This window comes from Azovibrio restrictus DSM 23866 (assembly GCF_000429665.1).
In the GTDB taxonomy this organism is placed as follows: Bacteria; Pseudomonadota; Gammaproteobacteria; order Burkholderiales; family Rhodocyclaceae; genus Azovibrio; species Azovibrio restrictus.
Genome location: NZ_AUCH01000026.1, coordinates 1 through 43,826, shown reverse-complemented (window position 1 = coordinate 43,826; position 43,826 = coordinate 1). Strand labels below are relative to the sequence as shown.

At 60.4% G+C, this 43,826-nt stretch carries 58 protein-coding genes; 17 read left to right on the top strand and 41 right to left on the bottom strand.

Annotated elements, in window-relative coordinates:
- Window positions 1-200: 200 nt before the first annotated feature.
- On the bottom strand, window positions 201-782 hold the full coding sequence (locus G474_RS23595) for a hypothetical protein (protein WP_156919322.1): 582 nt from the start codon (window positions 780-782) through the stop codon (window positions 201-203).
- 7 nt (window positions 783-789) lie between these two features.
- Entirely contained in the window at window positions 790-1,242 is a 453-nt protein-coding gene (locus tag G474_RS22265; protein ID WP_156919321.1) for a helix-turn-helix domain-containing protein, read from the bottom strand.
- 78 nt (window positions 1,243-1,320) lie between these two features.
- Between G474_RS22265 and G474_RS22930 the strand changes: the two genes are divergently transcribed.
- The 10 genes from G474_RS22930 to G474_RS21365 all read left to right on the top strand — a co-directional run bounded on the left by G474_RS22930 (window position 1,321) and on the right by G474_RS21365 (window position 14,137).
- Complete coding sequence (locus G474_RS22930; RefSeq protein ID WP_084513826.1) at window positions 1,321-1,584, top strand: DNA-binding protein; 264 nt, start codon at window positions 1,321-1,323, stop codon at window positions 1,582-1,584.
- 185 nt (window positions 1,585-1,769) lie between these two features.
- A complete protein-coding gene (locus G474_RS23590; protein ID WP_156919320.1) occupies window positions 1,770-2,705 on the top strand; it encodes a hypothetical protein in 936 nt (311 codons plus the stop codon).
- Between the two features lie 15 nt (window positions 2,706-2,720).
- Window positions 2,721-4,700, top strand: coding sequence for a DDE-type integrase/transposase/recombinase (locus tag G474_RS21370; protein ID WP_051282391.1), 1,980 nt, complete (start codon window positions 2,721-2,723; stop codon window positions 4,698-4,700).
- Window positions 4,700-5,674, top strand: coding sequence for a TniB family NTP-binding protein (locus tag G474_RS22925; protein ID WP_084513825.1), 975 nt, complete (start codon window positions 4,700-4,702; stop codon window positions 5,672-5,674). Before G474_RS21370 ends, G474_RS22925 begins: the two co-directional genes overlap by 1 nt.
- A complete protein-coding gene (locus G474_RS22920) occupies window positions 5,652-6,674 on the top strand; it encodes a TniQ family protein (protein ID WP_084513824.1) in 1,023 nt (340 codons plus the stop codon). The genes G474_RS22925 and G474_RS22920 overlap by 23 nt, the downstream gene beginning before the upstream one ends.
- 16 nt (window positions 6,675-6,690) lie before the next feature.
- Entirely contained in the window at window positions 6,691-7,758 is a 1,068-nt protein-coding gene (locus G474_RS22915) for a TniQ family protein (protein WP_169729539.1), read from the top strand.
- 396 nt (window positions 7,759-8,154) lie between these two features.
- Complete coding sequence (locus tag G474_RS0117115; RefSeq protein WP_026688040.1) at window positions 8,155-10,380, top strand: ankyrin repeat domain-containing protein; 2,226 nt, start codon at window positions 8,155-8,157, stop codon at window positions 10,378-10,380.
- Between the two features lie 567 nt (window positions 10,381-10,947).
- Window positions 10,948-11,136, top strand: a complete 189-nt coding sequence (locus tag G474_RS0117105; protein WP_026688038.1) for a hypothetical protein — start codon at window positions 10,948-10,950, stop codon at window positions 11,134-11,136.
- 13 nt (window positions 11,137-11,149) lie between these two features.
- Window positions 11,150-12,544, top strand: a complete 1,395-nt coding sequence (locus G474_RS0117100; RefSeq protein WP_026688037.1) for a hypothetical protein — start codon at window positions 11,150-11,152, stop codon at window positions 12,542-12,544.
- 822 nt (window positions 12,545-13,366) lie between these two features.
- The gene (locus tag G474_RS21365; protein ID WP_169729538.1) at window positions 13,367-14,137 is read left to right on the top strand and encodes a transporter; all 771 of its coding nucleotides are present in this window, start codon (window positions 13,367-13,369) and stop codon (window positions 14,135-14,137) included.
- Window positions 14,138-14,280: 143 nt separating this feature from the next.
- Here the strand turns inward: G474_RS21365 and G474_RS0117090 are convergent, their stop codons facing one another.
- The 3 genes from G474_RS0117090 to G474_RS0117080 all read right to left on the bottom strand — a co-directional run bounded on the left by G474_RS0117090 (window position 14,281) and on the right by G474_RS0117080 (window position 16,053).
- Window positions 14,281-15,069: a DUF4349 domain-containing protein gene (locus G474_RS0117090; RefSeq protein ID WP_026688036.1), complete on the bottom strand. Its 789-nt coding sequence runs from the start codon at window positions 15,067-15,069 to the stop codon at window positions 14,281-14,283.
- 120 nt (window positions 15,070-15,189) lie between these two features.
- A complete protein-coding gene (locus G474_RS21360; protein ID WP_051282389.1) occupies window positions 15,190-15,699 on the bottom strand; it encodes a hypothetical protein in 510 nt (169 codons plus the stop codon).
- A 27-nt stretch (window positions 15,700-15,726) separates the two neighbouring features.
- A complete protein-coding gene (locus G474_RS0117080; RefSeq protein ID WP_026688035.1) occupies window positions 15,727-16,053 on the bottom strand; it encodes a DUF2004 domain-containing protein in 327 nt (108 codons plus the stop codon).
- Between the two features lie 222 nt (window positions 16,054-16,275).
- Here G474_RS0117080 and G474_RS0117075 point away from each other — a divergent pair, with 222 nt between their 5' ends.
- Both G474_RS0117075 and G474_RS0117070 read left to right on the top strand, forming a co-directional pair.
- Entirely contained in the window at window positions 16,276-16,590 is a 315-nt protein-coding gene (locus G474_RS0117075; protein ID WP_026688034.1) for a DnaJ family domain-containing protein, read from the top strand.
- Window positions 16,591-16,653: 63 nt separating this feature from the next.
- The gene (locus G474_RS0117070; RefSeq protein WP_026688033.1) at window positions 16,654-16,932 is read left to right on the top strand and encodes a type II toxin-antitoxin system HicA family toxin; all 279 of its coding nucleotides are present in this window, start codon (window positions 16,654-16,656) and stop codon (window positions 16,930-16,932) included.
- Here the strand turns inward: G474_RS0117070 and recG are convergent, their stop codons facing one another.
- Together recG and G474_RS0117060 are read right to left on the bottom strand one after the other, a co-directional pair.
- Window positions 16,933-18,981, bottom strand: a complete 2,049-nt coding sequence (gene recG, locus G474_RS0117065) for an ATP-dependent DNA helicase RecG (RefSeq protein ID WP_026688032.1) — start codon at window positions 18,979-18,981, stop codon at window positions 16,933-16,935.
- Window positions 18,966-19,349, bottom strand: a complete 384-nt coding sequence (locus G474_RS0117060) for a RidA family protein (RefSeq protein ID WP_026688031.1) — start codon at window positions 19,347-19,349, stop codon at window positions 18,966-18,968. Before G474_RS0117060 ends, recG begins: the two co-directional genes overlap by 16 nt.
- Before the next feature lie 42 nt (window positions 19,350-19,391).
- Between G474_RS0117060 and G474_RS0117055 the strand changes: the two genes are divergently transcribed.
- Window positions 19,392-19,727: a tetratricopeptide repeat protein gene (locus tag G474_RS0117055; RefSeq protein ID WP_026688030.1), complete on the top strand. Its 336-nt coding sequence runs from the start codon at window positions 19,392-19,394 to the stop codon at window positions 19,725-19,727.
- 31 nt (window positions 19,728-19,758) lie between these two features.
- Here the strand turns inward: G474_RS0117055 and G474_RS0117050 are convergent, their stop codons facing one another.
- The 4 genes from G474_RS0117050 to G474_RS0117035 are packed head-to-tail and all read right to left on the bottom strand — an operon-like array spanning window position 19,759 to window position 22,866.
- Entirely contained in the window at window positions 19,759-20,724 is a 966-nt protein-coding gene (locus tag G474_RS0117050) for an SPOR domain-containing protein (RefSeq protein WP_026688029.1), read from the bottom strand.
- Window positions 20,721-21,311, bottom strand: a complete 591-nt coding sequence (locus G474_RS22260; protein WP_051282388.1) for a DUF2802 domain-containing protein — start codon at window positions 21,309-21,311, stop codon at window positions 20,721-20,723. The genes G474_RS0117050 and G474_RS22260 overlap by 4 nt, the downstream gene beginning before the upstream one ends.
- A 20-nt stretch (window positions 21,312-21,331) precedes the next feature.
- Complete coding sequence (locus tag G474_RS0117040; RefSeq protein ID WP_026688028.1) at window positions 21,332-22,483, bottom strand: OmpP1/FadL family transporter; 1,152 nt, start codon at window positions 22,481-22,483, stop codon at window positions 21,332-21,334.
- A 38-nt stretch (window positions 22,484-22,521) separates the two neighbouring features.
- Complete coding sequence (locus G474_RS0117035) at window positions 22,522-22,866, bottom strand: acyl-CoA thioesterase (RefSeq protein WP_084513827.1); 345 nt, start codon at window positions 22,864-22,866, stop codon at window positions 22,522-22,524.
- A gap of 141 nt (window positions 22,867-23,007) precedes the next feature.
- Here G474_RS0117035 and G474_RS0117030 point away from each other — a divergent pair, with 141 nt between their 5' ends.
- From G474_RS0117030 to G474_RS0117015, 4 genes are read left to right on the top strand one after another with little or no spacing between them, the layout of a single operon-like run.
- Window positions 23,008-24,804, top strand: coding sequence for an ABCB family ABC transporter ATP-binding protein/permease (locus tag G474_RS0117030; protein WP_026688026.1), 1,797 nt, complete (start codon window positions 23,008-23,010; stop codon window positions 24,802-24,804).
- On the top strand, window positions 24,791-27,121 hold the full coding sequence (locus tag G474_RS0117025) for a CHASE domain-containing sensor histidine kinase (protein ID WP_169729537.1): 2,331 nt from the start codon (window positions 24,791-24,793) through the stop codon (window positions 27,119-27,121). Before G474_RS0117030 ends, G474_RS0117025 begins: the two co-directional genes overlap by 14 nt.
- Window positions 27,121-28,029 (top strand): response regulator, encoded by a 909-nt coding sequence (locus G474_RS24495; RefSeq protein WP_026688024.1) that lies wholly within the window; start codon window positions 27,121-27,123, stop codon window positions 28,027-28,029. Before G474_RS0117025 ends, G474_RS24495 begins: the two co-directional genes overlap by 1 nt.
- Window positions 28,026-29,546, top strand: coding sequence for a SpoIIE family protein phosphatase (locus G474_RS0117015; RefSeq protein ID WP_026688023.1), 1,521 nt, complete (start codon window positions 28,026-28,028; stop codon window positions 29,544-29,546). Before G474_RS24495 ends, G474_RS0117015 begins: the two co-directional genes overlap by 4 nt.
- Before the next feature lie 100 nt (window positions 29,547-29,646).
- Here G474_RS0117015 and rplQ read toward each other — a convergent pair whose 3' ends face one another.
- The 30 genes from rplQ to G474_RS22910 all read right to left on the bottom strand — a co-directional run.
- A complete protein-coding gene (rplQ, locus tag G474_RS0117010) occupies window positions 29,647-30,051 on the bottom strand; it encodes a 50S ribosomal protein L17 (protein WP_026688022.1) in 405 nt (134 codons plus the stop codon).
- Window positions 30,052-30,109: 58 nt separating this feature from the next.
- Window positions 30,110-31,084 carry a DNA-directed RNA polymerase subunit alpha gene (locus G474_RS0117005; protein WP_026688021.1) on the bottom strand — a complete coding sequence of 325 codons (975 nt, stop codon included), beginning with the start codon at window positions 31,082-31,084 and terminating at the stop codon, window positions 30,110-30,112.
- Window positions 31,085-31,117: 33 nt separating this feature from the next.
- Window positions 31,118-31,747: a 30S ribosomal protein S4 gene (gene rpsD / locus G474_RS0117000; RefSeq protein WP_026688020.1), complete on the bottom strand. Its 630-nt coding sequence runs from the start codon at window positions 31,745-31,747 to the stop codon at window positions 31,118-31,120.
- Window positions 31,748-31,759: 12 nt separating this feature from the next.
- Window positions 31,760-32,149 carry a 30S ribosomal protein S11 gene (gene rpsK / locus G474_RS0116995; protein WP_026688019.1) on the bottom strand — a complete coding sequence of 130 codons (390 nt, stop codon included), beginning with the start codon at window positions 32,147-32,149 and terminating at the stop codon, window positions 31,760-31,762.
- Window positions 32,150-32,161: 12 nt separating this feature from the next.
- On the bottom strand, window positions 32,162-32,527 hold the full coding sequence (gene rpsM / locus G474_RS0116990; RefSeq protein ID WP_026688018.1) for a 30S ribosomal protein S13: 366 nt from the start codon (window positions 32,525-32,527) through the stop codon (window positions 32,162-32,164).
- A gap of 50 nt (window positions 32,528-32,577) precedes the next feature.
- The gene (gene rpmJ, locus G474_RS0116985) at window positions 32,578-32,691 is read right to left on the bottom strand and encodes a 50S ribosomal protein L36 (protein ID WP_026688017.1); all 114 of its coding nucleotides are present in this window, start codon (window positions 32,689-32,691) and stop codon (window positions 32,578-32,580) included.
- Between the two features lie 76 nt (window positions 32,692-32,767).
- Window positions 32,768-32,986, bottom strand: a complete 219-nt coding sequence (infA, locus tag G474_RS0116980) for a translation initiation factor IF-1 (protein ID WP_026688016.1) — start codon at window positions 32,984-32,986, stop codon at window positions 32,768-32,770.
- Window positions 32,987-32,993: 7 nt separating this feature from the next.
- Window positions 32,994-34,253, bottom strand: coding sequence for a preprotein translocase subunit SecY (gene secY / locus G474_RS0116975; RefSeq protein WP_425386885.1), 1,260 nt, complete (start codon window positions 34,251-34,253; stop codon window positions 32,994-32,996).
- An 84-nt stretch (window positions 34,254-34,337) separates the two neighbouring features.
- Window positions 34,338-34,772 carry a 50S ribosomal protein L15 gene (gene rplO, locus G474_RS0116970; RefSeq protein ID WP_026688014.1) on the bottom strand — a complete coding sequence of 145 codons (435 nt, stop codon included), beginning with the start codon at window positions 34,770-34,772 and terminating at the stop codon, window positions 34,338-34,340.
- A gap of 1 nt (window position 34,773) precedes the next feature.
- Window positions 34,774-34,956, bottom strand: coding sequence for a 50S ribosomal protein L30 (rpmD, locus tag G474_RS0116965; protein WP_026688013.1), 183 nt, complete (start codon window positions 34,954-34,956; stop codon window positions 34,774-34,776).
- A gap of 3 nt (window positions 34,957-34,959) precedes the next feature.
- Window positions 34,960-35,487: a 30S ribosomal protein S5 gene (gene rpsE, locus G474_RS0116960; protein WP_026688012.1), complete on the bottom strand. Its 528-nt coding sequence runs from the start codon at window positions 35,485-35,487 to the stop codon at window positions 34,960-34,962.
- Between the two features lie 29 nt (window positions 35,488-35,516).
- Window positions 35,517-35,873: a 50S ribosomal protein L18 gene (gene rplR, locus G474_RS0116955; protein ID WP_026688011.1), complete on the bottom strand. Its 357-nt coding sequence runs from the start codon at window positions 35,871-35,873 to the stop codon at window positions 35,517-35,519.
- Between the two features lie 9 nt (window positions 35,874-35,882).
- A complete protein-coding gene (rplF, locus tag G474_RS0116950; RefSeq protein WP_026688010.1) occupies window positions 35,883-36,416 on the bottom strand; it encodes a 50S ribosomal protein L6 in 534 nt (177 codons plus the stop codon).
- Between the two features lie 10 nt (window positions 36,417-36,426).
- The gene (gene rpsH, locus G474_RS0116945) at window positions 36,427-36,825 is read right to left on the bottom strand and encodes a 30S ribosomal protein S8 (protein WP_026688009.1); all 399 of its coding nucleotides are present in this window, start codon (window positions 36,823-36,825) and stop codon (window positions 36,427-36,429) included.
- An 18-nt stretch (window positions 36,826-36,843) separates the two neighbouring features.
- Entirely contained in the window at window positions 36,844-37,149 is a 306-nt protein-coding gene (gene rpsN, locus G474_RS0116940) for a 30S ribosomal protein S14 (RefSeq protein WP_026688008.1), read from the bottom strand.
- A 7-nt stretch (window positions 37,150-37,156) separates the two neighbouring features.
- Complete coding sequence (rplE, locus tag G474_RS0116935) at window positions 37,157-37,696, bottom strand: 50S ribosomal protein L5 (RefSeq protein WP_026688007.1); 540 nt, start codon at window positions 37,694-37,696, stop codon at window positions 37,157-37,159.
- Between the two features lie 9 nt (window positions 37,697-37,705).
- Window positions 37,706-38,023, bottom strand: coding sequence for a 50S ribosomal protein L24 (rplX, locus tag G474_RS0116930; protein WP_026688006.1), 318 nt, complete (start codon window positions 38,021-38,023; stop codon window positions 37,706-37,708).
- Window positions 38,024-38,033: 10 nt separating this feature from the next.
- The gene (rplN, locus tag G474_RS0116925; protein ID WP_026688005.1) at window positions 38,034-38,402 is read right to left on the bottom strand and encodes a 50S ribosomal protein L14; all 369 of its coding nucleotides are present in this window, start codon (window positions 38,400-38,402) and stop codon (window positions 38,034-38,036) included.
- Window positions 38,403-38,549: 147 nt separating this feature from the next.
- A complete protein-coding gene (rpsQ, locus tag G474_RS0116920; protein WP_026688004.1) occupies window positions 38,550-38,816 on the bottom strand; it encodes a 30S ribosomal protein S17 in 267 nt (88 codons plus the stop codon).
- Window positions 38,813-39,007, bottom strand: a complete 195-nt coding sequence (gene rpmC, locus G474_RS0116915; protein ID WP_026688003.1) for a 50S ribosomal protein L29 — start codon at window positions 39,005-39,007, stop codon at window positions 38,813-38,815. Before rpmC ends, rpsQ begins: the two co-directional genes overlap by 4 nt.
- A gap of 2 nt (window positions 39,008-39,009) precedes the next feature.
- Entirely contained in the window at window positions 39,010-39,423 is a 414-nt protein-coding gene (rplP, locus tag G474_RS0116910) for a 50S ribosomal protein L16 (RefSeq protein WP_026688002.1), read from the bottom strand.
- Window positions 39,424-40,212 (bottom strand): 30S ribosomal protein S3, encoded by a 789-nt coding sequence (gene rpsC, locus G474_RS0116905; protein ID WP_026688001.1) that lies wholly within the window; start codon window positions 40,210-40,212, stop codon window positions 39,424-39,426.
- Between the two features lie 9 nt (window positions 40,213-40,221).
- Window positions 40,222-40,551, bottom strand: coding sequence for a 50S ribosomal protein L22 (rplV, locus tag G474_RS0116900; protein WP_026688000.1), 330 nt, complete (start codon window positions 40,549-40,551; stop codon window positions 40,222-40,224).
- A 9-nt stretch (window positions 40,552-40,560) separates the two neighbouring features.
- The gene (rpsS, locus tag G474_RS0116895; RefSeq protein ID WP_026687999.1) at window positions 40,561-40,836 is read right to left on the bottom strand and encodes a 30S ribosomal protein S19; all 276 of its coding nucleotides are present in this window, start codon (window positions 40,834-40,836) and stop codon (window positions 40,561-40,563) included.
- Window positions 40,837-40,847: 11 nt separating this feature from the next.
- Window positions 40,848-41,675, bottom strand: coding sequence for a 50S ribosomal protein L2 (rplB, locus tag G474_RS0116890; protein WP_026687998.1), 828 nt, complete (start codon window positions 41,673-41,675; stop codon window positions 40,848-40,850).
- On the bottom strand, window positions 41,675-41,977 hold the full coding sequence (rplW, locus tag G474_RS0116885; protein ID WP_026687997.1) for a 50S ribosomal protein L23: 303 nt from the start codon (window positions 41,975-41,977) through the stop codon (window positions 41,675-41,677). Before rplW ends, rplB begins: the two co-directional genes overlap by 1 nt.
- On the bottom strand, window positions 41,974-42,597 hold the full coding sequence (rplD, locus tag G474_RS0116880) for a 50S ribosomal protein L4 (protein WP_026687996.1): 624 nt from the start codon (window positions 42,595-42,597) through the stop codon (window positions 41,974-41,976). Before rplD ends, rplW begins: the two co-directional genes overlap by 4 nt.
- 9 nt (window positions 42,598-42,606) lie before the next feature.
- Complete coding sequence (rplC, locus tag G474_RS0116875) at window positions 42,607-43,245, bottom strand: 50S ribosomal protein L3 (protein WP_026687995.1); 639 nt, start codon at window positions 43,243-43,245, stop codon at window positions 42,607-42,609.
- 111 nt (window positions 43,246-43,356) lie between these two features.
- Complete coding sequence (gene rpsJ / locus G474_RS0116870; protein WP_026687994.1) at window positions 43,357-43,668, bottom strand: 30S ribosomal protein S10; 312 nt, start codon at window positions 43,666-43,668, stop codon at window positions 43,357-43,359.
- 66 nt (window positions 43,669-43,734) lie between these two features.
- Window positions 43,735-43,826 (bottom strand): EF-Tu C-terminal domain-related protein (locus G474_RS22910; RefSeq protein WP_076604501.1); only part of this gene is annotated, 92 nt, incomplete at its 5' end.

Here is a 43,826-nt window from a genome sequence, read left to right as displayed (position 1 = left end):
TGCTGGCGCCGAGGATGAAATTGCTGCCCACATAGGGCGAGGTGCGCCCGCTGCCGGCCCGGTGGCGGGGAAATGGGGCCGAAAGCCCCGTGACAAAGGGCGAAAAGGCCCGAAAAACCGGGCCGTCGGGGCTGCCGCCCCGTAAAAAATCTCGGCAGGGAAAGAAAATCGGGAATCACGATGAGTTTCTCACCAGCCTGCTAAAGGCGCACCACCAGACCATCCTCAAAACGAGGCGCCACCTCCAAGACTTTTGAACGAAGTTTGGCGAATCGGAACGATTTATCCAGCGCTTTTCCTACGACAAGCCCGAAAAAGCTCCCGATCGAAAATGAGGCTGCAATCACGGTCAGATTACCCTCCGACCCGAACCAGACCCAGGCAATCCAGGCACCGGTAAGCAAGGCAACACCGGCAACAAGAGCGGATGCCCAAGCCTCTTGCAACGGTTGCTCACGCACAACCACGCGTCCATCTGACGTTTCCGCAAAAATCCCGATACGCCGCATGCGTTCAATTTCCATTGGCGCGAACCTCTTCGTATCGCTCAGCCAGCCCAAAACAGCTTCAACACGATTATCACTATTCGGGGGCTCACCAAGATGAGCTGCCTCGGCACTTGGTCCATAAGCTTTTTCAGACGCCTCACCCGGCCGAAGCTCGAACAGCTTCTCTCGCAAAACTTCGAGCGCCTCATCTTCACTGCAGGGGGAGTCGTTTTCAAACGCTTCTCTGATCCGACTTAATGCTCGCATCACGTGCGCATCGGAAGGATCGGTCACTTTATTCCTATCCATTGCCTTCAAACCTCTTGGGGAAAAATGCTGCCAAGTTGCTCTCGACATCAAGCCCTTTGCTTGCAGCCTGGATGCAATGTGAGCGCATCACCTCGAATAAGACATAACGGCCCTCGGAACTCATATAGCCTCCGCATTGCTCCGCAACGTAGGCCTCAAGCTGGTCAAAAATCTTCTTCTCAATCCCTCGGATTGCCTCAGGCCCAAGCACAGACTCCGCCGGTCTCTTCCCAAAAATCACGTAGGAAAGACTGACGCCCATCGCTCCGATGGCCGCCAAGTACGAAGTTCTTGGCTCACGGGCTTCTTTCTCGTACTGGAGCTGGGCAAGACGCTTTACGCCAGCACGCTCGGCGAACTCATCCTGGCTAAGCCCCAAGCGCTTTCGCTCTTCCTTGAGACGTTCACCAAACCCAGGCAGAAATGTTTCGTTTTGTGTAGGCATGTCAGGGATTATAGAAAATATGTTGCACAGTTTCTATACAGGGTGCTAGCGTGTACGCGTTTGCATACAAATTGCACCATGAGCACTTCTCCCCCCTTCCGCACTCCTGAAGAATGCCGCTCCTTGATTGAAGGCAGCGGCATATCCATTGCGGAATGGGCTCGCGAAAACCGCTTTTCGTGCGGCCTCGTCTATCAAATCCTTGAAGGGAAGCGGCGCTGCCTGCGTGGCCAAAGCCACAGGATTGCAGTCGCTCTCGGCTTGAAAGCAGGACATCTGACCGATGTTCAAACGCTCAGTCAGATTCTGTCAGGGCTCCAACAGGAGGAGGAAACCATGTAACAAAAAAATACCGGACTCACCTTTCGGTTCATCCGGCCTTGCCCGCTAGCCACGGAAAAAAATACATCTCACACACAAAGTATCTCCAAGGCAGCCGGCGAAGTCAAGGATTTTTGTCGCCAAAAATTTACATCCAATGACGAAAATATTCGTTTGGATGCTTTTGATTTCACCTTGGAGAAATCATGAAAAAGCGCCACGCAAAAAAACTGGCGGGCACTAACGCCCCAAGCCGCAATTTAGTTGAAGTCTCGCCGCACCGTACCACCGGAGGCCTTCAGGTTGAGGAGCTAACCCCCTATCCGGCTGAATACGAGTCTCCTCACGAGAAGCTTGCGATTCCACGCCTGCTGCTCTGCAGGAACATCAAAAAGGTTTATTCCCAACAAGAACGCACCTACCTCGACCATGAGGGTGTGGAGCGCCAATACACCGCAGATTTCATGGTCGAACACGGCGATATCGAGACGCTCCTCGAAATCAAGCCACTCGAGTTTCTATTTCATCCGGAACATCTCCCAAAGTACCTCTCGATCGCCAAGCACTTTCGGAAGACCAAGCAAGCATTTGCGTTCATTGTTGATGAACAGCTGTTTTGCGAACCCCAAAAAACCAACACCAATATATTGATGCGTTATCTGACCTCACCACTTCCCAGTGAGGCATTGGTTCGGGTAACAGAAGCATTTCAGCGCAAGCAGACGATGGCGATCTCAGAACTCTGCGATACGGCATCTTGTTCGCTGGCCGAAGCCTACACACTAATAGCGCAACGCTGGCTTTGCTTCGACTGGTCCCAAAAACTGACCAAATCAAGTTTGGTTAGCCTCCCCGATCAACCATTGAAGGGATTGTTCCTTGAAGATATTTTGCGTTCGACCCGGCATGGTGATCTTCTGGCAGCGCTGGCTTTGGGTCGTGGAACGCCAGATCAATACCGACTGGAAACTACGACGGCTCTGCGACAGACTCGTCCACCTCTTACCCCATGGAATTTTGTTGGAGGATTTTCAAAGGCGGCGCCTCTTCGTGATCTCGGAGCGACGGAGCTCAGTCCTAGAAAATCTTGGGAGCGACGAGATCGCGCACCTGGTCAAGCAACTAAGCCTAACAACGCCTAGTCCGGAGGAGCCGACATGGGATCATTTTTCCTCCAAAAAGGGCTTGTTATCTCCTACCAGGGCCAGATTTTCGAATACGACAGTCGGTCTGCCAACGAAATCTATTTCGAAAACCAAAAAACCGGCCAAAAAATAACGCTAACGGAATCTGCGTTTTGGTCTGCCCACACTTCGCTGCAACTGAAAATTGTTGACGCGTTCTCATCACCGGAAGCTTTGGTGATCAAGCCTGAAAGCACCGAAGTACTCCAAAACTTCCGGGACCTCAATCTCATCCCGGAGAGATACCAACTCAATCACGACCGCAAGATTACGTACATCTCGAAACTGAAGAAGGAAGGCATCACCCGCGGTCAAAAATTCCTGATTGCTGATAGCGCTGCAAGAATTGCGAAGGAAATTGCAGATCCGCTCGGCCCTCCTGGCACTTCGACGATATCGAAATGGTGGAAGGAGATAGACGCATCGGGAGGCGACCTCCTTGTTGTCATCAATGGCAACAGTTTCAGGAAGTGCACCAAGCGCCTCGACAAGGAAAGTGAGGAATTTCTTCAGAATCACATCGACGACTACTACGCACAATCCAGCCAACCAACTGTCGTTGGTGCGCACCGAGATTACGCCAATAAGCTAAAGACCGAAAACGCCGAACGAGCATCCCAGGATCGCCCTCTGCTAACGAAAGCCAGTGAGCGAACGTACGGAAACCGCATTGATGATCGCCCCAAAGAGGAGGTGATGATCGCTCGCTTGGGACGAGAAGAAGCCAGGCGCTATTTCAAAATGGCCAAGGGGCACCTTCCTGCGGATCATCCCTTGGATGTTGTCGAAATTGATCACACGCCGATGAATCTCTACGTCATCGACGACCATGCGCTGCTACCGCTTGGCAGGCCGTGGCTCACGGCTATCAAGGATCGCTATTCGGGCGTTTTGCTCGGATTCTACGTTTCGTTCCAGAAAACCGGACTGAGCTCAATTTTTGGAGCGATCAAACACTCACTCTCCTCGCACCACTTCGCCTATGAGTTGTGGCCAGATATCGAGAATCCTTGGCCTGCGTTTGGCCGAGCCGTCTATTACGCATCTGACCGCGGGGCCGATTTCATCTGCCAGCGCTACCGAAATGCAATCAAAGCGCTGGGCTCATTCTGGGAGTACTGCGAACGAAGAACCCCTTGGTTGAAAGGATCAATCGAGCGCTTCTTTCTCACATTGGAACAAACGTTCTTTGAGTCAATGCCGGGTCGAACCTTTGCCTCACTTGAAAAGCGTGGGGACTACGACTCTGTCAATCAAGCCGTCGTTCGCTTTTCAACGTTGATCTATCTGCTTCACAAGTGGGCGGCAGATTTTCACAACATTCAAACCAACGTACGAAACCAGGCTGCACCACTCGAACTATGGCAAAGCGGTATCGAAACGGCCCCTCCACCCTACCCGTGTTCAATTGACGAACTGAATATCGTCCTAGGCGAGCATCACACAGGGGCTCTGTCTCAAGAAGGAATCCGATTTTCTTGGCAAACCTACGCCGACGACCAACTGGAGGCCCTGATGAAGGACATCGGCCGCGGGAAAACAGTCAATTACGTTGTCTGCGATGAAGACCTTGGCCAGATTTACGTCGAGCATCCTGCGACACATAAATACCTATGCGTTCCCTCGACACGACCGGAGTACAGCAAGGGCTTGAGTCGTTTTCAGCACAAGTTCATCCGGGCCGAAGCCACGGTTCGATTGGAAAAATCGACGGCCGTTGATACGTTGATCGAAACCCGTAGCCGTATCCAGAACGTGCTTGCAGAAGAGTTGGAGACCAAAAAGAGCGCCGGCAAGGTCCTGTTAGCTCGCCTTGCAGGCATCAATTCGAATAACACGCTAACTGGCGAGACGCGAACAATCCTGACCCCCTTAGGAGAGAACGGAAACCTAACGCCACCGCCGAATTTGCCTTCGTTCACGAACGTCCCAAGTTACGCGTGGGGGTCGTAATGAATACGATGGCAGATTTGCAATCGGAGCATCTGTTTGCAGAACCGACACCGGATATCGTCCCAGCACTAGATCCTCAACAGGAACGTGCTCGCGCCATGGCCGGAACTCCGGCTGATCGTGCTCAGTACGTACTGGATGTACCCATTGCCTTCGATGAGTACCGGAGAGCCAACAAATACATAGATGCGCTTCTCACCAGGGCTAAAGTTGCGAAAAAGCCAGGGGGGCTTTGGATCATCGGCGAAGGAGGACGTGGGAAGTCGTTCATTCTGGAACGGCTTCTCAAGCGGCTCAAACCGATCGAAGGCGATCATCGCAGACTCTGCCCCGTTCTTTACCTCACCTTCGAGGCCCGTCCCAATATCGGGGAAATCTACATACGGCTTCTCATGCAATTAGGACAGGACCCACGCAGCATGAAAGGATTGAATCTCAAAGAACTGCGCGACACCTTACGCGACGCTGTTCAAACTGCAGGCGTGTTGCTGATCGCTTTCGATGAAGCACAGCACCTTTGGGTGCTGGCTTCAAAGAAAGGCAAAGGAGATGCAGGAGGCGCACTAGGAGCGACCTTGAAACGACTGTACGAAATTCTTGGCGTGGCTTTTATTTTCATCGGCACCCCTCCTCTCGATGAAATCAGGCGACAGGACGAGCAAACAACACGCTGGCCGGGACTGTCGTTTCTAAAGGCATTTTCTTTTAACGAAGAGTTTCTAGGCATCCTCGCCACACTCGATGAGTGCCTACCGATGCCAGAAAAATCCAATCTTATCGACAGTAAGCTTTCCAAAGCGATATTCGACTCGTGTCGAGGAAGTTTTCGACTACTCAAGATGCTATTGGCAGAAGCGGTCCGTACTGCCAGCCAGAAAGGAAAACCACGAATTTCTCGCGAACATCTCGCAGAAGCCCACTTTCTGGTTCATTGCTCAGAGGAAACCCCTTTTGGACCAGTACCGCTTAATTAATCGAACACAGCCCTACCCGTTCGAATCGCTGCGGGGTTTCCTGATGCGCTGCGCCGGTGCCAATCACTACCGTAGCCATCAGGAAATTCTCCAATACGCGCTAGGCGCCAGTTCAACGAATCCGCAGGTTGAGCAAACCGAGATTCCACGGCTCGCGATATACACGCGGAACAGCGTGAACGAGCTTAGCCAACTCTCGGGCATGTCTCGAAAAGTCCCCAGGAAAGGGCGCGAATGGAAAATCCTCGGTGAATGGCTGAGCAAATCGACCTTTCTCAAACTCAGACATGCTCCAATTTGCCATCGATGCCTGCAAGAACAGCCCTTCCTACAGGGAGCATGGCACCTGGCTTTCAATACCGCTTGCTGGAAACACAGGTGCCAATTGATCGATCGCTGCCCTCAATGCAAGAGGCAACTTGCCCTTTCTAGACGCCAGCCCGAATACTGCGAATGCGGATTCGATCTTCGCAAGAGTGAGTCGCTGCCCGCAGAGGCAGAGCAACTACTCATTGCCCGGATCATAGCCAATCGTTCCGATGGCCCGTTGAATCTTGATTCAGCCTGCATTCCAGCCTACCAGGTCGAAAATCTCGCACGCCTGAGCCTTGACGGGTTATGCCACAGCCTCTGGTTTCTCGGCCATCACCTACTGGGTAATTTTCCACTCAGCCAAGGTAGTGGTCTCCGCAAACTTGATGACCGAGAAACCCGAGAGATGATCGCCGCGGTTTGCTGGCTTCTATCTGACTGGCCATCCCGGCTGAATCAAGCTTTGTTGAGGCAAATTGCGCTCAATTCAAAGTGGTCTGGAGACAATGCCACCATGCGCCTGCTCGGTCCGATTCAGCGGTATTACGAATCCCATATTGGCTCGTGTGATTTCAGGTTTATCTCGAGTCCATACGAAGCATTCGTCCGACAACTGGTGAAACAGGCTGAAATCAAAACTCGGCCCTCCCGGCTCGACTCCCCGCAACTGGAACTTGATCTAAGCTGATATGGCACGAGAAGAGATGATCGCCAGGTCACTCGAAGCGCTCGGCGAGTTGGCCTCGATTTACGGAGAGAGTTGGAATCCTCGCGTTGCCAGAGCTTATGACTTTCCTTCGCCGCTGCCAGGAGAAGCGGTCAGCTCGTGGCTGATTCGTTATGCCATAAGGAAGAATTGCTCTCCCGGAAAAGTTCTCGACTGGATCGGCGTCTCTTGGCAGAAACCAATTTTTTGGTTGGATTTTGATCGGGAAGCACTGCCTTGGGATTACCTCGGCAAATTGATAAGCACACCTGCTACACCCCTGAAAGAACTGGTTCCAGATAATGGCGACCTTCTCTTGGGGCCGGCTTTGTTGTGCCTGCATACCGATCCCATGCGCATGCTCCCGCACCTTCGCTACTGTCCGCAATGCCTGGCAAGCGACACCATCCCGTATTACCGGAGCAGTTGGCGCTTGGCTTCCAACTGGATCTGTCAAAAGCATGGGTGCGTCATGCGCGACTACTGCCCGGTCTGCCAACAACCCCTGTTCTGGCATTACAGTCCCCGCAACCGAACACGCATCCTGGATTTACGAATGTGCCACCACTGCGGAGGAGACCTCTGCCCACCCCAACAAGCAGACGACTTGCTTCCTTTTTGGCTAAAAGCAGAACTTCACTCAATCCAGAGGGAATTCGCCTACAACCTCGGTTGCCACGGCGATCACGAGGCTTTACTGACACCGCATTCGGGATCCCCAAGCCCTCCTGATCGCCCTGTGATGAATGCTGAAACTGCATTTGAAAAACTAGCGCAGGTCATCCGAATATTGGACTTTTCTGCGAAGCCGGATTTCCCTGGGCCATATGTCGGGGTTGGCATCGAGGCGAAGGCGCTATTTGGACGAGCTACTGGTCAGATTTGCAGCTCGCTGATGGAGCAGCAAAACCTATTTGGAACAACTCTCTGGTGGTCAGGCGAGAACGTCCTGAAAAATGCGCTCAGACAAACTTGGTCGCGGCAGGACTTCGACCGAACAAAGCAGTGGGTGATTCGCTACTGCAATCACTCTACCCAAATACAGCATTGCTGTTCATTGTCGTAAAAATAGCAATTGCCGTTTTAGCAGCAACGCGAACCGTTGCTAGCAATTAATGAATACGGTCCACTCCGCAGTGGGTAGCCCCACTTTCATCGACAACAGAAAATCCAGAATTCCTTCGGTTCCATGTCGTGTCTGCGGAAGGCCCTTTCCTCAAGATGACGGTGTGCCGACTTGGCACTACTCTAATCGAAAGGAATGACAATGACGACCAAGACTTCAGCCCCCAAGGCTCCGGCCACTCCGATGACCCAGACTGCAGCCGCGCGTATCCAGAGCGCGACGGCCAAGGCCGGTGGGGTGTCCAAGGGTAGCTTTGCCGCGCGCGCTCAAAGTGCGGGGGCAAAGGGTGGTAAGCACTAATTAGAGAGGGGGCGGGAAATACCCGCCCTGATAAACATGAGCAAAGAAACCATCATCCCACGCCTAGGCAATCTTCTCAGAGCCCTGATCAAAGCTGCTGGATACCGGCCCCTCGTTTTGCAGACCGGTCAAGACAAGGATCTCGATGACCTTGCCAACGAGGACGATGAACGTCAGAGCAGCAGGTTCGACAGACTGCAATCGATAGAAGATAGCTGCACGGACGCACTCGCCAAAGATTGTGGTCACGAATGGGCAGAAACCTTCCGCTACGCTTGGTTTCGGACCGCCGAGGCGCTGCAAGGATTGGCTCAGAACCTGGACGTCACCCCGCTGAGCACCGCCGAGGGGCAAAGGCTGATCTCACAGCACTTCACGGCGCCGATGCTTGCCGGCTTCCTCACCCTTGCAGCCAGCAGGAGAACCGCTCCAGATTTCGAACAGTGGTGCACCTCGCCGTTCAAAGCCTGGCTGGCCTTCGCTTCGCATCACACCAAAGTACCCCAAGAGAAGCTGCTCACGAATCTGGGTAACGAACTCGATGCCGACCCAAGAACGATCGAACGCTGGCTTGTTGGGGAACCCGTGGGCAAGCTTGGTTGGCCCTATGCACCCAAGGTTGCGGCGGCGATCGGCAAGGACGCATCAGCACGGGAGATCCCTCTCCTGTCGGGATGGCTCCTGCTGGCCTGCGCCTACCAATCGCTATCGACCGAGTTGCGGGATGTCGTGAAGCGCAACCTGAGTCTGCGGAGCCAACAACCATGGGGGCTCGAAGACGCCTCGCGCGCCATCAGCCAGGCGAGCCACCGCGCAGGCGATGTTCCTCTGCGTCGCCAGGCGATTCCGCTGCTCGAAACGATTCTGATGATGTTCTCGACCAAGGAGCATGACAAGAAGACTCTTCAAGATAGACTCGATCAGCTTCTGGGCCTGATTGAGCGGGCCGATCCCGCCTTACAGTCCGCCTATCGCTACATCCACGCTTGGTTTGCCGCGCGGAACGCAGCGCTGCTGGGCAAAAAGGAGGCCGCCCTCGACCTCTACGCCGAATCGGTTTCCGGCGCATGGTGGCAGGCCGGGCAGAATCAACACCCGATCCTGAATGAAGCATTGCTGTACGCGGTTGGCGTCGGGGATAAGGACGCTGCCAATGGTTACTGGGACAAAACGTTCATGCTTGGACTGAACCGGCGCCCGAAGCGCCCACTGGATACTCAGGAACTGCGTCGCATCGCCTTTAGCTTCGAACAGATGTTTGCTCCCCAGAAGGCGAAGGATCGAATTCCTCCCCGAGTGGAAATCCGAAGCACTGACGATGCCTTTAATCTCGGCAAAAAACACATCGCCAACCCCAATCAGAAAATCAAGTATGCCGAAGGTAGAACACGTCGGACGCCACTAATGGTCGCGATTCAGGAAGGCACGCTTGATGACGTCAAACAGTTGCTCGCTGCCGGTGGCGACCCGAATGACTTTATTCCGGAATCGGGTGAAGGCCCGCTTTCCTACGCTATGCGTCGAGCCTGTGATCGAAAAGACACACTCATCATGGAGTATCTGTTGGGCCAGAATCTCTCGCAAGAGACGGTCAATCGGCCGGCCTCAACGAAGCGCGAAACGCCGCTGAAGATTGCCATCGAAATGGCCAATGCACCTGCCGTGACGAGATTGATTGAGCTTGGCGCCGAAGTCGAACAGCACTGTGACTATCTCCCTTCTGCACTTTGTTATGCGATGGTACTTCTCCACGGTAGCTTGCACCGGGATGACCCGACTCAGGAGCAAGCTTATTTCTCCGGCAAGACGCGTGCTGATTCCTACGATGCGAAGGAAGGGGCGGCACTCGATATAGATCTTTCCAAAAGACGGCAGCGACTCTACGACCTTAAAAACGCCTCCGAAAGGAATCGCCAACTCTTCAGCGCAGTTCTGGACTATTTCGTTCGCCCCTCTGCTGACTACCGTGCGGTAATTCAAGCCCTATTGGCGGGTGGTGCCGATGCCAACCGGCGCTACCGCGTGGAAGCTCATGACCTTGCAGAATGGACTCCGACTCTTTTCGCAGCGCAGGTAGGGGACCTCGAAACGTTCAGAATGCTGGTCGAACACACGGGAAATAATCGTGGAGATCCCGATCTGACCTTGATGGCACCTAGCCACCTCGAACGCTTTGACGCCCTTTGGGTAGCCATTGACCACGGGCAACACGCCATCGCCTCCTACCTTATGGAACGCGAGAAGAGAAACGGCATCACCTAATCCACACCCATAAATTTTTGAGAAATACATTCGGCGACGTGTCGGGTATGTGTAGCCAACAAATCCGATCCTCATGGTTGCTCAACAACCTTGGGGATCATTCATGCACTACTGCAACAACAAAGACATCAACCTCCTAATCAAGGAAATGCTACGGAACGGATGGAGTTTTGAGCCAGGACGACATGGCAAACTTCGCCATCCAGAAGGGATCGGATTTATCACCTTCCCTAAAACACCTAGTGACCACCGATGCATGAAAAACATGCTTCGTGATATTCGACGGCTCGAATCGACGAGAAATCTAACTTCGGTCAGCAAACGCGCTTTATAAGTGAGCTTCGGCTGACTCCCAGCCCCAGCAGCTACTCGGCCTTTGCCGACGTTGGCTGATCGGTCAATCTCAGTCAGCAGTCCGGCAGCAAGCTGCCGTTAGGGCCTACATCATGGCGACCGGCAGCTTTCTCATTTAGCGGACACGTACTCCTGGCTAGGAGCGGACGGTCAGCGGCGCTCCAGAATCAGCCCCTCACTGCAGACATTCAACATCTCCAAGGAGTCCAGAATATGAGCGGTAGGCCAGTGGTTGTTCTCGACCTTGACGGCGTTATCATCAAGTTAAATCTCCTCAAGTACAAAGCGATGTTCGCTGACTATCCAGACAAGCTTGCTGCCATCGCTGCTGACATCCTCGGCAACGAAGGCGTTGTTGTCTATCCATTTGGCGGGACAGCAGAACGTAGCAACCAAATCTGAAAGGGCCTCGTAAATGGCCGACTACACAACGGACCTACAAGCGGCGATAGCATCGTACGCACAAGACAAGCAGATCATCACCTTCAGCCCGGCGATGCTTATCCTGCCCCGCGATGGAGCGCGCGTGCACTTCGAGACTGTCGTGCAGATAAGCTACTTCTTCCACGAGTGGATTCACTACCTCCACAACGTGTCGACGGTTCACGGCATGTCTGCGTATTCGAGCTTCATCGGCCTGTGGAACGCCTTCCGGCACACGACGGACGAGTTGGGGTTGGGTCAAGGCAGGTTTATCACCTCGTCGGCCGAAGAGTTGAAGACGCGCGCCTACTTGGACGTTATCTGGAGTACGCGCCGCCCGGCCGACAAGCCGCTGCTCGGGGAGCTGTCGGTGGACATGTGCAGCATCGTGTCGTGCAAGCCGGCAGGGAATTTTAACGGCATCCCGGACCACCTCGACGTATCCGTCGAGGTAACCAACAAGCTGGGTGATGTCGCGATCTATCCGAAGGTGATCGGCCCCACCGAGATCATCGAGTCGGTCGCCTTTCTGCTAGAAAGTCATTTTCTGGTTCGCGGATTTAACCATCCGCCGTCATCTGCACCCGTCTTCCCGTACCACGCGCTCCCCTTGCTGGCGCGACACATCGCGCCGGAACTCGACGATAAGACTGTCTTGATGTGCGGCTTGGCCAGCCTTCAGAGCACTTTACCGACCGACGCAGTGATCCAATTCCTGAAGGTGTGCCACGAGCTTGGGAAGAAAGAAAAGGACGCCATCGCATGGCTGACTGTTGAGACTGTCCAGCAGCTGAGGCTCAACGAACCGTCATTGCGTGCTGGCCTGAAGGAAATTCACGACATGTTCCCCGCTCCTGGCGGCGTGGAGAGGGCCGTGAAGGAGAGCGTCGCCTTCATGGAGAAGAACCTCGACTTGCGGTTGGACAACCCGTTCTTCGAGCTCGACTTCGTCGACCAGATCCGCGAGGCCGATCCCGACAACTTCGATCAACTCATGAATCGCCTGATGCAGACTCACGGCATTTGCAGTTGTCGCCAGGAGCGGGCTGGGTTCGATGATGAGATCGAAAGGGATGATCTATTCAACTTCGCGGTCGCTGCCGGTGACGACAGGTTGACCGACGCGCGGTTGGCCATGCTCGCATCGGTGGACTTCCTAATTCGTCACCTGCTGGCTGACGGCAGTTTTATGGCGACAGCCGATCTACAGAATCGCAAGTGCCCATTTTTCAGCTCATGTCGGCAGTCAACCCGACGCGACCATGCAACGGACTGCGCAACCCAACCTTGGAAATCCGTCCATACCAGCCCTCCAAATCCCTGCAGCTATGCACAAGGCGTGCTGCACTTCCAGCCTGGCGAGCTCAAGTCAAGGCCTGGTGACTGATGTTCGTCTACATCCGGCTTCTGCCGGTTCGTTGAACGATGCGTACCTGATAGGAGCTCGCGCTATTTCGGAGTCCTCGAACGCAGCGCGCTCCTTGGGCAATTTGGGTGCGCTGCGGAAAATCAGGCTTACCGCCTCTTCATCGCTGTGAACAACGGCATGTGCTCACCCTTGAAAAACGAAGGTCAGCTTTAGAACTGCTGAAATGACAGCAACGGGTCGGCACTTCGCGTTCGCCAAACCGAAAAGCTCCCGTCCAACGCTATTCACTGCGGAACGGCTGGCGACCGGCACATGGCCGACCTAGTCACGGCGCAGGCCCAATGACAGCAAAGGCCGATCAGCGGAAGCTAGTTAATCAGCTATGCATCCGACGAAGTCCGCAATGCTTCAGGCGTTTACAGGGTGGCTAAACAAACCGAGGCTCAAGTTGAGTTGCGGAGAGCCGGAAGAATCTCAACTTAACGTGCAAAAGCGTGATGACCTAGGTTTGCGAGACTCAACAGCGAACATGGGAATACAAGGGGCCTCTATCTCGATTTAAGCTGCGGACGAGAGGGGTTTCGGCGGCAGCTTAAATCGAGATTTCCGCAGCTCAGGTCGGGATCGCCGAGCGTTGGGCCGCAAAGGTTTCGAAGGCCCGATCAACTCCGAGAGCCCAAAATCCAGCGATTTCGTGGGATTGAGTTTTCCAGTCAAGCCAAACAGGCTGTGGCTACAAGTCGTTCAATCTGGATGCATGAGGAATGTCAGTTACGCGTTAATGCATTGCTTTCATTGTTCCGATATCCTGACATGCTCATTCCAAGAGGCATTCCGTACATGGAGCCCAACACGCATCTCGTCTGCGCGGCCGCATTATTCTGCGGTCTGATCGCAACCGCCACAGCTGATGATGCCCCCAGTGCTACCCCCTATCGCCCAACCATTTCTAACCCGGCAGAGCTTTCCGCGCCAGGCTGGCTTGAACTGGAAATGGGCTGGAACCGCCAGAACAACCGATCTGATCGTCGGCAAGCTCTGCCTTACACAGCCAAGCTGGCCTTGGATGAGGAATGGGGCATTCTTGTCAGCGGCGAGGCCTTCATCCGAGAGTCCGGTAGCGAAGCCAATGGAAACGGTTTCGGCGATACCAGCTTCATTATCAAGCGACGTTTCGCCACCGCCGACGAAAATCTGAACTTTGGCATTGAGGCCGGGCTGAAACTGCCGACCGCACACCACCAACTCGGGAGTGGCAAGACCGATTGGAGCATCAACGGGATCGTCAGTTATGACTTTGACGACTCATGGCGCCTCGACGTCAATCTGGGAGTAACTCGCCTTGGCGCCCGTGCGCTTGAAGAGGGCCTGACAAGCACACTCTGGGCTGCCGCCGTGTCGAAGAGTTTCGGAGACTGGGGGGTGGCCGTCGAACATTCAGGTACCTATCAGCGTGGCTTGCCCAACGGCAGGCAGTGGCTCATCGCCACGAGCTATGCAGTGAGTCCGCGATTCGTGCTGGATATGGGGGCTACGCACGACCGCCGAGACCGCGAAACCGGCCATTCGCTTTTTTTTGGTTTCACCTGGTTGGCAAGCCGTCTGTTTTGATCGGTCGAAACTGCTCTAATTCTCAGCCGATTGCAGGATGACCAGACAAACCGAGGCTCAGGTTACATTGCAGAGAGCCGGGATCAGCCGATCCAAGCAGGTCCCCGCTCCTGACCCGGCCTCTTCCGCCGCCAGGGAAGCACTTAGCCGGTGGCGGCCCCGCCACTGCCCGCTCCCCTCTTGCGGCGCCACAGCCGGCGGCCCCCCCATCCCAGCAGGATGAGAAGGAGCAGCCAGGGGATCAGGAAAGCGAGGCTGGTGATGGCAAACGAAGCCCCCTGGGACAGGTTGCGGCCGAAGTCCGACAGGGCCAGGCCTATGGGTTTCCAGAAGGCGCCATGTGCATCGGTACTGATGTGCACCCGGAGTATTTCCGTCTCCACCCGCTGCCGCAGCTGCGCATGTTTTCCCTCCAGGGCCTCAAGCTGGCTCTGAACCTCGGCCAGCTCCCGATTCACCTTGATCAGCGCATCAACATCATGGCTGGCGCGGCTTCCCAGGGTTTCGAGTCTGGCCCGGTACTCCTTGAGCATGGCCAGCTTCCTGGCGGTGTCGGCAATCGGCGCTTCCAGGTCTTCGGCGGTAGTGGACTGATCGGTCACCTGGGTCTGCCCAGCCAGGACCGCAACGATTTTCCTGATGCCCTCCGGCCTGGCCCGGAACTTCAGGGAGGCCGAGGCACTCCGCCCGGAGCGGACATGGGACTCCAGCAAGGTGCACAATTCTTCGGCCGCTTCACGGCAGGCAGCCTGGGCTGCGGCCACCACCGGAGCCAGCTGCTGCTCCCCGGTTTCCAGCGCCAGGGAATGCTCGTAGGCCAGGAACGAAGCGGTCTTGCCGCTTGGCGCCAGGTCCATGGTGGCCGAAGCCTCCTCCTTGGCACAGCCGGAAAGCGCCAGCAGGATCAGCAGGAGAGGTAACAAGGCTTGCATGGGCACTCCGGGAACAGGGGACCATTTACATGGCCGAGGGACGGATGGCAGGCCGGCCCGGGTTTCAAGATGGGCCATGGTAGCGGATCGGCCATGCGCATGTCTTACCTCTTGCGGAATTCATGCCGCCCCGCTCCCCCCGGGCTCGACGGTAGCACGCAAGCCCGTGAAAGGCCGGGTGAAAGGTAGCCCGTTAAAGGTATGGGTACAGCACCGGCACAGGGGAACAAGGCTGGAAGGCCCCATCGACGGGTCCACGAGCTGAAGGAGGCCGTCAGCGTCCACATACATGCCGCTGAAGTAGCTGGATTCGCCGATCAGGACATAGGGCCTGCGCTGATGCTCATGCAAGGCCACCAGCCAGAATATGGGGTCGGGGCGGTCGAGCCGGCTTACCGCCTCCGCATGAACCTCATTCCACTTCCGGCCAACGTTGGCGAGCAGGAATTTGAACAACGGGGTGTAATCAAGTCCCCGCCGCCGCCGGCCGTGCATGGTTTCACGGGGCTGCTCATAACACCCCCTGGCCTTGCTGTTGCGTTGGTCGCGATAGTTCCCACCCTTGGCATGATGAACGCCATGGGCCGTGGTATTCACTTTGCGATAGAGGGGCGCTTTGCGCGGAAACATCACAGGGCGGCAAGCCGGGAATACAAGTCAGCTTTCCATGGAGATGGAGCCGATCTTCCCTGCCTGATCAAAACACACGGAAACCACATACTGGGTCACCTCCCCGGGCAAGGTGAAATCGAAATACTCCATGTCGTTTTCGCCCCAGGCTCCGCTGAACAGGAGCAGGCCCAATACTGCCGAGGGCTCCGGGGTCTCCGTCCCGAGCTGCTGCAGCCAGTAGCCGGCCGGAAGCGCTTCGAGGTGATGCTCGATGAACAAGTCGACGCTGTCCGAAGCCGCAGCCGTTCCAAAGGACTGCTTGATGGCGTCCAAAGCCAGTTGCTGCCGTCTCTGTAGTTCGAGGGTATCCATGCTGCTCCTGATGCTAGATTGGCGGCCGAAACCGGCCCTGGGGTAGGACATGATAAAGAAATAACTGCGCATGCCTAGTGGCGGGGCCTTCATGTGATAGCCCCATCATTGGCAACCCCTTCTGAAGGCGGAAGCGTACCATCACCCCCGGCCACACCGCTGAGCCTTGCCGCCAGGGGCGGCGCTTGGGTGACACCCCTTAGACGACTTTCTAGCCCCATCATGGTCAAGATTTTTGAAATCCTCGCCGAGCGACGCATCACCGAGGCGGTGCAGCGAGGGGAGTTGGACGACCTGCCCGGGGCGGGCAGGCCGCTGGAGTTCGAAGAGGAGCCCTTCGTCTCTCCGGAACAGCGAATGATGAACCGGGTACTGAAGCAGGCGGGCTTCACCCCCACCGAGGTGGGCCTGCGCCGGGCCATCGGGGAATTGCGCCAGGAACTGGCGGCCACGCCGCCGGGCAAGGCCCGTCAGGCCCTGCAGGAAAAGCTGGCCTGGTCCCTGCTGCAGCTGGGCGAGGCGGGCAAGGGCCCCTGAGCCTGCCCCGAGAGCGCCACACAGGAGTATCTTGCGGGTACACGCCACACAAGGAGGTGTCCCATGAGCAACAAGCACCTGCATCTGCTGGAGACCATCTTCCGGGACCCGCTGCCCAGCAACCTGCACTGGCGCGAGGTGGAATCCCTGCTGGAGCATCTGGGCGCCCAGGTGGAGCCGGGCCACGGGGCCCGCTTCAAGGTCCTGCTCCGGGGCAAGGAATTCACCCTGCACCATCCCCATCACGGCAACGAACTGCAGCGCCAGGACGTGAAACACCTGCGCGAAGCCCTGGCGATAGCAGGGGTGAGTCCTTCCCGCTATGCCCAGGAACAGGCCTGATCAGGCCTTGAGCAGTTCTTCCCGCCCCCCCAGCCAGCGCTCCAGGTGCAGGGCCGCCTTGTCCGGCGCCTGGGCCAGCAGTTCCTCGGCCAGGGCCCGGGCTGTTTCCACCAGCTCCGCATCCAGCTCCAGGTCGGCGTAGCGCAGCAGGGGCACGCCGCTCTGGCGGCTGCCGATGAATTCCCCCGGACCGCGCAACTGCAGGTCCTGGCGGGCGATCTCGAAACCGTCCGTGTGTTCGAAGATGATTTTCAGGCGGGCCTTGGCCGTATCCGACAAGGGCTCGGCGTAGAGCAGGATGCAGCTGCTTTCATGGACGCCCCGCCCCACCCGGCCCCGCAACTGGTGCAGCTGGGAAAGGCCGAAGCGCTCCGCGTGCTCGATCACCATCAGGCTGGCATTGGGCACATCCACCCCCACCTCAATCACCGTGGTGGCCACCAGCAGATCCACCTCCCCGGCGGCGAAGGCGGCCATCACCGCCTGTTTTTCTCCGGCCTTGAGACGGCCGTGCACCAGGCCGATGGCCAGCTCCGGCAGTTCTTCCTGCAGCCAGGCATGGGTGTCCAGGGCGGTCTGCAGCTGCAGGGCTTCGGATTCCTCGATCAGGGGGCAGACCCAATACACCTGCCGGCCTTCCTCCACCTTGCGGCGCACGTAGTCCATCACCTGGTCGCGCCGGTCGTCCCGGGCTAGACGGGTGCGGATCGGGGTACGCCCCGGCGGCAGCTCGTCCAGGACCGACACGTCCAGGTCAGCGTAGTAGCTCATGGCCAGGGTGCGCGGAATCGGGGTGGCGGACATCATCAGCTGGTGGGGCGAGCCCCCCTTCTGGCGCAGGGCCAGGCGCTGCTGCACGCCGAAGCGGTGCTGCTCGTCGATGATGGACAGTCCCAGGCGCTCGAAATCCACCCCTTCCTGGATCAGGGCATGGGTGCCCACCACCAGGCCGGCACTGCGGGCCGCCTCGGTCTGGGCCTGGCGGGCCTTGCCCTTGATGCTGCCGGTGAGCCAGGCCACCTGCACCCCCAGGGGGTCGAGCCAGGAACGCAGTTTCAGGTAATGCTGCTCGGCCAGGATTTCCGTGGGCGCCATGAAGGCGGCCTGCCAGCCGGATTCGATGGCCTGGCAAGCCGCCAGGGCCGCCACCAGGGTCTTGCCCGCCCCCACATCCCCCTGGAGCAGGCGCTGCATGGGATAGGGCTGGGCCAGATCGGCGCCGATCTCGGCCACGGCCCGCTCCTGGGCCCCGGTCAGGGCGAAGGGCAAGGCGGCCTTGAGCTGGCTGGCCAGGGCGCCGCTGCCCGGCAGCAGGGGCGCGCCGATCTCGCGCCGGGCCCGGTAAGCCTGACGCAGGGAGAGCTGCTGGGCCAGCAGCTCATCGAGCTTGATGCGCTTCCAGGCCGGATGGTTGCGGCTGCAGAGGGCCTCCAGCCGGGCCCCGGCCGGGGGCGCATGCAGGGTCCGCAAGGCCTCCCAGAGGTCGGGCAGGCTCTCCCGGGCGAGATAGTCGGGGGGCAGGATTTCCGCCAGGGGCGGGCCCGAGAGGGATTTGCCGATCAGCCGGGCCAGGGCCGTCTGGGCCAGGCCTGCGGTGGTGGGGTAGACGGGGGTCAGGGTCTCGGGCAGGGGGGTGTCCGGGCGCACCACCCGGAAGCGGGGGTGCACCATCTCGGAGCCGAAGAAGCCGTGCCGCACTTCACCGCTGCAGCGCACCCGGTTGCCGGGGCTGAGGGCGGTCTGCTGACTGGGATAGAAACTCAGGAAGCGCAGCACCAGAGTAGCGCTGCCGTCGCTGATATGAGCCACCAGCTGGCGCCGGGGACGGAACTGGACCTCGGCGGCGAGCACCTCGCCCTCCACCTGCACGGTGCCCGTCCAGGGGGCTTCGGCGATGGGGGTGATGCGGGTTTCGTCCTCGTAGCGCAGGGGCAGGTGCAGCAGCAGGTCCTCCCGCCGCCGCAGTCCCAGGCGCCGCAGCTTGTCCTGCAGCCCCGTGGCCTTCTTGCCCCCGGCGCCGGAGGCAGGGGTCTTTACGCGCCCAGGCACATTACCGCGTCGGCTTCCACCAGGGCGCCCTTGGGCAGCTCCTTCACCCCCACGGCGGCGCGGGCCGGGTAGGGCTCGCTGAAATAGCGGGCCATGGTCTCATTCACCTTGGCGAAGTTGCCCAGGTCGGTGAGGTAGACGTTGAGCTTGACCACATCGGCCAGGGAGCCCCCGGCCGCCTCGGCCACGGCCTTGAGGTTCTCGAATACCCGCACGATCTGAGCGTCGATGCCTTCCACCAGGGTCATGGCAGCGGGGTCCAGGCCGATCTGGCCGGAGAGATAGACGGTATGGTCTACCCGGACCGCCTGGGAGTAGGTTCCGATGGCGGCAGGCGCCTTGTCCGTGGAAATGATCGTTTTTGCCATGGCGTTGTCTCTATCCTGAAGCGATGAAATGAGGAATGGTAAATGAGCACGCCGATAATCCAAAACCTGGAAAAACTGCTGGACGGCCCCCGGGATGGGGCCCTGCTGCGCTACGCCCTGGGCAACGAGTGGCTCAAGGCAGGGGAACCCCGCCAGGCCGCCGCATGCTTTCGCGCCGCCGTGGACCGGGACCCGGGCTATTCCGCCGCCTGGAAGCTGCTAGGCAAGTCCCTGACGGAAGCCGGTGACCCGGCGGCAGCCCTGGACGCCTACCGTCAGGGCATCGCCGTGGCGACGGACAAGGGGGACGTGCAGGCCGCCAAGGAAATGGGCGTCTTCGTGCGGCGCCTGGAAAAACAGCTGGCCGGGCCGGGCTGAGCGCCTGGCCAGCCCTAGTGGCGCAAGAACGCTAACGACGCAGAGGGGGCGGCAGCACGATGCCGTCTATGCCCATGGCCTTCATCTTGGCCTTGGCAGCTTCCGCCTCGGCCTGGGTATTGAAGGGTCCCACCTGAACCCGGGTCTCCAGGGTGGCGGGAATGCCGTTCTGGAGCAGCCGCGCGTGCAGCTCCTGGGCCCGCTGGGTGTTGGTGAATACCCCGGCTTGAACCAGGAAGGCAGGCAGGGAACGGGGCTGGGCAGCCGCAGGGGATGGAGCGGGTGCCGGGGTCGGCGTCGCTGCAGCAGCAGGTTTGCTGGCGGCAGGGGGCGCGGGCGTCGCCGCAGCCGGCTTGGCAGGGGCCGGCTGGGCCGCCGGAGCAGGCTGGGGCTTGCCGGGAGTCGGCGGCTGGACCGGAGCGGGAACAGAGGTGACAGCGGGCGCGGCCCCTTCGGTGGGCGCCGGGACAGTGGCCGGGGGCGGCAGGGGCACCGAGGGCGGAGCCGAGTACTCGGGCACCGCTTCCACCGGAGTCCGGGCTGCGGGCCGGGTCTGGGGCTTTGCCGGGGCAACGGGCCTGGCGGCCTGGGGCGCGGGGCTGGCCGTTGTTGGCGCCGGGGTCGGCACGGGGGCTGCCTCAGGGGGCGGCGGGGTGGTGACGACGGGCGCGCTGTCCGTGCTCACCGGGGGCTGGCCGGGGGCCGCTTCGACGCTGGGCGGCTCGGGCGCCACGGGCGGCGGGACCGGAGCCACCTCGGTCTCCGGAGCCGCCGGCTCCGCTGGCGTCACCGGCTGGGTGGTGGGCCGCTTGGGCGGCACGGGCACCGGCTCGGTGAATTGGGGCGCGTCCACCTCGTCGGGGGTGCTCAGGTAATCAAAGAAGGCCAGCAAGCCCAGCAACACCCCCACCAGGCCGGCGGCAAACATCAGCCGCTTGACGATGCGGGTGCGCTGATCGGGATCAGGGGCCTCGTGTTCGGCTGCGTCTGCGTTCATGGAGAGTTCCCGTCCTTGTTCTTGACCAGGGCCACCACCAGTTCGGCCTCGGCCCGGGCAATGCCGCAGCGCTCCGAAATGGTCAGGGCGTCATGGCCGAGAATGGCCATCTGCATGGCATCACTGTAGAGGGGAGAAGCGTTCTGGGCGGCCCGGGTGGCCAACACCTCCTGCTGGAATTCCTCGCGCAGCCCGGCCATTTCCTCACGCAGGCCGGCCAGGGCGCCACGCAGGGCGTCCATTTCCTCGCGCACCTGCTCCAGTTCCCGCTCCACCCCGTCCATGAAGGCCTGCTGGGCAAACCCGGCGGTATCGGCCGAGGTCCAGGCCGGCTCCGTGTCCGGCCCCCGGGGAGGCATGGCGTAGACCAGAGGCTCCGCCTCGGCCTCCTCCTCATCCCCCAGGTTGTCCAGGGGACTGGCGACCCGGGGTTCCCGCAGGGGCCGCGGCGCTTCCTGGCGGCGGCTGATACGGCGCATGCGCCAGAGCAGCCAGATCATGTAGATGACGATTGCCAGGATCAGGACCAGCAGGATTTCCCGCCAGCCCAGGCTCAATCCCTCCAGGCCCGCCAAGCTCAGCTGCATGCCGTCCCTTCAGCCCGGCCTCAGAAGCTCTGGGTGTATTGCACCCCGAGCACGTGGCCGCTGGCGTCGTAATCGCCCTTGAGGCGCACCCCGGAACCGGTGATGTTGACTTCCGGATCCCGGACCCACTGGTAGGCGTAGCCGAAGTCCAGGGCCGAATCCCGGCCCGGCTTGTACTGGCCGCCGATGCTGAACCAGATGCGGTGGTCGTCGGGCAGCAGCACGCCCCGGTCACCCACGCGCAGGGGGCTGCGGTCGTAGGCCACCCCGAACTTGGCCTTCCAGGCGTCGTTGTACTTGTAGGCGGCACCCCAGGCGAAACGCCAGCTGTCCCGCTCGTAGTCATCCAGGGCACGCCAGCGGGTGTAGGAAAGATCGCCCATGGCCTCCCAGCGGTCGGAAACCTGCTGCCAGACCGAAAGGGTGAAGGTGCCCGGGGTTTTCAGGCGGCCGTCGCTGTCTACGCCCTGGAAGACGGTTCCCTCATCCAGGTTGTACTTGAGGGCGGAGCGGTAGGACACCCCGACCCGCATGGCGGGAGAGAGGGTGAACAGGGCGCCGGCATTCCAGCCCCAGGCGGAATCCTCGTCGGAACGGTGCTGCAGCTGCTCGGCCCCGTTCATCCAGGCGCTGTCCAGCTTGAGTTTCTGGTAGTTGAGGCCGAACCCCAGGGACACCTTGTCGGACACCTTGTAGGCCACGGCGGGGTTGATGTTCAGGGTGCGCAGCTTGGCTTCCACGCCCAGCTGCCGGCCGCGCCAGTCGGCGTCGTACTCGGTGTGCAGGCTGTAGGGGGAGGAAATGCCCAGGCCCACCACCCAGGAGGGATTCACGGCCCAGGACAGGTAAGCATTGGGGAGGCCGCGCCAGTCGCCGGCATCGCCGCCGTCACCGCCGCTGAGCCCGTAGGAGCCCTGGTTGCTGAATTCGTAGCTGTGGCGCACGCCGACCAGACCCAGGGAAACCTGGCGAGCCGGCAGACGAGTCATGCCGGCCGGGTTGTAGTAGATGGTGCTGGCGTTGTCGGCCACCGCAGCGGAGCCCGCATAGGCGGTGCCGATGCCGCTGGCGTTCTGTTCCAGGGCCTGGAAGCCGCCGGCCAGGGCTGCTCCCCCGTGGGTGACGGCGAAGGCGGACAGCAGGGTGGCCGCCAGGGCGTGCATTTTTTTCATGTGCTTGCTCATGGATTTGACGCTATGACCCGCGAATTCTACGCATTTTCCCGGGGAACGTCGCGCTTGTTGCCGTCCGGACCCATGGCCACATAGGTGAGTGTTGCTTCCGTCACCTTCACCGTGACGGGGTTCTGGGGATGGCGTTCGGCATAGACTTCCACGGCGATGGTCATGGAAGTGCGTCCGACGCTGAGCACCCGGGCGTAGAAGCTGACCAGATCGCCGGAGGATACCGGCTGGTGGAACTGGAAGGCATTCACCGCCACCGTGGCCACCCGGCCCCGGGAATAGCGCATGGCCTCGACGCCGCCAGCCAGGTCCACGTGGGCCATGACCCAGCCGCCGAAGATGTCGCCGAACATGTTTTCTTCCTTGGGCATGGGGACCAGGCGCAGGACGGGTTGCCTCTCGGGCAGACGGACGGGTTCATCGATCACGGCAGCGGCTCCGGTAGAAAATGATGGATTTTCCCGGATTCCCGCGACTTTTCATATACTCGGCCTCTTATTCCCTGTTTTCCCATGCGCGCCCACAGCTCCCGCCCCCTGCCTTCGGACCCTTCCCGCCCCGAGCGTCCCCTCTGGCCCACCTTGATGAGCCTGTTCCCCTATCTCTGGGCTTACCGGGGCCGGGTGATCGCCGCCCTGCTCTGTCTGGTGGGCGCCAAGCTCGCCACCGTGGCCGTGCCCCTGGTGTTCAAGGAGATCATCGACGGCCTGGCCCCGGGCCAGACCCTGCTGGTGCTGCCGGTGGCCCTGTTGCTGCTCTACGGCCTGCTACGCTTTGCCTCTTCCCTGTTCACCGAGCTCCGGGAAATCCTCTTCGCCCGGGTCACCCAGCAGTCGATCCGCCGCCTGGCCCTGGAGGTGTTCCGCCACCTGCACGCCCTGTCCCTGCGCTTTCACCTGGAACGCCAGACCGGGGGCATCTCCCGGGATATCGAGCGGGGCACCCGCTCCATCGGCAGCCTGATCAACTACACCCTGTATTCGATCCTGCCCACCCTGATCGAGATCGGCCTGGTGCTGGCGGTGCTGGTGGTCCGCTACGACCCGGTGTTCACCCTGATCACCCTGGCTTCCCTGGTGGTTTACGTGGGCTTCACCGTGGCCGTGAGCAACTGGCGCATCGCCATCCGGCGCCAGGTCAACGAAACGGACTCGGCCGCCAACACCCGGGCCATCGACAGCCTGATCAACTACGAGACGGTCAAGTATTTCAACAACGAGGATTACGAGGCCCGGCGCTACGACCAGGACCTGCAGCAGTGGGCCGAGGCCGCCACCCGCAGCCAGAAGACCCTGTCCCTGCTCAACCTGGGCCAGCAGGCCATCATCGCCATCGGCATCACCTTGATGATGTGGCAGGCGGCCCGGGGCGTCACCGAAGGCACCATGAGCGTGGGCGATCTGGTGCTGGTGAATGCTTTCCTGATGCAGCTCTACATGCCCCTCAACTTCCTGGGGGTGGTGTACCGGGAGATCCGCCAGGCCCTGACGGACATCGAGCGGATGTTCGACCTGCTGCACGAGGGCAAGGAGGTGGCGGACGAGCCCGGCGCCGTCCGCCTGGAGCCCGGCCCCCAGGAAATCCGCTTTGCGGCGGTGGGCTTTGCCTACGATCCCCAACGCCCCATCCTGCATGAGCTGGATTTCTGCATTCCCGCCGGGCACACGGTGGCGGTGGTCGGCCCCTCCGGAGCCGGCAAATCCACCCTGGCGCGGCTGCTGTTCCGCTTCTACGACGTGAGCGCCGGCGCCATCCGCTTCAACGGGCAGGACATTCGCGGCTACACCCAGGCCAGCCTGCGCGGCGCCATCGGCATCGTGCCCCAGGACACGGTGCTGTTCAACGACACCCTCTTCTACAACATCCAGTACGGCCGCCCGGAAGCGAGCCGCGCGGAGGTGCTGGCGGCCGCCCGGGCCGCCCAGCTGGACAGCTTCATCGCCCGCCTGCCCGAGGGCTACGACACCCGGGTGGGGGAACGGGGCCTGAAACTCTCCGGCGGGGAAAAGCAGCGGGTCGCCATCGCCCGGGCCCTGCTCAAGAACCCCGCCATCCTGATCTTCGACGAAGCCACCTCGGCCCTGGATTCCCGTACCGAACAGGCCATCCAGGTGCAGCTGGAGGCGGCGGCCCGGGGCCGCACCACCCTGGTGATCGCCCACCGGCTGTCTACGGTCATGGGGGCCGACGAAATCCTGGTGCTCGACGAGGGGCGTATCGTGGAACGGGGCCGGCACGCCGAACTGCTGGCAAAAGACGGGGTTTATGCTCAAATGTGGGCCATCCAGCAACAGGATGACTCCCCCTAAGCCCATGCCCGCCGCCCATCTGCAGCGTCGCTCCCTTCTGCTCCACCCTTCCGGGCGCTGGGTGCTGCCGCTGCTGGCGTTCTGCATCATCGTTGCCGCCAGCCTGGCCTTTGCCCATCGCCTGCACCAGGAAAACCTGGACGAGGCCCGGGTACGTTTTTCCATGGACGCGGCCCTGGTCACCGTGGAAATCCGCGACCGGCTGCGCCACCATGCCCAGTTCCTGCAAGGGCTGCGGGCCTTCATCAGCAGCATGCCGGAAGTCCGGCAGGCGGACTGGCTGCGTTTCAGCAGTTTTCAAGACCCCCGCACCCAGCTGCAAGGCGTCCAGGCCTTCGGCTACCTGCCGGCGGTGCCGGCCCAGGAGCTGTCCCGCTTCGAGGCCCAGGCCCGGAAGCTGCTGAACCTGCCGGAGTACCAGGTGTTTCCCCCCGGCCGGCTGGAACCCCGCTTTCCGGTGCTGTTCGTCTCCCCGAGCGAGGGCTCCAATCTGCGCGGTCTGGGCTATGACCTGGGTTCCGAGCCGGCCCGCAAGGAGGCCATGGACGAGGCCCGGGACCGGGACAACGTGGCCATGAGCCGCCGCCTGCAGCTGATCCTGGATCAACCGGAACAAAGCCGCCCCGGTTTCATCCTGTTCCTGCCCATCTACGCCAACGATCTGCCCACCAGTACCGTGGAAGAGCGGCAGCAGGCCCTGCGCGGCTATGTCTTTGCCGCCTACCGGATGAGCGATTTCATGCAGACGCTCAACTACAGCCGCAATCCCTATCTGGCCCTGCAGATCTTTGACGACTGGGGCTACGACAGCCTCAAGGGGGGCGCCCAGCTGGCCCTGCTGCACGACACCCACCCGGAACGCCAGGCCGACTACCAGGCCCCCCTGAACGAGGAGCGGGAATTGAGCTTTGGCGGCCGCACCTGGCTGCTGCGCTTCGAGAGCCGCCAGAGCGTGCCCCTGTTCTCTTTCCAGGACCCGGCCAGCATCGCCCTGACGGCGGGCATCTGCCTGGCCAGCCTGACCGGTCTGCTGCTCTGGATGCTGTCCACCCAGGGGCAGCGGGCCATGAACCTGGCCCAGCGCATGACCCAGAAGCTGGAGCAGTCGGAACAGATCTTCCGGCTCGCCGCCGAAGGGGCCAACGACGGACTCTGGCACCGGGACTTCCGCCAGGACAGCTGGTTCTTCTCGGAGCGGGCCCTGGGCCTGCTGGGCCATCCGGAACGCTCCCCGGATCAGGATGGCGGCGACATCCTCCTGGCCCTGCTGCATCCCGATGATGCCCCCCTGCTGCGCCAGGCCCTGGAAGCCCACCTGCGTCAGCGTGCCCCCTACGACCTGGAACTGCGCCTGAAACGACCGGACGGCAGCTGGGGCTGGTTCCACCTCAAGGGCCAGGCGACCTGGAACGAACAGGGCGACCCCCTGCTGATGGCCGGTTCCATCTCCGACATCCATGACCGCAAGGCCGCAGAGCTGGAGTTGCGCCAGCACCGGGACCGGCTCCAGGAACTGGTGCAGGAGCGTACCCAGAGGCTGGAAGGGGCCCTGCGGGAAGCCCGGGAAGCCATCCAGGCCAAGTCGGAGTTCCTGGCCAACATGTCCCACGAGCTGCGCACGCCCCTGCATGCCATGCTTGGATTTGCCAGCATCGGCCTGGGCAAGTCCGAAGCTCACGAGAAGCTGCACCGCTACTTCCTGCGCATCCAGCAAAGCGCCGAGCGGCTCCTGTCCCTGGTAAACGACCTCCTCGACCTGGCCAAGCTGGAGGCCCGCAAGATGGAAGTGCGGCCCCGCCGGCAGGACGTGCAGCCCATCCTGCAGCAGGTGCTGGGAGAGCTGGACCCCCTGTTGCAGAAAAAGGCGCTGCGCGTGGATGTGCGGCAGCTGTGCACCCACACCCAGGCCCTGGTGGACGCGCCCCGCTTTGCCCAGGTGCTGCACAACCTGCTCTCCAATGCCATCCGCTTTTCCCCCGAGGCTGGCATCATCCGCATCAGTTACAGCGCCACCCGCTTGCCCCGGGGACGGCGGGCCTCGGACCAGGGTACTCTGGATGCCCTGTCCCTCTGCGTCGAGGACCAGGGGCCCGGCATCCCGGCGGACGAGCTGGAGGCCATTTTCGACAAGTTTGCCCAGAGTTCCCGTACCCGCACGGGGGCCGGCGGCACCGGCCTGGGCCTGGCCATCTGCCAGGAAATCATGCTGGCCCACCGGGGCCGCATCCATGCCGAAAACAGCCCCCTGGGGGGCGCCCGGCTGATCGCCGCCCTGCCCCGGGAAAGCGACGCCCCACCACAGGAGGAAACCCCGTGATGAATGCCCATCTGCTGGTCGTCGATGACGAACCCATCAACCTGGAAATCATCGAGGAGTACCTGGACGGCTCCGGCTGCAGCGCCGATTACTGCGATTCCGGCGAGGCGGCCTGGGAGGCCCTGGACCAGAACGAGCAGCGCTACGAGGCGGTGCTCCTGGACCGGATGATGCCGGGGCTGGACGGCATGACCCTGCTGCGCCGCATCAAGCCCGATCCCCGCTTCGCCACCCTGCCGGTGATCATGCAGACGGCGGCCTGCAGCCCGGAGCAGATCCGCGAGGGCCTGGAGGCGGGCGCCTACTACTACCTGACCAAACCCTACGAGCGGGAAGGGCTGCTGGCCATCATCCGGGCCGCCCTGGCCGACGCCCAGCAGCGTCGGCTGATGCTGCGCCAGGAGGCGGAACGCTGGCGCGGCATCGGCTTTCTCCAGGAGGCCCACTTCCTGATCCGCAGCCTGGAGGACGCCGGGCAGCTGGCCGCCTTCCTGGCCCAGGCCTGTCCCCGGCCCGACACGGCTCAACTGGGGCTGGCGGAGTTGATGCTGAACGCCATCGAGCACGGCAACCTGGGCATCACCTACGCTCAGAAGGCCAGCCTCAAACAGCAGGACAGCTGGCACCAGGAGGTCAGCCGCCGGGCCGCCCTGCCGGAAAACCGGGACAAGCAGGTGTCGGTCCGGGTCAGCCGCCAGCCCGGGTTGCTGCAGGTGCGCATCGAGGACCAGGGCAGCGGATTCGACTGGGCGCCTTACCTGGAATTCAGCCCGGAACGGGCTTTCGACCCCAATGGCCGGGGCATCGCCCTGGCGCGCATGATGAGTTTTGCCGCCCTGGAATACCAGGGTCGGGGCAACGTGGTGGTGGCCAGCATCGCCCTGCTCCCGGAGGGCAACACCCCATGATTCCCGCCCAACTGCCCCCCCTGCACATCCTGGCTGCCGACGACACCCAGACCAATCTGCACCTGCTCGAAGTCTTCCTGGGCAAGCTCGGCCACCGGGTGAGCACGGCCCGGGATGGGGCCGAGGCCGTGGCCCGCTTCAAGGAGCTGCGCCCGGATCTGGTGCTGCTGGACATCATGATGCCGGTCATGGACGGCTTTGAAGCCGCCCGACAGATCAAGGCGGCCAGCGCCAGCTGGGTGCCCCTGATCTTCCTTTCCGCCCTGGAGCGGGACCAGAACCTGCTGGCCGGTCTGGAAGCCGGAGGCGACGACTATCTGGCAAAACCCATCAACTTCGTGGTGCTGGAAGCCAAGCTGCGCTCCATCCAGAAGGCCCTGCACTTCCAGCGCGAGGCGGTGGCCACCCGGGACCGCCTGGAGAAGCTCTCCAACAGCGTCCTCGATGCCATCATCACCATCGACAGCCGGGGCCACATGATCCACTTCAACCAGGCCACCGAGGTGATCTTCCAGTACTCGGCGGCGGAGCTGGAGGGGCAGAACATCTCCCTGCTGATGCCCGAGCCCCAGCGCAGCGAGCACGATTTCCACATCCGTAGCTACCTGGGGGGCGGCGCCCCTTACATGGTGGGCAATCGCCGCGAAGTCATGGCCCGGCGCAAGGACGGCAGCACTTTCCAGGCCGAGGTTTCGGTTTCGGAGCTGCGCCAGAACGGCCAGCGCCTGTTTACCGGCATCCTGCGCGACGTGACCGAGCAGCGCCGTACCCAGGCCCAGCTGGATGCCTACTACCTGGCCCTCCAGGACGAACAGGCCCTGGCCAAGCGGCTGATCGAAATGCAGCTGCACCGCCCAGGCCTCCAGGACCCCTTGGTCCAGTACTGGGTGGCCCCCACCACCACCTTCAGCGGCGACGTGGTGGCCGCCGCCCGCTCCCCCAAGGGCCGCCGCTACGCCCTGCTCGCCGATGCCACCGGGCACGGTCTGGCGGCCGCCATCAGCGTGCTGCCCCTGCTGGCCCTGTTCTACCGCATGACCAGCCACGACCACGACATCCGCGAGATCCTGCTGGAGTTCAACCAGCAGTTGCGGGAGTCGGTGCCCACCGGACGTTTTGTGGCCATGGCCCTGGTTTGCATCGAAGCCGATGAAAGCCGCGGCGAAATCTGGGTGGGCGGCACCCCCGAAGCCCTGCTGATCGACGAATGGGGCCGACTGGTGCAGCGTTTCCCCTCCGTGCATCTCCCCCTGGGGATCGTGGACAATGCCCAGATGGAGGCCAGCCCGGCAGCCATCGCCTGGCGCCCCGGGCAGCAGCTCCTGCTTTACTCGGACGGGCTCATCGAAGCCGAGAATGCCGACGGGGAAGCCTTCGGCAAGGAAGGTCTGGAAGCCACCCTGGCCCACACCAGCCCGGGCGGCCGCCGCCTGGCCCTGATGAAGGCCCTGGGGGCCCATCTGTCGGCCAGCCCCGCCAAGGATGACGTTTCCCTGCTGCTGCTCAGCCATGCCTGAAGCGGCACGGCGCTACAGCAACGCCAGCAGATGAGCGGTGGAAATTTCCAGGACAAAAAAAACCGGGCTTGCGCCCGGTTTTTTTCTCATCCTATCCTGCTCAGGATTCGGAAGCGTCGTCAGCCACTTCCACAGCTTCGCTGGGCTCGGGACGATCCACGAGTTCCACGAAGGCCATGGGGGCGTTGTCGCCCACGCGGAAGCCGCACTTCAGGATGCGCAGGTAGCCACCGGGACGGTTGGCATAACGGGGACCCAGCTCGTCGAACAGCTTGACGACGATCTCGCGATCACGCAGACGGTCAAAAGCCAGACGGCGATTGGCCAGGCTGGGCTTCTTGCCCAGAGTGATCATGGGTTCCACAACCCGGCGCAGCTCCTTGGCCTTGGGCAGGGTGGTCTTGATCGCCTCGTGGCGCAGCAGAGAGACGGTCATGTTGCGCAGCATCGCCAGGCGATGGCTGCTAGTGCGGTTCAGTTTCCGCAAACCAAGACGGTGACGCATGGTTAATTCCTTTCTTTTGTACAGGCGTCCCTTTAAGGGCGCAGGTCCTTAAGGGTGATTAAGCCCGTTCCAGACCGGCGGGCGGCCAGTTTTCCAGTTTCATGCCGAGGGTAAGACCCCGGGAGGCCAGCACTTCCTTGATCTCGTTCAGGGACTTGCGGCCCAGGTTCGGAGTCTTCAGAAGTTCGTTCTCGGTACGCTGGATCAGGTCGCCGATGTAGTAAATATTTTCTGCCTTGAGGCAGTTGGCCGAGCGCACGGTCAGCTCCAGATCATCCACCGGACGCAGGAGGATGGGATCCACCTGGGCCGGCTTGGCAGCTTCCACGGCAGGCGCCGTACCTTCGAGGTCAGCAAACACTTCCAGCTGGCTCATCAGGATACGGGCGGCGGCACGGATGGCTTCTTCCGGCTGGATCACCCCGTTGGTCTCGATTTCCACGATCAGCTTGTCCAGGTCAGTACGCTGCTCCACCCGTGCGGATTCCACGGAGTAGGCAACGCGCTTGATGGGGCTGAAGGAGGCGTCGAGGACCAGCTGACCGATGGTCTTGGCATCGCCCAGGTTGCGCAGGTTGCCAGGCACATAGCCCCGGCCCTTCTCAACCTTGAGCTCCATGGCCAGCTTGCCACCGGGCTGCAGGTGGGCGATCACGTGCTCGGGATTGATGATTTCCACGTCATGGGAAACCTCGATATCACCGGCACGGATCACGCCGGGACCTTCCTTCTTGAGGGAAAGAAGGACTTCGGCGCGATTGTGCAGCTTGAAGACCACGCCCTTCAGGTTCAGGAGGATGTCCACCACGTCTTCTTCCACACCGTCGATGGTGGAGTATTCGTGCAGGACGCCCTCGATGGAAACCTGAGTGGGAGCGTAACCGTCCATGGAGGAGAGCAGGATGCGGCGCAAGGCATTCCCGAGGGTATGCCCGAAGCCGCGCTCAAAGGGTTCCATAACGACCTTGGCTTCCACCGGAGATACGCTTTGAACGTCGATGATGCGCGGTTTCAAGAGAGCATTACTTTGCATGGGCTGTCCTTTTGCTAGTCGCCGGTAATCCGGTTACTTCGAATAGAGTTCGATCACCAGACCTTCGTTGAGGGTCGGGGAGAGCTCGGCGCGTTGCGGCATGGCCTTGAAGGTGCCCTTGCCTTCCTTCACGTCCACGGCGATCCACTCGGGGAAACCACGGGATTCAGCGGCTTCCAGGGCAGCCTTGACGCGCAGTTGGCCACGGGCCTTGTCGGTCAGGGACACCACGTCGCCGGGGCGGACGGTGAAGGAGGGGATGTTCACGCGCTTGCCGTTGACCAGCACGCCGTTGTGACGCACCACCTGACGGGCTTCGGTGCGGGAGGCACCAAAACCCATGCGGTAGGCGACGGAATCCAGGCGGGCTTCCAGCAGTTGCAGCAGGTTTTCGCCAGTCTGGCCCTTGCGGCGCTCAGCTTCGGCGAAGGTGCGGCGGAACTGGCCTTCGAGCACGCCGTAGACACGGCGGATCTTCTGCTTGGCACGCAGGTGCACGCCGTAGTCGGACAGGCGGGCGCCGGACTTCTGGCCATGCTGGCCGGGAGCATAGGAGCGACGCTCGATGGCGCACTTGTCGGTAAAACACTTTTCGCCCTTGAGGAACAGCTTTTCCCCTTCACGGCGACACTGGCGGCATTTCGGATCGAGATTACGAGCCACGTTCTGTACTCCTTAAATACGGCGCTTTTTGGGCGGACGGCAGCCGTTGTGGGGCACCGGGGTCACATCGGTGATACCGGTGATCTTCATGCCCAGCGCGTTCAGGGCGCGGACGGAAGATTCACGGCCAGGGCCAGGGCCCTTGATACGAACTTCCAGGTTCTTCACGCCACATTCCTGAGCGGCCTTGCCGGCGGCTTCAGCAGCAACCTGGGCAGCAAAGGGAGTGGACTTGCGGGAACCACGGAAACCAGCACCACCGGAGGTAGCCCAGGACAGGGCGTTACCTTGACGGTCGGTGATGGTGATGATGGTGTTGTTGAAGGAGGCGTGGATGTGGGCAATGCCCTCGGCCACGTTCTTCTTAACTTTCTTGCGAACTTTTTGAGCGGTCTTAGCCATGATCAGTCCCTCTTACTTCTTCTTGCCGGCGATGGCCTTGCGCGGACCCTTGCGGGTACGAGCATTGGTGCGGGTACGCTGGCCACGGCAAGGCAGACCCTTGCGATGACGCAGACCGCGGTAGCAACCCAGGTCCATCAGACGCTTGATGTTCATGGTCACTTCGCGACGCAGGTCACCTTCAACGGTGAATTTACCCACTTCGTCACGGAGCTTTTCCATGTCGGCGTCCGACAGGTCCTTGATCTTGGTAGTACGAGTAACACCAGCAGCATCACAGATCTTCTGTGCGCGGGACCGGCCAACACCGTAAATGGCGGTGAGCGCGATCTCAGCGTGCTGATGGTTCGGAATGTTTACCCCTGCAATACGGGCCATTGATTCACCCCAACGATGCCAAAATTAATAAAAAAATCCGAACAAGGCTATTAGCCCTGCCGCTGCTTGTGGCGCGGATCCTTGCAGATAACGCGCACCACGCCCTTGCGGCGGATCACCTTGCAATTACGGCAAATGCGCTTCACCGAAGGCAACACTTTCATTTTTACAACTCCTCAGTTAGGCGGTGGGGGAGCAGCCGTGATCCCTTCCCGCCTGGGGTTACGCGTAGAGAATTCTTTACTTGGTCCGGAACACGATCCGGGCCTTGGACAAATCATAAGGCGTCAGTTGAACCGTCACCTTGTCCCCGGGCAGGATGCGGATATAGTGCATACGCATCTTGCCGGAGATGAAGGCATGAACCACATGCCCGTTTTCGAGTTTTACCTTGAAGGTAGCATTGGGGAGGTTCTCAATCACCTCGCCCTGCATTTCGATGAGATCTTCTTTCGCCATTTCCCGATTACTTGATCAAGGGAGCACCCTTGAAATTCGCCTTTTTCAGGAGACTTTCATACTGGTGCGACATCACATAAGCCTGCACCTGAGACATGAAATCCATGGTGACGACCACGATAATCAGCAACGATGTACCCCCGAAATAGAAGGGCACGTTCCACTTCAGAATCAGGAACTCGGGCAGCAGACAGACCAGGGTGATGTACACCGCGCCCACCAGGGTCAGGCGCATCAGGATCTTGTCCACATAGCGGGCGGTCTGCTCACCGGGGCGGATACCGGGAATGAAGGCACCGCTCTTCTTCAGGTTGTCGGCCGTTTCCTTGGAGTTGAACACCAGGGCCGTGTAGAAGAAGCAGAAGAACACGATGGCAGTGGCGTAGAGCAGCACGTAGATCGGCTGACCAGGGGACAGGGCGGCCGCCACGTCCTTCAACCAGATCATGGATTCGCTGGAGCCGAACCAGCCGGCAGCGGTGGCCGGAAACAGAATGATGCTGGAAGCGAAGATGGGCGGAATAACGCCGGCCATGTTGAGCTTCAGGGGCAGGTGAGAGGACTGGCCACCATAGACCTTGTTGCCCACCTGACGCTTGGCATAGTTGACCAGAATCTTGCGCTGCCCCCGTTCGACGAACACTACGAAGGCGGTCACCAGCACCACCAGGATGCAGATGACGATGGCGGTCAGCGGGTGCATGGCCCCGGTGCGCACCAGTTCGAACAGGCCGCCAATGGCGTTGGGCAGCCCGGCAGCGATACCGGCGAAGATGATGATGGAAATACCGTTGCCCAGGCCCCGTTCGGTGATCTGCTCACCCAGCCACATGAGGAACATGGTGCCGGTGATCAGGGTCATCACGGTGGTCAGGCGGAACAGGAAACCGGGCTCGTGTACGAGGCCGGCCTGAGCTTCTAGGGCGATGGCGATGCCCAGCCCCTGGAAGAACGCCAGCACCAGGGTGCCGTAGCGCGTGTATTGGGTAATCTTGCGTCGTCCGGCTTCCCCTTCCTTCTTCAGGGATTCGAGCTGGGGAATGGCGACGGTCATCAGCTGCATGATGATGGATGCAGAGATGTAGGGCATGATGCCCAGGGCAAAAATGGTGAAGCGGGACAGGGCGCCACCCGAGAACATGTTGAACATGCCCAGGATGCCGCCCTGTTGCGACTTGAACAGATCAGCCAGGACTGCGGGATCGATCCCGGGAACCGGAATGTGGGCACCAATGCGGTACACCACCAGGGCTCCCAGGAGGAACATCAGCCGGCGCTTGAGATCGCCGAACTTGCCACCACTCGCCAGACCAGGATTCGCTGCCAAGATACTATTCCCTCACTGCATTAATCAGGCAGCAATGCTGCCGCCGGCTGCCTCGATGGCGGCCTTAGCACCCTTGGTGGCACCCACGCCCTTCAAAACCACCTTGCGGGTGATCTCGCCGGACAGGATGACCTTGGCGGACAGGGCGTCACCGGCGATCAGGCCGGATTGCTTCAGCACCAGCAGGTCCACTTCATCCACGGGCAGGGCGTTCAGTTCGTCCAGACGCACTTCCACGTTGCGGTGGTTGGTCAGGGAAACGAAGCCACGCTTGGGCAGACGACGATAGATGGGCATCTGGCCGCCTTCGAAGCCGACCTTATGGAAACCACCGGAACGGGACTTCTGACCCTTGTGGCCACGACCGGAGGTCTTGCCCAGGCCGGAGCCGATGCCACGCCCAACACGCTTGGCAGCGTGCTTGGCACCTTCAGCGGGTTTGATGGAATTCAGACGCATCTTAGCCCTCGCACTTCAGCAGGTAGGCGACCTTGTGGATCATGCCGCGCACAGCGGGGGTATCCACCAGTTCAACCGTATGGTTCAGCTTGCGCAGACCCAGGCCGCGCACGGTGGCACGGTGGGACTGCTTGGTACCGATGATGCTCTTGACGAGCGTCACCTTCACAGTTTTTTCGGACATGTCTTACCCCAGAATCTCTTCGACGCTCTTGCCCCGCTTGGCGGCGATCTCGGCAGGAGTGTTCATGCGAGACAGGCCGTTCAGCGTAGCGCGAACGATGTTGTAGGGATTGGTGGAGCCATGAGCCTTGGCCACCACGTTGGTGATGCCGATCACTTCGAAGACAGCGCGCATGGCGCCGCCAGCGATGATGCCGGTACCATCGGGAGCGGGCTGGATCATGACTTCAGTAGCGCCGTGCTTGCCGACCACGGTGTGATGCAGGGTGCCGCTCTTCAGGCTGACCTTGAACATCTTGCGACGGGCTTCTTCCATCGCCTTCTGCACGGCCACGGGCACTTCGCGGGACTTGCCCTTGCCCATGCCGACGCCACCGTCGCCATCACCCACCACGGTCAGTGCAGCGAAACCGAGAATCCGGCCGCCCTTCACCACCTTGGTGACGCGATTGATGGAGACCATCTTTTCGCGCATGCCGTCATCACGCTCTTCAGCCTGCTGGGGCTTCTTGTTTCTTTCAGGTTTAGCCATTTCTTTAACCTCGTCCTATCGCCCGGCGATCAGAATTGCAGACCGTTTTCACGGGCTGCCTCGGCCAGCGCCTTGACGCGACCGTGGTACTGGAAACCGGACCGATCGAATGCAACGGTCTCGATACCGGCAGCTTTGGCCCGCTCGGCGATCAACTTGCCCACGACACCAGCCGCAGCCTTGTTGCCGCCGTTGGCCAGATCCTTGCGGACCTCGGCTTCCAGGGTGGAAGCGGAAGCCAGGACCTTGGCGCCACAGGCACTGATGATCTGAGCATAAATGTGGCAGTTCGTGCGATTAACGCACAAGCGCACAGCCTTGAGCTCGGCGATTTTGGCCCGGGTTTTGCGGGCGCGGCGCAGACGCGCTTGTTTCTTGTTAAGCATATGCCACCCTTACTTCTTCTTGGTTTCCTTGAGGACAACGACTTCGTCGGCATAACGCACACCCTTGCCCTTATAGGGCTCGGGGCTGCGGTACGCGCGAATCTCGGCGGCCACCTGGCCAACCTTCTGCTTGTCCACGCCCTTGATCAGGATCTCGGTCTGGGTGGGAGTTTCCACCTTCACACCGGCGGGCATCTGATGCACGACGGGGTGAGAGAAACCGAGGGTCAGGTTGACCGCTTCACCCTGGGCCTGGGCACGGTAGCCCACACCCACCAGGGTCAGCTTCTTTTCGAAGCCCTTGGAAACGCCAGTCACCATGTTGTTCAGGTTGGCACGCATGGTGCCCCACATGGCGGAGGCGTTATCAACGCCGGCAACGCGGGAGCAGACGATGCTCTGGCCTTCTACCTTCACTTCCACGGCAGGATGGGCTGCGGTCTTCAGGGTGCCCAGGGGGCCCTTGACGGTGATTTCCTGGCCATTGGCGTTGACTTCAACGCCAGCGGGCAGGGCAATCGGGTTCTTACCAACTCGGGACATGTTTCCTCCCTTACGCCACGATGCAGAGCACTTCGCCACCAACATTGGTAGCACGTGCCTTGCGGTCAGTCATCACACCCCGGGGGGTGGACACGATGGCGATACCCAGACCGTTCATGACACGGGGGATATCATCGGAACCCTTGTAGATACGCAGACCGGGCTTGGAGACGCGTTCGATGCGCTCGATGACCGGACGGCCGGCGTAATACTTCAGGGCAATTTCCAGGGTAGCCTTGTTACCAGCGGATTCTTTGACCGCGTAATCTTCGACATAGCCTTCTTCCTTCAGCACGGCAGCGATGGCTGCCTTGAGTTTGGAAGCGGGCATCGCCACGGCGGCCTTTTCAGCCATCTGGGCGTTGCGAATGCGGGTCAGCATGTCCGCGATGGGATCGCTCATAGCCATATATCTATCCTCCTGAGCTTACCAGCTGGCCTTGACAACACCCGGGATCTGACCGTCAAAGGCCAGTTCGCGGATCTTGTTACGGCACATGCCAAACTTGCGGAACACACCACGGGGACGACCCGTGAGCTGACAACGATTGCGCAGCCGGGAAGGGCTGGCATTACGGGGAAGCTGCTGCAGCTTCAGCCGAGCTTCATAGCGGTCGGCGTCGGACAGACTGGCATCATTGATGACAGCCATCAGCGCTTCACGCTTCTTCGCGTATTGAGCGACCATTGCGCGGCGCTTTTCTTCGCGGTTAATCAGGGCAAGTTTCGCCATGTCTGCCTCAATTCTTGAAAGGGAACTTGAACGCGCCGAGAAGGGCCTTGCACTCCTCGTCGGTCTTGGCCGTGGTGGTGATGCTGATGTTCATCCCGCGCAGCGCGTCGACCTTGTCGTACTCGATTTCGGGGAAGATGATCTGCTCTTTCACACCCATGTTGTAGTTGCCCTGACCATCAAAACCCTTGCTGGCGATACCGCGGAAGTCGCGCACGCGAGGCAGGGCGATGGTGACCAGACGGTCCAGGAACTCATACATCTGGGGACCGCGCAGGGTCACCATGCAGCCGATGGGGTAACCATCACGAATCTTGAAGCCGGCGATGGACTTGCGAGCCTTGGTCACGACGGGCTTCTGACCAGCAATCTTCTGCATGTCGCCCACGGCGTTTTCCAGCACCTTCTTGTCGGCCACAGCCTCACCCACACCCATGTTCAGGGTGATCTTGGTGATGCGGGGCACTTCCATCGGAGACTTGTAACCGAACTGCTTGGTCAGCACCGGCGCCACTTCAGTCTTGTAAATATCAAACAAGCGAGCCATGTCGTTTCCTTACGCCTTCACCAGTTCGCCGTTCGACTTGAACACACGAACCTTGCGACCATCTTCCAGCACCTTGATACCAACCCGGTCTGCCTTGGAGGTAGCGGGATTGAACAGGGCCACATTGGAGATATGGATGGGCATGTCCTTATCGACGATGCCGCCAGCCACACCCTTCATGGGATTGGGCTTCACGTGCTTCTTGGCACGGTTGATGCCCTCGACCACCAGGTGATCTGCATCGACGCGACGACTCACGGTGCCACGCTTGCCCTTGTCTTTACCAGTAATGACGATGACTTCGTCACCTTTACGAATCTTATCCATCTCAGGCTCCTTAAAGCACTTCCGGCGCCAGGGAGACGATCTTCATGTAGCGCTCGGTCCGCAGTTCGCGGGTAACCGGCCCGAAGATACGGGTGCCAATCGGCTCCAGCTTGTTGTTGAGCAGCACTGCGGCGTTGTTGTCGAACTTCACCACAGAACCGTCGGGACGGCGCACACCCTTGGCGGTACGAACCACCACGGCGTTATACACGTCACCCTTCTTGACACGGCCGCGAGGAGCCGCATCCTTGATGCTGACCTTGATGACATCACCAATGCCCGCATAGCGACGCTTGGAGCCACCCAGCACCTTGATACACATTACTGAACGTGCGCCGGTGTTATCGGCCACATCCAGAACCGTCTGCATCTGAATCATTTTTAACTCCAACTTATCCCGCCAGGCGGCGGACAGTCTTGGAACCCGTGAGGGAGAAATTAACTTGATCCGCAACCCCGGGAGGGCCACGGGAAACAAAGAAGCCGGATAATACCGGCTTCTTTGTGTTTGTGCAAGCCCTGAAGCTTAAACCACGACTGCCTTTTCGAGCAGCTTGGTCACACGCCAGGTCTTGGAACGGGAGATCGGACGGGATTCTTCAATCTCGACCAGATCGCCCTCGCCCATTTCGTTGTTCTCGTCATGGGCGTGATACTTCTTGGACTTGGTGATGATCTTGCCGTAGATCGGATGCTTCACCCGACGTTCGACCAGGACCGTCACGGTCTTGTCCATCTTGTCGCTGACGACGCGGCCGATCAGCGTACGCTTGTTGCTCGTGGTCTCAGTCATTGCTGCACCGCCTTTTCACGAATAAGAGTACGCACACGAGCGATGTCGCGACGCACCTTGCCAAGCTGACTGGTATTGGCCAGCTGTTGCGTGGCGACTTGCATACGCAGGCTGAACTGGGCCTTCAACAGGTCCAGGAGTTCAGTCTTGAGCTCGTCCACGCTCTTCTTTCTCAGTTCGATCGCTTTCATGATCACACCACGTGTCGGGTAACGAAAGTGGTCGCGAAGGGGATCTTGGCAGCAGCCAGGCGGAACGCCTCGCGAGCCAGCTCTTCACTCACACCATCCATTTCATAAAGGACCTTGCCCGGCTGGATCTCGGCGACCCAGTACTCGGGATTACCCTTACCGTTACCCATCCGGACTTCGGCGGGCTTCTTGGAAATGGGCTTGTCCGGGAAAACGCGGATCCAGATACGACCGCCCCGCTTGATGTGCCGGGTCATGGCACGACGGGCAGCTTCGATCTGGCGGGCAGTCAGCCGACCGCGACCGATGGCCTTCAGGCCCCACTCACCGAAGGAGACCTTGGCGCCGCGGGTCGCGAGACCCTCGTTGCGGCCCTTGTGCTCCTTGCGATACTTGCGACGATTAGGTTGCAGCATTTAAGCACCTGCCTTTCTTACACGCTTGGCGGGAGCCTTGCCATCCGCGTCACCGGGCTTCTTGTCCGCGCGGGGAGCGCGAGGCTTGTCACCTTCGGGACGGGGACGACGGGCCCGACGGGCATCATCGGCGGCCACTTCGGCTTCGGGCTGTTCGCCCCGGGCAAGCATGTCGCCCTTGTACACCCACACCTTGATACCGATGGCACCATAGGTGGTCTCGGCGGTGGAGGTAGCGTAGTCGATGTCGGCACGCAGGGTGTGCAGAGGCACACGACCTTCCCGGTACCATTCGGTACGGGCGATTTCAGCACCATTCAGACGGCCGGAGCTCATGATCTTGATGCCCTGAGCGCCCAGACGCATGGCGTTCTGCATGGCGCGCTTCATGGCACGACGGAACATGATCCGCTTTTCCAGCTGTTGAGCGATGGAGTCGGCGATCAGTTGCGCGTTGGTTTCGGGCTTGCGGATTTCTTCGATGGACACATGCACGGGCACGCCCATGATGCGCTGAAGATCGGTACGCAGCACCTCGATATCCTCACCCTTCTTGCCGATCACCACGCCCGGACGGGCGGAAAACACGGTGATACGGGCGTTCTTGGCAGGACGCTCGATCAGCACACGACCCACGGAAGCGTGCTTCAGTTTCTTGCTCAGGTATTCACGAACCATCACGTCCTGGGCCAGCATGCCCGGGAAATCCTTGCTGTTGGCGAACCAACGGGAATCCCAGTCACGGGTGACGCAAAGGCGGAAGCCTGTCGGATGAATTTTTTGTCCCATGGCTTATCCTCAGTTCCCGACAGTCACATAGATGTGGCAGGTCGGCTTGACGATCCGGTTGCCACGGCCTTTGGCGCGAGCAGTGAAGCGCTTCAGCATCATGCCTTTTTCGACATAGATGGTCTTGACCTTCAGCTCGTCGATGTCGGCGCCGTCGTTATGCTCGGCGTTGGCGACAGCAGACAGCAGCACCTTCTTGATGATGCCAGCGCCCTTCTTGGGGCAGAAGGCCAGAATGTTCAGTGCGTTGCCAATCGACTTGCCCCGAACCATATCGGCGACCAGGCGGCCCTTTTGGGCAGAGAGGCGAACGCCACGCAGAGTTGCAGTAGTTTCCATGTGGCCTCCTTATTTCTTCGCCTTCTTGCCGGCGGTATGACCCTTGAAGGTACGGGTCAGGGAGAACTCGCCCAGCTTGTGGCCAACCATGTTTTCGGTGACGTAGACCGGAATGTGCTGCTTGCCGTTATGCACGGCGATGGTCAGGCCAACGAAATCGGGCAGCACGGTGGAACGACGCGACCAGGTCTTGATCGGGCGCTTGTCGTTGCCAGCACGGGCAGCATCAACTTTCTTAAGCAGGTGGGCATCGATGAACGGGCCCTTTTTTACAGAACGTCCCATACTCTTACCCCTTAACGCTTATGACGACGCTGCACGATCATGCTGTTCGTGCGCTTGTTGTTGCGGGTACGGTAACCCTTGGCAGGCTGACCCCAAGGATTGACAGGCACACGACCTTCGCCAGTACGCCCTTCGCCACCGCCGTGGGGGTGATCGACAGGGTTCATGGCCACACCGCGAACGGTGGGACGGATGCCGCGCCAACGATTGGCACCGGCCTTACCGATCTTGCGCAGGCTGTTTTCCTCGTTACCGACTTCACCCACGGTGGCACGGCATTCCACGTGCACCCGGCGGATTTCACCGGAACGCAGGCGCAGCTGGGCGTAGGTGCCTTCGCGGGCCAGCAGCTGCACGGAGGTACCGGCCGCACGGGCCATCTGGGCACCCTTGCCAGGCAGCATTTCGACGCAGTGGATGGTGGTACCCACGGGGATGTTGCGGATCGGCAGGGCATTACCCGGCTTGATCGGCGCTTCGGAGCCGCTCATGATCTGCTGACCGACAACCATGCCCTTGGTGGCGATGATGTAACGGCGCTCGCCATCGGCGTAGCACAGCAGGGCAATGTGGGCAGAACGGTTGGGATCGTATTCGATACGCTCAACCTTAGCCGGCACGCCATCCTTGTTGCGCTTGAAGTCGATCACACGGTAGTGCTGCTTGTGACCACCACCCTGATGGCGGACAGTCACGCGACCATTGTTGTTACGACCTGCCTTGATGGTTTGCTTTTCGAGCAGACCGGCAAAGGGCTTGCCCTTATGCAGGTTCTCGGCAACCACCTTGACCACGGCACGGCGGCCGGGAGAGGTAGGCTTGACTTTGACGAGGGCCATTACGCGTTCCCCCCTTCCACAAAGTTGATTTCCTGACCGGGCTTCAGGCACACGAAGGCTTTCTTCCAGCCCTTGCGACGACCCGTGGTCTGGCGGAAACGCTTGACCTTGCCCTTGACATTCAGCACCTGCACGGACTCCACCTGAACCTTGAACAGCAGCTCAACGGCAGCCTTGATTTCGGGCTTGGTGGCATCGGAGGCGACACGGAAGACGACCTGCTCGTGCTTGTCAGCAACGTAGGTAGCCTTTTCGGAGATTTGCGGTGCCAGCAGCACCTGCAGCAGACGTTCCTGGTTCATGCCCACATCTCCTCAAATTTGGCCACCGCGTTCTTGGTCACCAGGACGCGGGGGAAACGGACCAGGGAGACCGGGTCGGCTTCCTGGGCTTCCAGGACCAGCACGTTGGGCAGGTTGCGGGAGGAGAGATACAGATTCTCATCCAGTTGATCGGTGATCACCAGCAAGCGATCATCCAGACCCATACCCTTCAGCTTCTGGGCGAAGAGCTTGGTCTTGGGCGCGTCGATGGACAGGGAATCCACCACCACCAGGCGATCCTGACGGACCAGCTCGGAGAGGATGGAAGCCACACCGGCGCGGAACATCTTCTTGTTGACCTTCTGGCCGAAGTTTTCTTCGGGAGTATTGGGGAAGGCACGACCGCCCCCACGCCAGATGGTGGAAGAGGACATACCGGCACGAGCGCGACCCGTACCCTTCTGCTTCCAGGGTTTGTGAGTGGTATGCGCCACTTCGGAGCGATTCTTCTGCTTGCGGTCACCAGCACGGGCGTTGGCCTGATAGGCCACCACCACCTGGTGAATCAGCGCTTCGTTGTAATCGCGACCGAAGAGCACGTCGGAGGCTTGCAGGGGAGCAGCCGCCTGACCTTGTTCGTTAATTACCTTCAGTTCCATGCTGACTCCTTAAGCCTTGACCGAGGGACGCACGACGACGTCGCTACCCTTGGCACCCGGCACAGCACCTTTCACCAGCAGCAGCTGACGATCGGCATCAACGCGAACGATGGTCAGACCTTGCTGGGTACAGGCGACATCACCCAGGTGGCCGGCCATGCGCTTACCAGGAAAGACCCGACCGGGATCCTGAGCCATACCGATGGAACCCGGGGCATTGTGGGAGATGGAGTTACCGTGGGATGCACGGTTGGAACTGAAGTTGTGGCGCTTGATGCCGCCCTGGAAGCCCTTACCGATGGAAGTACCGGTAACGTCAACCTTCTGACCTTCAGCAAAAATGGTGACAGCCACTTGATCACCCGCCTTCAGACCGGCGAGTTGATCGGGCTCAACCCGGAATTCCTTCAGGACATGCCCGGCTTCGACACCTGCCTTGGCCACATGACCAGCCAGGGGCTTGATCACGCGGGAGGCGCGGCGCTTGCCGAAGGCCACCTGAACGGCTGCATAGCCGTCGGTTTCCGGCGTTTTGACTTGGGTCACGCGATTGTTGGACACGTCGAGCACCGTGACGGGAATGGAAGCACCATCCTCGGCAAAGATGCGAGTCATGCCCACCTTGCGACCAACAAGGCCTAGACTCATGGTTATTCTCCTCATCGTCAGCTACGGTTGGCTGACGGATGGACAAGCAAAATTGGGTGACGCAAACGCGCCACCCCCGAAAAGCTGCGGATTATAACCGCAACACTTTATTTACTGCAACTTGATTTCTACATCCACGCCGGCGGGAAGATCCAGCTTCATCAGGGCGTCAACGGTCTTGTCGGTAGGATCGACAATGTCCATCAGGCGCAGATGGGTACGGATCTCGAACTGGTCACGGGAAGCCTTGTTCACGTGGGGAGAACGCAGAATGTCGAAACGCTGCTTGCGGGTGGGCAGGGGCACGGGGCCACGCACCACGGCGCCGGTGCGCTTCGCGGTTTCAACGATTTCCTGGGCGGACTGGTCGATCAGCTTGTAATCGAAGGCCTTCAGGCGGATACGGATTTTCTGGCTTTGCATGACTGTTCCTAAAGAGCGTGGGGCGGGAGGAATCCCGCCCCGGTTTCAAAAAAGAGCGAACTCGAATTACTCGATGATCTTGGCGACGACGCCGGCGCCGACGGTACGACCGCCTTCACGGATGGCGAAACGCAGACCTTCTTCCATGGCGATCGGGC

Bases quoted from the DNA above. Each gene is read 5' to 3' on its own strand.
- G474_RS22265 (WP_156919321.1), bottom strand. From the start codon at position 1,242: ATGCCTACACAAAACGAAACATTTCTGCCTGGGTTTGGTGAACGTCTC.
- G474_RS22930 (WP_084513826.1), top strand. From the start codon at position 1,321: ATGAGCACTTCTCCCCCCTTCCGCACTCCTGAAGAATGCCGCTCCTTG.
- G474_RS23590 (WP_156919320.1), top strand. From the start codon at position 1,770: ATGAAAAAGCGCCACGCAAAAAAACTGGCGGGCACTAACGCCCCAAGC.
- G474_RS21370 (WP_051282391.1), top strand. From the start codon at position 2,721: ATGGGATCATTTTTCCTCCAAAAAGGGCTTGTTATCTCCTACCAGGGC.
- G474_RS22925 (WP_084513825.1), top strand. From the start codon at position 4,700: ATGAATACGATGGCAGATTTGCAATCGGAGCATCTGTTTGCAGAACCG.
- G474_RS22915 (WP_169729539.1), top strand. From the start codon at position 6,691: ATGATCGCCAGGTCACTCGAAGCGCTCGGCGAGTTGGCCTCGATTTAC.
- G474_RS0117115 (WP_026688040.1), top strand. From the start codon at position 8,155: ATGAGCAAAGAAACCATCATCCCACGCCTAGGCAATCTTCTCAGAGCC.
- G474_RS0117105 (WP_026688038.1), top strand. From the start codon at position 10,948: ATGAGCGGTAGGCCAGTGGTTGTTCTCGACCTTGACGGCGTTATCATC.
- G474_RS0117100 (WP_026688037.1), top strand. From the start codon at position 11,150: ATGGCCGACTACACAACGGACCTACAAGCGGCGATAGCATCGTACGCA.
- G474_RS21365 (WP_169729538.1), top strand. From the start codon at position 13,367: ATGGAGCCCAACACGCATCTCGTCTGCGCGGCCGCATTATTCTGCGGT.
- G474_RS0117090 (WP_026688036.1), bottom strand. From the start codon at position 15,069: ATGCAAGCCTTGTTACCTCTCCTGCTGATCCTGCTGGCGCTTTCCGGC.
- G474_RS21360 (WP_051282389.1), bottom strand. From the start codon at position 15,699: ATGTTTCCGCGCAAAGCGCCCCTCTATCGCAAAGTGAATACCACGGCC.
- G474_RS0117080 (WP_026688035.1), bottom strand. From the start codon at position 16,053: ATGGATACCCTCGAACTACAGAGACGGCAGCAACTGGCTTTGGACGCC.
- G474_RS0117075 (WP_026688034.1), top strand. From the start codon at position 16,276: ATGGTCAAGATTTTTGAAATCCTCGCCGAGCGACGCATCACCGAGGCG.
- G474_RS0117070 (WP_026688033.1), top strand. From the start codon at position 16,654: ATGAGCAACAAGCACCTGCATCTGCTGGAGACCATCTTCCGGGACCCG.
- G474_RS0117060 (WP_026688031.1), bottom strand. From the start codon at position 19,349: ATGGCAAAAACGATCATTTCCACGGACAAGGCGCCTGCCGCCATCGGA.
- G474_RS0117055 (WP_026688030.1), top strand. From the start codon at position 19,392: ATGAGCACGCCGATAATCCAAAACCTGGAAAAACTGCTGGACGGCCCC.
- G474_RS0117050 (WP_026688029.1), bottom strand. From the start codon at position 20,724: ATGAACGCAGACGCAGCCGAACACGAGGCCCCTGATCCCGATCAGCGC.
- G474_RS22260 (WP_051282388.1), bottom strand. From the start codon at position 21,311: ATGCAGCTGAGCTTGGCGGGCCTGGAGGGATTGAGCCTGGGCTGGCGG.
- G474_RS0117040 (WP_026688028.1), bottom strand. From the start codon at position 22,483: ATGAAAAAAATGCACGCCCTGGCGGCCACCCTGCTGTCCGCCTTCGCC.
- G474_RS0117035 (WP_084513827.1), bottom strand. From the start codon at position 22,866: ATGCCCAAGGAAGAAAACATGTTCGGCGACATCTTCGGCGGCTGGGTC.
- G474_RS0117030 (WP_026688026.1), top strand. From the start codon at position 23,008: ATGCGCGCCCACAGCTCCCGCCCCCTGCCTTCGGACCCTTCCCGCCCC.
- G474_RS0117025 (WP_169729537.1), top strand. From the start codon at position 24,791: ATGACTCCCCCTAAGCCCATGCCCGCCGCCCATCTGCAGCGTCGCTCC.
- G474_RS24495 (WP_026688024.1), top strand. From the start codon at position 27,121: ATGAATGCCCATCTGCTGGTCGTCGATGACGAACCCATCAACCTGGAA.
- G474_RS0117015 (WP_026688023.1), top strand. From the start codon at position 28,026: ATGATTCCCGCCCAACTGCCCCCCCTGCACATCCTGGCTGCCGACGAC.
- rplQ (WP_026688022.1), bottom strand. From the start codon at position 30,051: ATGCGTCACCGTCTTGGTTTGCGGAAACTGAACCGCACTAGCAGCCAT.
- G474_RS0117005 (WP_026688021.1), bottom strand. From the start codon at position 31,084: ATGCAAAGTAATGCTCTCTTGAAACCGCGCATCATCGACGTTCAAAGC.
- rpsK (WP_026688019.1), bottom strand. From the start codon at position 32,149: ATGGCTAAGACCGCTCAAAAAGTTCGCAAGAAAGTTAAGAAGAACGTG.
- rpsM (WP_026688018.1), bottom strand. From the start codon at position 32,527: ATGGCCCGTATTGCAGGGGTAAACATTCCGAACCATCAGCACGCTGAG.
- rpmJ (WP_026688017.1), bottom strand. From the start codon at position 32,691: ATGAAAGTGTTGCCTTCGGTGAAGCGCATTTGCCGTAATTGCAAGGTG.
- infA (WP_026688016.1), bottom strand. From the start codon at position 32,986: ATGGCGAAAGAAGATCTCATCGAAATGCAGGGCGAGGTGATTGAGAAC.
- secY (WP_425386885.1), bottom strand. From the start codon at position 34,253: ATGTTCCTCCTGGGAGCCCTGGTGGTGTACCGCATTGGTGCCCACATT.
- rplO (WP_026688014.1), bottom strand. From the start codon at position 34,772: ATGCGTCTGAATTCCATCAAACCCGCTGAAGGTGCCAAGCACGCTGCC.
- rpmD (WP_026688013.1), bottom strand. From the start codon at position 34,956: ATGTCCGAAAAAACTGTGAAGGTGACGCTCGTCAAGAGCATCATCGGT.
- rpsE (WP_026688012.1), bottom strand. From the start codon at position 35,487: ATGGCTAAACCTGAAAGAAACAAGAAGCCCCAGCAGGCTGAAGAGCGT.
- rplR (WP_026688011.1), bottom strand. From the start codon at position 35,873: ATGCTTAACAAGAAACAAGCGCGTCTGCGCCGCGCCCGCAAAACCCGG.
- rplF (WP_026688010.1), bottom strand. From the start codon at position 36,416: ATGTCCCGAGTTGGTAAGAACCCGATTGCCCTGCCCGCTGGCGTTGAA.
- rpsH (WP_026688009.1), bottom strand. From the start codon at position 36,825: ATGGCTATGAGCGATCCCATCGCGGACATGCTGACCCGCATTCGCAAC.
- rpsN (WP_026688008.1), bottom strand. From the start codon at position 37,149: ATGGCGAAACTTGCCCTGATTAACCGCGAAGAAAAGCGCCGCGCAATG.
- rplE (WP_026688007.1), bottom strand. From the start codon at position 37,696: ATGGCTCGCTTGTTTGATATTTACAAGACTGAAGTGGCGCCGGTGCTG.
- rplX (WP_026688006.1), bottom strand. From the start codon at position 38,023: ATGGATAAGATTCGTAAAGGTGACGAAGTCATCGTCATTACTGGTAAA.
- rplN (WP_026688005.1), bottom strand. From the start codon at position 38,402: ATGATTCAGATGCAGACGGTTCTGGATGTGGCCGATAACACCGGCGCA.
- rpsQ (WP_026688004.1), bottom strand. From the start codon at position 38,816: ATGACTGAGACCACGAGCAACAAGCGTACGCTGATCGGCCGCGTCGTC.
- rpmC (WP_026688003.1), bottom strand. From the start codon at position 39,007: ATGAAAGCGATCGAACTGAGAAAGAAGAGCGTGGACGAGCTCAAGACT.
- rplP (WP_026688002.1), bottom strand. From the start codon at position 39,423: ATGCTGCAACCTAATCGTCGCAAGTATCGCAAGGAGCACAAGGGCCGC.
- rpsC (WP_026688001.1), bottom strand. From the start codon at position 40,212: ATGGGACAAAAAATTCATCCGACAGGCTTCCGCCTTTGCGTCACCCGT.
- rplV (WP_026688000.1), bottom strand. From the start codon at position 40,551: ATGGAAACTACTGCAACTCTGCGTGGCGTTCGCCTCTCTGCCCAAAAG.
- rpsS (WP_026687999.1), bottom strand. From the start codon at position 40,836: ATGGGACGTTCTGTAAAAAAGGGCCCGTTCATCGATGCCCACCTGCTT.
- rplB (WP_026687998.1), bottom strand. From the start codon at position 41,675: ATGGCCCTCGTCAAAGTCAAGCCTACCTCTCCCGGCCGCCGTGCCGTG.
- rplW (WP_026687997.1), bottom strand. From the start codon at position 41,977: ATGAACCAGGAACGTCTGCTGCAGGTGCTGCTGGCACCGCAAATCTCC.
- rplD (WP_026687996.1), bottom strand. From the start codon at position 42,597: ATGGAACTGAAGGTAATTAACGAACAAGGTCAGGCGGCTGCTCCCCTG.
- rplC (WP_026687995.1), bottom strand. From the start codon at position 43,245: ATGAGTCTAGGCCTTGTTGGTCGCAAGGTGGGCATGACTCGCATCTTT.
- rpsJ (WP_026687994.1), bottom strand. From the start codon at position 43,668: ATGCAAAGCCAGAAAATCCGTATCCGCCTGAAGGCCTTCGATTACAAG.